General features: G+C 25.8%; 63 protein-coding genes and 3 tRNA genes (1 of these 66 running past the window's edge). 40 read left to right on the forward strand and 26 right to left on the reverse strand.

Going from position 1 to position 56,583, the window contains the following annotated elements; genetic code table 11:
- Positions 1-24: 24 nt before the first annotated feature.
- The 20 genes from AMYT_RS05580 to AMYT_RS05680 all read left to right on the forward strand — a co-directional run bounded on the left by AMYT_RS05580 (position 25) and on the right by AMYT_RS05680 (position 17,697).
- Positions 25-783 (forward strand): TorD/DmsD family molecular chaperone, encoded by a 759-nt coding sequence (locus tag AMYT_RS05580; protein WP_114841567.1) that lies wholly within the window; start codon positions 25-27, stop codon positions 781-783.
- 81 nt (positions 784-864) lie between these two features.
- Positions 865-1,071, forward strand: a complete 207-nt coding sequence (locus tag AMYT_RS05585; protein ID WP_114841568.1) for a Tat pathway signal protein — start codon at positions 865-867, stop codon at positions 1,069-1,071.
- A 15-nt stretch (positions 1,072-1,086) separates the two neighbouring features.
- Positions 1,087-3,915, forward strand: a complete 2,829-nt coding sequence (locus AMYT_RS05595) for a formate dehydrogenase subunit alpha (RefSeq protein WP_129085797.1) — start codon at positions 1,087-1,089, stop codon at positions 3,913-3,915.
- 9 nt (positions 3,916-3,924) lie between these two features.
- Positions 3,925-4,530, forward strand: a complete 606-nt coding sequence (fdh3B, locus tag AMYT_RS05600) for a formate dehydrogenase FDH3 subunit beta (protein ID WP_114841571.1) — start codon at positions 3,925-3,927, stop codon at positions 4,528-4,530.
- 9 nt (positions 4,531-4,539) lie between these two features.
- Complete coding sequence (locus AMYT_RS05605; RefSeq protein WP_114841572.1) at positions 4,540-5,433, forward strand: formate dehydrogenase subunit gamma; 894 nt, start codon at positions 4,540-4,542, stop codon at positions 5,431-5,433.
- Between the two features lie 75 nt (positions 5,434-5,508).
- The gene (gene fdhD, locus AMYT_RS05610; protein ID WP_114841573.1) at positions 5,509-6,297 is read left to right on the forward strand and encodes a formate dehydrogenase accessory sulfurtransferase FdhD; all 789 of its coding nucleotides are present in this window, start codon (positions 5,509-5,511) and stop codon (positions 6,295-6,297) included.
- Positions 6,290-6,718, forward strand: coding sequence for a ModE family transcriptional regulator (locus AMYT_RS05615; RefSeq protein WP_114841574.1), 429 nt, complete (start codon positions 6,290-6,292; stop codon positions 6,716-6,718). The genes fdhD and AMYT_RS05615 overlap by 8 nt, the downstream gene beginning before the upstream one ends.
- Entirely contained in the window at positions 6,702-7,073 is a 372-nt protein-coding gene (locus AMYT_RS05620) for a winged helix-turn-helix domain-containing protein (RefSeq protein ID WP_114841575.1), read from the forward strand. The genes AMYT_RS05615 and AMYT_RS05620 overlap by 17 nt, the downstream gene beginning before the upstream one ends.
- On the forward strand, positions 7,073-8,053 hold the full coding sequence (locus AMYT_RS05625) for a cysteine desulfurase (RefSeq protein ID WP_114841576.1): 981 nt from the start codon (positions 7,073-7,075) through the stop codon (positions 8,051-8,053). The genes AMYT_RS05620 and AMYT_RS05625 overlap by 1 nt, the downstream gene beginning before the upstream one ends.
- Positions 8,043-9,290, forward strand: coding sequence for a molybdopterin molybdotransferase MoeA (locus AMYT_RS05630; RefSeq protein ID WP_114841577.1), 1,248 nt, complete (start codon positions 8,043-8,045; stop codon positions 9,288-9,290). Before AMYT_RS05625 ends, AMYT_RS05630 begins: the two co-directional genes overlap by 11 nt.
- A gap of 20 nt (positions 9,291-9,310) precedes the next feature.
- Positions 9,311-10,132 (forward strand): substrate-binding domain-containing protein, encoded by an 822-nt coding sequence (locus AMYT_RS05635; RefSeq protein WP_114841578.1) that lies wholly within the window; start codon positions 9,311-9,313, stop codon positions 10,130-10,132.
- Positions 10,133-10,156: 24 nt separating this feature from the next.
- On the forward strand, positions 10,157-10,852 hold the full coding sequence (locus AMYT_RS05640) for an ABC transporter permease (RefSeq protein WP_114841579.1): 696 nt from the start codon (positions 10,157-10,159) through the stop codon (positions 10,850-10,852).
- Positions 10,849-11,853, forward strand: coding sequence for an energy-coupling factor ABC transporter ATP-binding protein (locus AMYT_RS05645; protein ID WP_196782914.1), 1,005 nt, complete (start codon positions 10,849-10,851; stop codon positions 11,851-11,853). Before AMYT_RS05640 ends, AMYT_RS05645 begins: the two co-directional genes overlap by 4 nt.
- A gap of 15 nt (positions 11,854-11,868) precedes the next feature.
- A complete protein-coding gene (gene wtpA / locus AMYT_RS05650; protein WP_114841581.1) occupies positions 11,869-12,828 on the forward strand; it encodes a tungstate ABC transporter substrate-binding protein WtpA in 960 nt (319 codons plus the stop codon).
- Positions 12,828-13,814 carry an ABC transporter ATP-binding protein gene (locus AMYT_RS05655; RefSeq protein ID WP_114841582.1) on the forward strand — a complete coding sequence of 329 codons (987 nt, stop codon included), beginning with the start codon at positions 12,828-12,830 and terminating at the stop codon, positions 13,812-13,814. The genes wtpA and AMYT_RS05655 overlap by 1 nt, the downstream gene beginning before the upstream one ends.
- Before the next feature lies 1 nt (position 13,815).
- The gene (locus tag AMYT_RS05660) at positions 13,816-14,586 is read left to right on the forward strand and encodes an ABC transporter permease (protein ID WP_114841583.1); all 771 of its coding nucleotides are present in this window, start codon (positions 13,816-13,818) and stop codon (positions 14,584-14,586) included.
- A 41-nt stretch (positions 14,587-14,627) separates the two neighbouring features.
- On the forward strand, positions 14,628-14,816 hold the full coding sequence (locus tag AMYT_RS05665) for a sodium-dependent tyrosine transporter (RefSeq protein WP_114841584.1): 189 nt from the start codon (positions 14,628-14,630) through the stop codon (positions 14,814-14,816).
- Positions 14,817-14,822: 6 nt separating this feature from the next.
- Positions 14,823-15,500: an alpha/beta hydrolase gene (locus AMYT_RS05670; RefSeq protein WP_129085752.1), complete on the forward strand. Its 678-nt coding sequence runs from the start codon at positions 14,823-14,825 to the stop codon at positions 15,498-15,500.
- Positions 15,501-15,602: 102 nt separating this feature from the next.
- Entirely contained in the window at positions 15,603-15,947 is a 345-nt protein-coding gene (gene yedF / locus AMYT_RS05675) for a sulfurtransferase-like selenium metabolism protein YedF (RefSeq protein ID WP_114841586.1), read from the forward strand.
- A 46-nt stretch (positions 15,948-15,993) separates the two neighbouring features.
- Positions 15,994-17,697, forward strand: coding sequence for a DUF4153 domain-containing protein (locus tag AMYT_RS05680; protein WP_114841587.1), 1,704 nt, complete (start codon positions 15,994-15,996; stop codon positions 17,695-17,697).
- 31 nt (positions 17,698-17,728) lie between these two features.
- Here AMYT_RS05680 and AMYT_RS05685 read toward each other — a convergent pair whose 3' ends face one another.
- From AMYT_RS05685 to AMYT_RS05705, 5 genes are all read right to left on the reverse strand, one after another.
- Entirely contained in the window at positions 17,729-18,115 is a 387-nt protein-coding gene (locus AMYT_RS05685) for an EF-hand domain-containing protein (protein WP_114841588.1), read from the reverse strand.
- 65 nt (positions 18,116-18,180) lie between these two features.
- Entirely contained in the window at positions 18,181-18,699 is a 519-nt protein-coding gene (locus tag AMYT_RS05690; RefSeq protein WP_114841589.1) for a methyltransferase, read from the reverse strand.
- Between the two features lie 42 nt (positions 18,700-18,741).
- Positions 18,742-19,503, reverse strand: coding sequence for an acyl-CoA dehydratase activase (locus tag AMYT_RS05695; RefSeq protein WP_114841590.1), 762 nt, complete (start codon positions 19,501-19,503; stop codon positions 18,742-18,744).
- A complete protein-coding gene (locus AMYT_RS05700) occupies positions 19,504-20,829 on the reverse strand; it encodes a double-cubane-cluster-containing anaerobic reductase (protein ID WP_114841591.1) in 1,326 nt (441 codons plus the stop codon).
- Positions 20,830-21,041: 212 nt separating this feature from the next.
- Positions 21,042-21,434 (reverse strand): hypothetical protein, encoded by a 393-nt coding sequence (locus tag AMYT_RS05705; RefSeq protein WP_114841592.1) that lies wholly within the window; start codon positions 21,432-21,434, stop codon positions 21,042-21,044.
- A gap of 119 nt (positions 21,435-21,553) precedes the next feature.
- Here AMYT_RS05705 and AMYT_RS05710 point away from each other — a divergent pair, with 119 nt between their 5' ends.
- Complete coding sequence (locus AMYT_RS05710) at positions 21,554-22,192, forward strand: DsbA family protein (RefSeq protein ID WP_114841593.1); 639 nt, start codon at positions 21,554-21,556, stop codon at positions 22,190-22,192.
- On the opposite strand, the gene AMYT_RS05715 is transcribed toward AMYT_RS05710, so the two are convergent.
- A complete protein-coding gene (locus AMYT_RS05715; RefSeq protein ID WP_162919473.1) occupies positions 22,187-22,846 on the reverse strand; it encodes a small multi-drug export protein in 660 nt (219 codons plus the stop codon). The two genes, AMYT_RS05710 and AMYT_RS05715, sit on opposite strands and share 6 nt — an antisense overlap.
- A 117-nt stretch (positions 22,847-22,963) precedes the next feature.
- Here AMYT_RS05715 and AMYT_RS05720 point away from each other — a divergent pair, with 117 nt between their 5' ends.
- The gene (locus AMYT_RS05720) at positions 22,964-23,362 is read left to right on the forward strand and encodes a DUF3010 family protein (protein ID WP_114841595.1); all 399 of its coding nucleotides are present in this window, start codon (positions 22,964-22,966) and stop codon (positions 23,360-23,362) included.
- Here AMYT_RS05720 and AMYT_RS05725 read toward each other — a convergent pair.
- Together AMYT_RS05725 and AMYT_RS15130 are read right to left on the reverse strand one after the other, a co-directional pair.
- The gene (locus tag AMYT_RS05725) at positions 23,332-24,297 is read right to left on the reverse strand and encodes an NAD(P)-binding domain-containing protein (RefSeq protein ID WP_114841596.1); all 966 of its coding nucleotides are present in this window, start codon (positions 24,295-24,297) and stop codon (positions 23,332-23,334) included. The genes AMYT_RS05720 and AMYT_RS05725 overlap by 31 nt on opposite strands.
- A gap of 62 nt (positions 24,298-24,359) precedes the next feature.
- Positions 24,360-24,482, reverse strand: coding sequence for a hypothetical protein (locus tag AMYT_RS15130; protein WP_265936031.1), 123 nt, complete (start codon positions 24,480-24,482; stop codon positions 24,360-24,362).
- Positions 24,483-24,651: 169 nt separating this feature from the next.
- On the opposite strand from AMYT_RS15130, the gene AMYT_RS05730 reads away from it, so the two are divergent.
- Together AMYT_RS05730 and AMYT_RS05735 are read left to right on the forward strand one after the other, a co-directional pair.
- A complete protein-coding gene (locus AMYT_RS05730; RefSeq protein WP_114841597.1) occupies positions 24,652-26,244 on the forward strand; it encodes a cation:proton antiporter domain-containing protein in 1,593 nt (530 codons plus the stop codon).
- A 71-nt stretch (positions 26,245-26,315) separates the two neighbouring features.
- Entirely contained in the window at positions 26,316-28,160 is a 1,845-nt protein-coding gene (locus AMYT_RS05735; RefSeq protein ID WP_162919474.1) for a GGDEF domain-containing protein, read from the forward strand.
- Here AMYT_RS05735 and AMYT_RS05740 read toward each other — a convergent pair.
- The 3 genes from AMYT_RS05740 to AMYT_RS05750 all read right to left on the reverse strand — a co-directional run bounded on the left by AMYT_RS05740 (position 28,157) and on the right by AMYT_RS05750 (position 29,780).
- Positions 28,157-28,891: an IclR family transcriptional regulator gene (locus AMYT_RS05740; RefSeq protein WP_114841599.1), complete on the reverse strand. Its 735-nt coding sequence runs from the start codon at positions 28,889-28,891 to the stop codon at positions 28,157-28,159. The two genes, AMYT_RS05735 and AMYT_RS05740, sit on opposite strands and share 4 nt — an antisense overlap.
- A complete protein-coding gene (locus tag AMYT_RS05745) occupies positions 28,892-29,455 on the reverse strand; it encodes a DJ-1/PfpI family protein (RefSeq protein ID WP_114841600.1) in 564 nt (187 codons plus the stop codon).
- A gap of 103 nt (positions 29,456-29,558) precedes the next feature.
- On the reverse strand, positions 29,559-29,780 hold the full coding sequence (locus tag AMYT_RS05750; RefSeq protein WP_114841601.1) for a hypothetical protein: 222 nt from the start codon (positions 29,778-29,780) through the stop codon (positions 29,559-29,561).
- Positions 29,781-29,871: 91 nt separating this feature from the next.
- Here AMYT_RS05750 and AMYT_RS05755 point away from each other — a divergent pair, with 91 nt between their 5' ends.
- Both AMYT_RS05755 and AMYT_RS05760 read left to right on the forward strand, forming a co-directional pair.
- Positions 29,872-30,717, forward strand: coding sequence for a YitT family protein (locus AMYT_RS05755; RefSeq protein ID WP_114841602.1), 846 nt, complete (start codon positions 29,872-29,874; stop codon positions 30,715-30,717).
- Positions 30,718-31,860: a DUF3095 domain-containing protein gene (locus tag AMYT_RS05760; protein ID WP_114841603.1), complete on the forward strand. Its 1,143-nt coding sequence runs from the start codon at positions 30,718-30,720 to the stop codon at positions 31,858-31,860. It abuts the gene before it with no gap.
- Here the strand turns inward: AMYT_RS05760 and AMYT_RS05765 are convergent.
- Positions 31,838-32,803, reverse strand: a complete 966-nt coding sequence (locus AMYT_RS05765) for an endonuclease/exonuclease/phosphatase family protein (protein WP_114841604.1) — start codon at positions 32,801-32,803, stop codon at positions 31,838-31,840. The two genes, AMYT_RS05760 and AMYT_RS05765, sit on opposite strands and share 23 nt — an antisense overlap.
- Before the next feature lie 61 nt (positions 32,804-32,864).
- On the opposite strand from AMYT_RS05765, the gene AMYT_RS05770 reads away from it, so the two are divergent.
- Positions 32,865-33,236 (forward strand): S24 family peptidase, encoded by a 372-nt coding sequence (locus AMYT_RS05770; RefSeq protein WP_114841605.1) that lies wholly within the window; start codon positions 32,865-32,867, stop codon positions 33,234-33,236.
- Here the strand turns inward: AMYT_RS05770 and AMYT_RS14935 are convergent.
- Together AMYT_RS14935 and AMYT_RS05775 are read right to left on the reverse strand one after the other, a co-directional pair.
- The gene (locus tag AMYT_RS14935) at positions 33,233-33,403 is read right to left on the reverse strand and encodes a hypothetical protein (RefSeq protein ID WP_162919475.1); all 171 of its coding nucleotides are present in this window, start codon (positions 33,401-33,403) and stop codon (positions 33,233-33,235) included. The genes AMYT_RS05770 and AMYT_RS14935 overlap by 4 nt on opposite strands.
- A 52-nt stretch (positions 33,404-33,455) precedes the next feature.
- Complete coding sequence (locus AMYT_RS05775) at positions 33,456-34,637, reverse strand: EAL domain-containing protein (RefSeq protein ID WP_114841606.1); 1,182 nt, start codon at positions 34,635-34,637, stop codon at positions 33,456-33,458.
- Positions 34,638-34,801: 164 nt separating this feature from the next.
- On the opposite strand from AMYT_RS05775, the gene AMYT_RS05780 reads away from it, so the two are divergent.
- Genes AMYT_RS05780 through AMYT_RS05790 form a run of 3 tightly spaced genes read left to right on the forward strand, consistent with a single transcriptional unit; the run spans position 34,802 to position 36,440 of the window.
- Positions 34,802-35,230, forward strand: coding sequence for a disulfide oxidoreductase (locus AMYT_RS05780; RefSeq protein WP_228197901.1), 429 nt, complete (start codon positions 34,802-34,804; stop codon positions 35,228-35,230).
- Positions 35,220-35,873: a DsbA family protein gene (locus AMYT_RS05785; protein WP_114841607.1), complete on the forward strand. Its 654-nt coding sequence runs from the start codon at positions 35,220-35,222 to the stop codon at positions 35,871-35,873. Before AMYT_RS05780 ends, AMYT_RS05785 begins: the two co-directional genes overlap by 11 nt.
- Complete coding sequence (locus AMYT_RS05790; RefSeq protein WP_114841608.1) at positions 35,874-36,440, forward strand: TlpA family protein disulfide reductase; 567 nt, start codon at positions 35,874-35,876, stop codon at positions 36,438-36,440.
- Positions 36,441-36,452: 12 nt separating this feature from the next.
- On the opposite strand, the gene AMYT_RS05795 is transcribed toward AMYT_RS05790, so the two are convergent.
- The 3 genes from AMYT_RS05795 to AMYT_RS05805 are packed head-to-tail and all read right to left on the reverse strand — an operon-like array spanning position 36,453 to position 39,621.
- Positions 36,453-37,193, reverse strand: a complete 741-nt coding sequence (locus AMYT_RS05795) for a glycerophosphodiester phosphodiesterase (protein ID WP_114841609.1) — start codon at positions 37,191-37,193, stop codon at positions 36,453-36,455.
- Positions 37,180-38,700 (reverse strand): glycerol-3-phosphate dehydrogenase/oxidase, encoded by a 1,521-nt coding sequence (locus AMYT_RS05800; RefSeq protein ID WP_114841610.1) that lies wholly within the window; start codon positions 38,698-38,700, stop codon positions 37,180-37,182. The genes AMYT_RS05795 and AMYT_RS05800 overlap by 14 nt, the downstream gene beginning before the upstream one ends.
- 45 nt (positions 38,701-38,745) lie before the next feature.
- Positions 38,746-39,621 (reverse strand): AraC family transcriptional regulator, encoded by an 876-nt coding sequence (locus AMYT_RS05805; RefSeq protein ID WP_114841611.1) that lies wholly within the window; start codon positions 39,619-39,621, stop codon positions 38,746-38,748.
- A gap of 149 nt (positions 39,622-39,770) precedes the next feature.
- Between AMYT_RS05805 and AMYT_RS05810 the strand changes: the two genes are divergently transcribed.
- Both AMYT_RS05810 and AMYT_RS05815 read left to right on the forward strand, forming a co-directional pair.
- Complete coding sequence (locus tag AMYT_RS05810) at positions 39,771-41,222, forward strand: acetyl-CoA carboxylase biotin carboxylase subunit (RefSeq protein WP_114841612.1); 1,452 nt, start codon at positions 39,771-39,773, stop codon at positions 41,220-41,222.
- 10 nt (positions 41,223-41,232) lie between these two features.
- Positions 41,233-41,886: a carbonic anhydrase gene (locus AMYT_RS05815; protein WP_114841613.1), complete on the forward strand. Its 654-nt coding sequence runs from the start codon at positions 41,233-41,235 to the stop codon at positions 41,884-41,886.
- A gap of 6 nt (positions 41,887-41,892) precedes the next feature.
- Here AMYT_RS05815 and rraA read toward each other — a convergent pair whose 3' ends face one another.
- Together rraA and AMYT_RS05825 are read right to left on the reverse strand one after the other, a co-directional pair.
- Complete coding sequence (gene rraA / locus AMYT_RS05820; protein WP_114841614.1) at positions 41,893-42,381, reverse strand: ribonuclease E activity regulator RraA; 489 nt, start codon at positions 42,379-42,381, stop codon at positions 41,893-41,895.
- Between the two features lie 123 nt (positions 42,382-42,504).
- Positions 42,505-43,239: an endonuclease gene (locus AMYT_RS05825; protein ID WP_114841615.1), complete on the reverse strand. Its 735-nt coding sequence runs from the start codon at positions 43,237-43,239 to the stop codon at positions 42,505-42,507.
- Positions 43,240-43,382: 143 nt separating this feature from the next.
- Here AMYT_RS05825 and AMYT_RS05830 point away from each other — a divergent pair, with 143 nt between their 5' ends.
- From AMYT_RS05830 to AMYT_RS05840, 3 genes are all read left to right on the forward strand, one after another.
- Positions 43,383-43,685: a hypothetical protein gene (locus tag AMYT_RS05830; protein ID WP_129085751.1), complete on the forward strand. Its 303-nt coding sequence runs from the start codon at positions 43,383-43,385 to the stop codon at positions 43,683-43,685.
- A gap of 87 nt (positions 43,686-43,772) precedes the next feature.
- Positions 43,773-44,123: a hypothetical protein gene (locus tag AMYT_RS05835; protein WP_114841617.1), complete on the forward strand. Its 351-nt coding sequence runs from the start codon at positions 43,773-43,775 to the stop codon at positions 44,121-44,123.
- Positions 44,124-44,285: 162 nt separating this feature from the next.
- Entirely contained in the window at positions 44,286-45,035 is a 750-nt protein-coding gene (locus tag AMYT_RS05840; protein WP_114841618.1) for a carbonic anhydrase, read from the forward strand.
- Positions 45,036-45,046: 11 nt separating this feature from the next.
- Here AMYT_RS05840 and AMYT_RS05845 read toward each other — a convergent pair whose 3' ends face one another.
- From AMYT_RS05845 to AMYT_RS05855, 3 genes are all read right to left on the reverse strand, one after another.
- Positions 45,047-45,829, reverse strand: coding sequence for a coiled-coil domain-containing protein (locus AMYT_RS05845; protein WP_114841619.1), 783 nt, complete (start codon positions 45,827-45,829; stop codon positions 45,047-45,049).
- 108 nt (positions 45,830-45,937) lie between these two features.
- A complete protein-coding gene (locus AMYT_RS05850; RefSeq protein ID WP_114841620.1) occupies positions 45,938-46,447 on the reverse strand; it encodes a GNAT family N-acetyltransferase in 510 nt (169 codons plus the stop codon).
- Between the two features lie 38 nt (positions 46,448-46,485).
- Positions 46,486-46,989 (reverse strand): NADPH-dependent FMN reductase, encoded by a 504-nt coding sequence (locus AMYT_RS05855; RefSeq protein ID WP_114841621.1) that lies wholly within the window; start codon positions 46,987-46,989, stop codon positions 46,486-46,488.
- A 169-nt stretch (positions 46,990-47,158) separates the two neighbouring features.
- Here AMYT_RS05855 and AMYT_RS05860 point away from each other — a divergent pair, with 169 nt between their 5' ends.
- The 5 genes from AMYT_RS05860 (at position 47,159) to AMYT_RS05880 (ending at position 54,617) form a co-directional block, all read left to right on the forward strand.
- Positions 47,159-47,701, forward strand: coding sequence for a MotA/TolQ/ExbB proton channel family protein (locus AMYT_RS05860; RefSeq protein WP_114841622.1), 543 nt, complete (start codon positions 47,159-47,161; stop codon positions 47,699-47,701).
- Positions 47,685-47,990, forward strand: a complete 306-nt coding sequence (locus tag AMYT_RS05865) for a DUF2149 domain-containing protein (protein ID WP_114841623.1) — start codon at positions 47,685-47,687, stop codon at positions 47,988-47,990. The genes AMYT_RS05860 and AMYT_RS05865 overlap by 17 nt, the downstream gene beginning before the upstream one ends.
- A gap of 9 nt (positions 47,991-47,999) precedes the next feature.
- Positions 48,000-52,121 carry a cobaltochelatase subunit CobN gene (locus tag AMYT_RS05870; protein WP_114841624.1) on the forward strand — a complete coding sequence of 1,374 codons (4,122 nt, stop codon included), beginning with the start codon at positions 48,000-48,002 and terminating at the stop codon, positions 52,119-52,121.
- A gap of 101 nt (positions 52,122-52,222) precedes the next feature.
- Positions 52,223-54,145 (forward strand): TonB-dependent receptor plug domain-containing protein, encoded by a 1,923-nt coding sequence (locus AMYT_RS05875; RefSeq protein ID WP_114841625.1) that lies wholly within the window; start codon positions 52,223-52,225, stop codon positions 54,143-54,145.
- 133 nt (positions 54,146-54,278) lie between these two features.
- Complete coding sequence (locus tag AMYT_RS05880; protein WP_114841626.1) at positions 54,279-54,617, forward strand: cupin domain-containing protein; 339 nt, start codon at positions 54,279-54,281, stop codon at positions 54,615-54,617.
- A gap of 11 nt (positions 54,618-54,628) precedes the next feature.
- On the opposite strand, the gene AMYT_RS05885 is transcribed toward AMYT_RS05880, so the two are convergent.
- From AMYT_RS05885 to AMYT_RS05900, 4 genes are all read right to left on the reverse strand, one after another.
- Positions 54,629-54,715: transfer RNA gene (locus AMYT_RS05885), tRNA-Leu, on the reverse strand.
- A 23-nt stretch (positions 54,716-54,738) separates the two neighbouring features.
- Positions 54,739-54,814 (reverse strand) — tRNA-Phe (locus AMYT_RS05890).
- Positions 54,815-54,827: 13 nt separating this feature from the next.
- Positions 54,828-54,912, reverse strand: a tRNA-Tyr gene (locus tag AMYT_RS05895).
- 99 nt (positions 54,913-55,011) lie between these two features.
- On the reverse strand, positions 55,012-56,583 hold the 3' portion of the coding sequence (locus AMYT_RS05900; RefSeq protein ID WP_114841627.1) for a UvrD-helicase domain-containing protein. 45 nt of this gene lie beyond the right edge of the window; the window shows 1,572 of its 1,617 coding nt (coding positions 46-1,617); its start codon lies off the right edge, out of view — the gene reads right to left on this strand; its stop codon occupies positions 55,012-55,014.

The raw sequence follows: 56,583 nt of genomic DNA on the forward strand, positions 1-56,583 counted from the left end.
TTTTATTTTTGTTAAGGATAAAAAATGAAAGAGCAAGAAGTTAATAAAGCAAGAGCTGTTTATTATAAAATTTTTAGTAACTTTTTTGTTTATACACCAGATATAAATAAATATTTTCAACTTTTAAATTTAATTGAGTTAGTAAAAAACAACTCTTTAGATGAATATTCTGCACAAGCTTTTGAAAATATCTTAAAAAAACTTCAAAAAGATTCTAATATTGTATTATTAAAAGAGTATGATGATATTTTCCATAATCCACAAACAACTCAAATAAGAACAACTGCTTCATATTATGATGAAAAAGTTGAAAGTGGTAAAAAAAGAGTTCAAATGTTGGATTTTCTAGCAAAAACTAAAATAAGAAGAGATGAAAAGAGATTTTCTGAATATGAAGATTCTATTGGATTTATCTTAACTGTTCTATCTGAACTAGCTTTTTTAGTAAGTGAAGGTGAAGAACAATATAAAACTTTACAACACTGTATGTTTAGTGATATTTTAAATGAATTTGTAGATGAATTATCAAAAGCAATTTATGAGCATGAAAAAGCAGATATTTACAAAGATGTAATAGTTGCTTTATTATCTTTTATGGAATTTGAAAGATTATATTTTGGTATTTCAAGAGCAAAACCAAAAGAAGTAATAAAAGAAGAAGTATGCGAAGAAGTTATTTCAAAAGAAGAACTTGAAAGAAGAGCTAGAAATAAAGCAGCAAAAGCTGCTGGTGCAAAAGTACAAGAAGATGTTTTTATAGCTTCTTCAAACGAAGAAATATAGGCCTTTTAAAGAGGCCAAAAAAGAGTAAGTTGTTACTTTTTTTTGGTCTCTTTGAGACTGAAAAAACAATAAGGATCAACTATGCAAAGTGATAGAAGACAGTTTGTCAAAAAAAGTGCAATGGTTGTTGGTGCAAGTGTAGCTGTTGGTGCTACTACACTGGCTGCAAGTGGAAAAAGCTATAAAACAGCTGATTCTAATGGTGTTGTTGTAGGTAACTCTCCTAAAAAAGAGATTACTTATAAAAAAACTCAAGCTTGGGAAGATTATTACAATCAAGCAAAATAGATAAAAGGTGTTAGTATGTCAAGTAGTACATATGAAGCACTAAAAGCTAAAGTAGGTAGAAGATCATTTATTAAAATGGCTGCACTTGCGACTGCTTCTAGTGCTGTAAGCGCTTTTGCAAACAATGATGGAGTTACTAGAGAAGCTACTAGTGAAGAGGTTAAAAATCCTTTTCCAGGTTCTAAAAAAGTAAAAACTATCTGTACTGCATGTTCTGTTGGATGTGGTATTATTGCAGAAGTTCACAATGGTGTGTGGGTAAGACAAGAGGTTGCACAAGACCATCCTGTATCTTTAGGAGGTCATTGTTGTAAAGGTGCTGATATGATTGATATGGTTAGGTCTGAAGTTAGACTTAAACATCCAATGGTAAAAGAAAAAGGGCAATGGAAAAGAATTTCTTGGGATGAAGCTTATGATAGAATCTCAACAAAAATGAAAGCTTTAAGAGAAAAAGAAAGCCCTGATTCAACAATGTTCTTAGGATCAGCAAAAATGAGTACAGAGCAAGCTTACTATTTTAGAAAGTTTGCAGCAATGTATGGAACAAATAATATAGATCATCAAGCAAGAATCTGACATAGTGCAACAGTTGCCGGTGTGGCAAATACATGGGGTTATGGCGCTATGACGAACTCTTTAGGTGATATACAAAATGCTAAGTCAATTATTATTTTTGGTGCAAATCCAGCAGTAAACCACCCAGTTGGTTTTGGACATTTCTTAAAAGCAAAAGAGAGAAATAATGCACAAATTATAGTAGTAGATCCAGTATTCACTAAAACAGCTGCAAAAGCTGATTATTTCTGTCAAATTAGACCAGGTACGGATATTCCATTTATGTATGGTATGTTACATATTATATTTAAAAATGGTTGGCAAAACGATAGCTTTATCAATGATAGAGTTTATGGAATGGATTTAATTAAAGAAGAAGCAAAAAAATGGACTCCTGAAAAAGTTGCTGATGTAACAGGTGTTTCAGCTGAAAAATTAATTCAAATTACAACTGTTTATGCTAAAAATACTCCAGGTACATTAATTTGGGCTATGGGATTAACACAACATACTATTGGTTCATCAAATACTAGAATTGCTCCAATTGTTCAATTAGCATTAGGAAATATGGGTACTGCTGGTGGTGGAACAAATATTCTAAGAGGGCACGATAATGTTCAAGGTGCTACTGATATGGGATGTTTATCTGATACATTACCAGGTTATTATGGATTAGCAGATGGTTCTTGGAAATATTTTGCTAGTCAATGGAATATAGATTATGATTGGTTAAAAAATCAGTTCCAATCTCCTGAATGGATGAATAAAAAAGGATTTACTCTTGCTAGATGGTGGGCAGGTGTATTAGATGGTAAAGATGGAAATGATAAAATTCATAATGGTAAAACAAAGTTAAAAGCTCTGTTTGTAATGGGTAATGGTATTACTTCTGTTGCACAACAAGCAAAAATAAAAGAAGGTTTAGATAATTTAGAACTTTTAGTTTTAGCTGACCCTTTTGTAAATGAAGCTGGAGTTTTAACAGATAAACAAGATGATGTATTCCTTTTACCTGCTGCAACACAATTTGAAACAAGTGGTTCTGTTACAGCAACAAATAGATCTGTTCAATGGAGAACTCAAGTAGTTGAGCCATTATATGAATCAAAACCAGATCAAGATATTTTATTTGAATTATCAAAAAGATTAGGTTTTTATGATCAATATACAGCAGCATTAAGAAATGGAAAAGATAGTTTTACTTGGCCAGAAGATGCTACAAGAGAAATTGCAAAAATTATTAAAACTATTGGTCTTACAGGATGGACTCCTGAAAGAATTAAAAAACATACTGATAACTGGCATATGTTCGACCAAGTATCTTTAAGAGGATATGGTGCTATGAAAGGTGAATATTATGGTTTACCTTGGCCTTGTTGGACAGAATCTCATAGTGGAAGCCCAGTTTTATATAACACTAATTTAAGTGTTAAAGATGGAGGTATGGGATTTAGAAATAGATTTGGATTAGAGCATGAAGGTGTATCTCAATTAGCTGCAAAAGGAAGTGCACCAAAAGATTCAAAAGTTAATGGTGGGTATCCTGAAATTACAAAAGATAATATTGAAGAAGTTTTAGGAATCAAATTAACTGATGAAGAAAAAGCTAAAATTGGTAAAAACTGGAAAGTGGATACTTCTAATATAATTGCTCAAAAATGTATGGAAGCAGGAATTGCACCATATGGAAATGCAAGAGCAAGAGCAAGAGTATGGACATTCCCTGATCAAATACCAATGCATAGAGAACCTTTACATTCTCCAAGACAAGATTTAGTTAAAAAATATCCTGCTTATGAAAATAAAGCAAACCATTTTAGAGTTGATACTCAATATATTACAAAACAATCTGAGCAAGATTGGTCAAAAGATTTCCCTATTAACTTAGTTACGGGAAGACTTGTAAATATGAATGGTGCAGGTATGGAAAATAGAGCATCTAAATATTTAGCTGCCTTAACTCCTGAAATGTTCTGTAGTATTAATCCAGACTTAGCAGGTCAATTAGGTGTTAGAAATGGTGATATGATTTGGATTCATTCTCCTGAAGGAACAAAAATTAAAGTAAAAGCAAAATATTCATATTCTGTTACACCAGATAGAGTATTTTTACCTTTCCACTTTGCAGGACATTTCCAAGGAGAAGATATTAGTCATAAGTATCCTAAAGGAACGAAACCTTATGCTGTTGGTGAAAGTGCAAATACTGTTACTAACTATGGTTATGACATTATTACACAAATCCCAGAAACAAAAGGCGGATTATGCCGAATAGAAAGAGCATAGGAGTAAGTTATGAATGAAATGTCAAGATTAAAATTCTATTGTGATGAAGGTAGATGTATCGAATGTGACGGATGTTCTGTTGCTTGTGCTGAAGCTCATGAATTACCTTCTGGAATTAATAGAAGAAAAGTAATTACAATAAATGAAGGTAAAGAGGGATTAGAATACTCTTTATCAATAGCTTGTATGCATTGTACAGATGCACCTTGTGAGCAAGTATGTCCAGTTGATTGTTTCTATATAAGAGAAGATGGAATTGTTCTTCATGATAAAGAGAAATGTATAGGTTGTGCTTATTGTTTATATGCTTGTCCATTTGGTGCACCTCAATTTCCAAGAGATGGAGCTTTTGGAACAAAAGGGGCGATGGATAAATGTACAATGTGTGCTGGAGGTCCTTTAGAAACTAATTCAAGTGAAGAAAGACACCTTTATGGACAAAATAGAATTGCTGAGGGGAAAGTTCCTGTATGTGCAGCAATGTGTTCAACTAAAGCATTATTAGTAGGTGATGCTCAAGAAGTAAGTAAAATATATAGAGAAAGAGTTCTATCAAGAGGTCACGGTGTTCAAACTTCACCAATGACTTGGAGTAGAGCATACGGAGCAAAATAAGGTTAAATTATGAAAAAAAGTATATTAATTATCTTTTTAGCTCTAGCTTCAGTAGCATTTGCTGCTACTGATAGTGCTATATATGGTAAAGATTTAATACCTAATATTTTAGGTTATGATAAAGAAGGTTCTTTACATTTAGGTCAATGGTTTACTATTTTACAAGGTAAATATTTTTCAATTGGATTCCTAGCAGTTGCATTTGGAGTTCCAGCAGTTTTTTTAATACACTATTTAATAATTGGACCTATGATTTTTTCTCATGACAGAAAAAAAATACATGTTTTTACATTATTTCATAGAGTAATTCATTGGCTAGCAGCAATTTCATTTTTAGTGTTAGTTCCAACTGGATTTGTAATGGTATTTGGTACAACATTTGGTGGTGGTGAATTTGTTAGAGTTTGTAAAGAGTTACATGCAATTTCAACAGTAATATTTGCTATTTCAGTTATACCAATGTTATTAATGTGGATAAAAGATATGTTCCCAACATTAGACGATATTAAATGGATGATGATTGTTGGTGGATATTTAAATAAAAGAAAAGATCCAGTACCAGCAGGTAAATTTAATGCAGGTCAAAAAATGTGGTTTTGGTTATGTACAATAGGTGGGATTGTTATGATATTAACAGGTGCTGCTATGTATTTTCAAGATTTTAAACTTGATGTTATTGTACAAATGGGATTATCACAAATTGACTTTTTAAGAGCAAGTGCAATAGTACATAATATATTAGGAATGGCAGTTGCTGCTTTATTCTTTGTTCATGTATATATGTCTGTATTTGCTATTAAAGGTGCAATTCATAGTATGATTACTGGATATAAAGAAGAAGAAGAAGTAGAAATTCTTCATAGTTCTTATTATAAAAAATTAAAAGAAAATAAAGAAATATAAAAACTAGTAAGTTTTTACTTACTAGTTTTTGTTATAATAGAAATATGCATTAATAACATATTAAAGAGTGATACAATGAGTAATGAAAAATATTTAAAAAAAGTTATAATTGATAAAATTTCAGGAAATGAAGCTATTGAATTTGATGATGTTACTATTGATGAGTCAAGGTTAAATCTATATTTAAATGGACAAAAAGCTATTTCAATGATGTGTATTCCAAAAGATCAAGATGCACATGCAATTGGTTTTTTAATGAGCGAAAATGTAATCTCAAATATTGATGATATAGAAACACTTACTGTTAGTGAAGAGGGTTTAAGAGTTGATATAAAAGCAAAAATAAATGAAGCTTCTTTAGAAAACTTATATAAAGAAAAAACACTTGTAAGTGGTTGTGGTGGTGGAGTTACTGGAAATGTAGAAGGTAGTGTAGAAATACCTTTTAATCAAACTTCATTTCAAGTAAAACCTGAAACAATTTCAACAGAAGTAAAAAAGTTTTATGAAGAGAGTGAATTATATAAATTAACAGGCTGTGTTCATAAAGCAATGATATATTTACTTGATGGAACAACAGTTACAGCAGAAGATATAGGTAGACACAATGCTATTGATAAAGTTGTTGGTAAATGTAAGCTTAATAGGCTTGATACAACAAAATCAGTTTTATTTGTTAGTGGTAGATTATCTTCAGAAATGGTTACAAAAGCAGTTATGCATAAAATCCCTATTGTAGTTTCAAGAACAGCACCAACTTATCTTGGCGTACAAACCGCACAAAAACATGGGGTAACTTTAATTGGATTTGCCCGAGGTAAAAAAATGAATTTATATACTCATCAAGGAAGAATAGATGTCTAGTATTGATGATAATTTAAATATTAAACTAGATAATATTCAAAAAGAATTAATTTTAACAAATTTGGATGAAGATGGAAAACTATCTTGTTTAAAGGCCTTTAAAGTTGCAAGACTTATAGGTAAAAAACCAAATGAAATGTCAGCTATTACAAAAAGTTTAGGTATTAAAATTACAAATTGTGAACTAGGTGTATTTGGAAAAATTAAATTTCAAGACCCTAATATAGAAGTGTACAATAGACTAAAACAAAATTATATGGGACATAAACAGCTTGAGTGTAAAGTTTTATGGGATGAAGCTCAAAATTCAACTTTAAGAACCGTTGGTTCTACTGTAAAAAATTCTGATATTGAAGTAACTCATTGTCAATTAGGATGTTTTAGAGAAAGAAAAGGACATAAAGATGCAAGTAAAAGTTAAAATTTGGATAGAAGATGACGAACAAAATTTAATCTTTGGTAGTGGTAAAACTGAAGTTTTAGAATATATTGATAGAACAGGTTCTATTGCTGATGCTGCAAAAGAAGTTGGTATGAATTATAAAAAAGCTTGGAATCATATAAAAATTTTAGAAAAATTTGTTGAAGATGATTTAGTAATAACTTTTAAAGGTAGAGGGGAAAATAGTGGAACATCATTAACTCCTAAAGCTAGAGAAGTAATTCAAACATATAAAATTTTACAGCACGATATTAAAAAATATTCAGAAGATAGATTTAAAGAATTATTTCAAAAAAATGGACAAGAAATTTTAAGTCCAAAGGAGAATAAATAGTGTACAAATTAAATTTTTTACTATATCCTAATGTGCAAAATTATCATATTACTAAAGAAAGTTCTCTTAATATTTTAGATGATAATGACACTTTCAATAGACTAAAAAAAGAGTTTTTATTTAAATACAAATTTGAAAATTTAAAAACTATTGATTTTTCAAAATGGGGAATTTTAGGCCTTTTTTTAGAACTAAAAGGAGAAATTGCAGTAAGTTTAGGTGAGAGTCAAGCAATTATTGATGCAGCACTTGAGTATGAAAAGCTGGGATTTAATATTACTTGGCTTACTTTAAATAAACAAGGAACTGTAAATTTAGATAATTTAAAGTTAAAAAAATTTGACTATATTTTTATCTCTTCATATGTAATGGATACTTTTGTAAAGATAAATTTAGAAGAAATAAAAAGTATAAGTAATGCAAAAATAGTTTCTAATGCAAGTGCTCATTTTGATAAAACAAGTGATATTGTTATTTTTGATTGCTATAAAATTTGTGGATATACAAGTTGTGCAATTATTTTATATAACAATGAATTTCAAGAGCAAAATTTAGCAAATATCGATGCTCTTGCTATTTATTTATGCTTTGAAAACTTAAAAACTCAAAACTTTAATACTTCAAATAAAAAACTATTTATTGAACAATTAAAGAAAAATTTTAAAGAGGATTTATATTTCTTTGTGGATACGCAAGAAACATTACCTTATACACTTCATTTTGGTTTAAAGAATATAAAAGCAAGAGAGATGATAAGAACTTTAGCTTTATCAAATATTTTTATTACAAATGGTGAGGGATGCTCTTTAGGTTTATCAAGACCTTCAAGAGTTATTCAAGCTATGGGGTATGATGAGCTAACAAGTAGAAATGCAATTTCTTTATCTTTTTGTGAAGAGTATTCTTTAGAAGAAATTGAAAAAATTGCTAAATTTTTCTATAAAAAGTATAAACAAATAAGGCTACTAAATGAACAATAAATTAACATATTTAGATTTTAATGAAGCAGTAAAAAAGAGTTTAGAACTAATTGTCCCAACTACATTAACACAAAAAATACCTCTTTTAGAGGCTTTAAATAAAGTTATTGCACAAGATATAATTTGTATTAAGAATTTACCTTCTTTTAATAATTCTGCAATGGATGGTTTTGCAGTTAAATTTGAAGATGCTGGAAAAAAACTAAATATAAAAAGAGTTATATACGCAGGAGATAAAGATGAGAAAATTCTTGCAAATTTACAAGATAATGAATGTTATAAAATAATGACAGGAGCTCAAGTTCCAAATGATGCGGATACTATTATTCCAATTGAAAATTGTTTGGAAGTTACAGATAAAACTGTATTAATTCCAAAGGATTTAAAAAAAGGAAGCAACTTAAGAATAAAAGGAGAAGAACAAAAAAAAGGTAATATTTTATTAAAAAAAGGTGAAGTAATAAGATCTTCACATATTACACTTCTTGCTTCACAAGGAATTGTAATGGTAGAAGTTTTTAAAGATATTTCAATTGCTGTTTTATCAACAGGAGATGAATTAAAAGAGCCTTGGGAAATTTCAAGTGAAGATGAAATTTATAATTGTAATTCATATGCCTTAATTTCTTTACTAAAAGAAAAAGGCTTTAATGCAACATATAGTGGAGTAATCCCTGATGATTTAAATAAATCTAAAGAGTTTATTTCTACTTTAAAAAATTATGATGTGGTAATTACAACAGGAGGTATTTCTATGGGAGATGCTGACTTTGTAGCACAAGCTTTTTTAGATAATGGTTTAGAACCAATTTTCCATGGAGTAAATTTAAAACCTGGTAGACCAATAATGATGGGAAAAATGAATAAAACTATAGTTTTTTCTCTACCTGGAAATCCTCTTACTGCAATGGTTAATATGCATTTATTTGCAATTCCTGCACTTAAAAAACTACAAGGAAGCTCTTGTTTTTATCATGATGTAATAAAAGCAAAAAATAAAAAAGAGTTTAAAACAAAGCAAGGAAGAGTAAATATTGTACTTGGAACTTGTGAAAATGGAATTTTTACAGTTACACGAGATAATAAATATGGTTCAGGAATGATTACTGTTTTGTATGAAAGTAATGCTTTATTGGTTACAAGTAAAGATACAAGTAGTATAAGTGAAGAACAAGAAGTAGGTGTTATTTCTTTTAATAACAAATTAATAAATAAACAAATAGATATTTTCAATTAAATTTACAAAAAAGGAAAAAAATGAAATTAAATAGATTTTCAATGCTTTTAGCATCACTTTCAATGGTAGTTTCTGCAAATTTATTTGCAGATGATTTAATGATGGCAACAACAACAAGTACGGATAATACAGGGTTATTAGACTATTTAGCTCCAAAATATAAACAAGATACTGGTAATACTTTAAAATGGGTTGCAACAGGTACTGGAAAAGCGCTTAAAATGGGACAAAATTGTGATGTTGATATTTTATTTGTACATGCACCAGCTTCTGAGAAAAAATTTGTTGAAGCAGGGTATGGAGAAAATAGAAAACAAGTAATGTACAATGATTTTATTATTGTTGGACCAAAATCAGATCCAGCAAAAGTTACTGGTATGACACCAGCACAAGCTTTAACTAAAATTAAAAATGATAAAGCAAACTTTTTTAGTAGAGGGGATAACTCTGGAACTAATAAAAAAGAGATTAGTTTATGGAAAACTGCACTTTCTGCAACACCTGATAAAGAGTCTTGGTATGTACAAACAGGGCAAGGTATGTTAAGAACAATTAATATGTCAGCAGAAAAAAATGGATATACAATGACTGATAGAGGAACTTGGATTAAGTATGTTTCTCAAAAAGGTGAAGACAATAGTATGAAAATCGTAGTAGAAGGTGATAAATCTTTATTTAACCAATATAGTGTAATTACTATTAATAAAGATAAATGTTCAAATGTAAATACAACAGCTGCAACTTCATTTACAAATTGGATAGTAAAAGAGGAAAATCAAAAATTTATTGCTGATTTTAAATTATTAGGTAAAGCATTATTTGTTCCTAACGCAGATAAATAAAAAGGTTTAAGGTAAAAAAATAGGATGAATCTATTTACAGATGGTTTTAATGAAGCATTACAACTACTTATTTCAGGGAATGATAGTGTTTATTCGGCAATTATAGTTACTGTTACAGTTTCTTCATGGTCATTATTTATAAGTTTACTAATAGGTCTTCCTTTAGGATTTTTGCTAGGATATTATAATTTTCCTGGCAAATCCGTAGTAAGAATAGTAGTTGATACGCTGTTAGCTTTGCCAACAGTAGTAATAGGCTTAATAGCATATACAATGTTATCAAAAAGTGGATTTTTTGGTGAATTTAATCTTTTATTTAGTCAAAAAGCTATTATTATTGGTCAAATTGTTTTAGGTCTTCCTATTATTATTGCCTTAACTGCAACTCAAGTAGAAGCTATTGATAAAAGATTATATCTTTCTTTAAAAGGTCTTGGTGCAAACTCTAGGCAAATATTAGTTGCAACTTTAATTGAAGCTAGATTTGGTCTTATGACTGCTGCTATGACTGCTTATGGCAGAATTATTACAGAAATTGGTATTTCTATGATGGTTGGTGGAAATATAAAATATCATACAAGAACTATTACTACGGCAATTGCTTTAGAAACAGGAAAAGGTGAGTTTGTTACAGGTATTGCCTTAGGATTGGTTCTTTTTTGTGTTGCACTAATGGTTAATATTGCTTTATCTATGTTAAAAAGGAAATGGGTACAGTGAAAATACTTTATGAATTGAAAAATCTTCAATACTTTCACGAAGAAAAAAGAGTTTTAAATATAGATAAATTGATATTGGAAGAAAATCAAATTATAGGTGTTTTTGGTCCAAATGGAAGTGGTAAATCAACTTTATTTTCTCTTTTATCTTTTATTACAAAGCCAAATTATGGTCAGTTATATTTTAATGAAATAGATTCAAGGAAATTAGATTTTTCTTTAAAACAAAATGTTGTAATTTTGCCACAAAATCCATATCTTTTAAAAAGAACAGTTTTTGATAATATTGCTTATGGTTTACAATTAAGAAAAGATACAAAAGATTTAAAGCAAAGAGTTTTTGAAGCTTTAAAACAAGTAGGATTAGATAAATCTTTTATAAATAGAAAATGGAATCAACTCTCAGGAGGGGAAGCTCAAAGAGTTGCTTTAGCTGCAAGGCTAATTTTAAAACCAAAAGTTTTAATTTTAGATGAGCCAACTTCAGGAGTTGATACAAACTCTGCACAACTTATAAAAGAAGCTATTTTTTTAGCAAAACAAAAATGGGATACTTCTTTAATTATTTCAAGTCATGACCATAATTGGCTTAATCATACTTGTGATAAAAAAATTGCACTTTTTCAAGGTGAGTTAATTGAAAGTGGAAGTATAAATTTACTTTTTGCTCCTTGGCAAAAAGACTTAGATGGAAATTTAGTAAAAGAGTTTTTTTGTGGTCAAAAATTAATTTTTGAAAATAGTTATTCAAAGAAAAGAGATTCAATTGCAATGATTAATTCAGAGGATATTTATCTAAATAAAAAAGATAAAAATGCAATAAAAGGTTTAATTACTTCAATTCATAAAGAACCACATAAAAATGAGATGTTAGTAGAGTTTGTAATTGGTGGTATTTGTTTAAATAGCAAAGTATCAAATGATGAAGTAAAAGAAAAAAAATTACTTCCCGGAAATGAAGTGGAAGTAACAATAGATACAAGTAAAGCTTGTTGGATTTAATTAAAAAGGAAAAATATGAAAAAATTTTTATTATCAACTGTAGTATCTTCAGTTATATTATCAACTACATTAGTAGCAAAGGAAAAAATAGTTGTATTTCACGCAGGAAGTTTAGCAGTTCCTTTTTCTCAAATTGAAAAAGAGTTTGAAAAACTATATCCTCAATATGATGTGCAAAGAGAAGCTAGTGGAAGCAGGGCAGCAGCAAGAAAAATTTCTGAAATAGGAAGAGCAGCAGATGTAATGGCAAGTGCAGATTATAAAGTAATTGATAATTTATTAATTCCAAATCATGCAAAATTTAATGCACTTTTTGCAACAAATGAAATGGCAATAGCTTATACACCAAATTCAAAATATGCAAATGAAATAAATTCAAAAAATTGGCCAGAGATTTTTTTAAAAGAGGGGGTAAAAGTAGGTCACTCTAATCCAAACTTAGACCCTTGTGGATATAGAAGTGTTATTGTTACAAAATTAGCTGAAGAGTTTTATAAAATACCTGATTTTTATAATAAATTATTAGGTTATGGTACTTCATATAAAGTTGGTGAAGAAAATAAAGATAAAGTTATTGTAAGGCCAAAAGAGACTGATCTTTTAGGTTTAATTGAAGCAAATGCTTATGATTATTTATTTATATATAAATCAGTTGCACAACAACATGGATTAAAATATATCTCTTTACCTAAAGAAGTTTCATTAGTTGATAATGAAAATATTGATTTTTATAAAAAAGCCTCTTTTGATATAGATGGTAAAGAACCAGGTACTTTTATTACTAAAAAAGGTGCACCAATGGTTTATGGTCTTACAATTGCTCAAAATAGTAAATCTCCTGCAAATAAACAAGGTGCTATAAAATTTGTAAATTTTATTTTATCTAGTAAGGGACAAGAAATTATGAAACAAAATGGGCAAGGGGTTATAAATCCTGCTATTTTTACAGGTGATTCATCAATTTTAGGTAAATAATGAGTTATTTAAAAATAGAAAATTTATCAAGTACAATAGATAATTTTGTACTTGATAATATAAATATTGAGATTGAAAAAAATGAATATTTTGTACTTTTAGGACAAAGTGGAAGTGGTAAAACAAGGCTTTTAGAAACCCTTGCAGGGTTAAATAATAGTAGTGGTAAAATCTATTATAATAATAAAGAAATCTCTTTATTATCTCCTGAAAATAGAGATATAGGTTTTGTATATCAGGATTTTGCACTATTTCCTAATTTAAATGTTGAACAAAATATAAAATTTTCTTCAAAGTATAAAAAAATAGAAAACTCTAAAGAACTTTTTAATGATTTAGTTGATTTTTTAAAATTAGAAAAATTGCTTAAAAGAGATATTGGAAATTTAAGTGGTGGAGAAAAACAAAGAGTTGCCATTGCAAGAGCACTTTTTTCAAAACCTAAAATTTTACTTTTAGATGAACCTTTAAGTGCAATTGATCCAACTTTTAGAAACTCTATAATGAAAAGTTTAAAAGATATACATAAACGATATAATTTAACAACTATTCATGTAACTCATAATTTTAGAGAAGCTTCATATTTAGCAGATAAAATAGCAATAATTATGAATGGTAAAATTCAACAAGTGGGTAAAAGTGAAGATGTTTTAAATCATCCTGCAAATATTGAAGTGGCAAAATTTTTAGGATTTAAAAATATTTTTCCTTCTTCTTTATTGGGTTTTTCTTCTTCTGGAAAATTCTTCTCCGTAAATCCAAATGTAATATATGTTTCAAATAAACAAATTTTAAATAAAGATTATACTTTTGAAGCAATACTTGATGATTGTATGGGTGTTGTAGATCATTATAAACTATTTGTAAGTGTTGAAACTCATCAATTTTTTATAAAAATATTAAAAAGAGAATATGAAGGGTGTTATTCAAATGGTGGAAATAAAGTCTTTATTGGTTTTGATAAAAAAGATATAGGATTTATATAAGATGCAAAAAAAGTCATTTATTACTTTATTAATAGTATTAGCCTTTATTATTGTCTTTTTTTTAAGTATCCCAATTTTAAAAATGTTTATAGGAGTTGGAAGCGATAAACTTCTTGAAACAATAAAAGATGCAGAAGTAATAACTTCAATTTTACTTACAATGAAAGTTTCATTATGGGCTATGTTATTTGTTTTAATCACAGGATTACCTTTAGCTTATATTATTGCAAGATATGAATTTTATGGAAGAAGTTTTCTTGAATCAATTATTGATATTCCTGTTATGATACCTCATACAGCAGCTGGAATTGCACTTCTTACTACTTTTGGAGATACTTTATTAGGTGATTTTTTTAAATTTTTTGGTATTGAATTTGTAGGAACTGAATATGGAATTATGATTGCAATGATGTTTTTATCAGCTCCTTTTTTAATCAATAGTGCAAAAGATGGTTTTAGAAAAGTTGATGTAAAGCTTGAAAAAGTAGCTAGAACTTTAGGGGCTAGTCCTATTTCTGTCTTTTTTAGAATAACTATTCCAAATGCTAAAAAAGATATTATCAATGGTGCTTTAATGATGTGGAGTAGGGGTCTTGGTGAATTTGGAGCGGTTGTTATACTTGTATATCATCCTATGACAACACCAGTTCTAATATTTGATAGATTTAATAGTTATGGATTAAGTTTTTCTGCTCCTGTTGCCGCAGTAATTATTGCTTTTTCTGTAATTGTGTTTTTAGTTGTTAGATTTACTACTTCTAAATTGAAATAATATTAGTAAATTTTGATATAATAATAAAAAAAGGAGAATTTATGTTTGTAAAATTAAATGATAGAGTTTATTTGAATATGGCGAAAATTACTAGAATGAAAATTGATCATGTTGAAGATGGAATTAGAGTTAGATTTTATGAAGGTCAAGAGCAAGTTGCAAAATCAAAAAGATTTGATGATGTACAAGCAGCAGAGGCTTGGCTTCAAGAGTTATTATCAAAAATTTAAATAGTATTGAAAAAAATCTATTTAATATCTGGATTTATGTGTGATAAAAGGCTTTGGGATAAAGCCCTTAGCTTTTTTGATTCTTCATATAAATTTATATATCTGCCTATTCCTTTAGAAGAAAATTTTGAAAAATTACTTGAAAAAATAGTAATTAATGAAGAAAAAATAAATCTTATAGGGTTTTCTTTAGGTGGATATATAGCTTCTGCTTATGCTTTAAAATATAAAGATAAAATAAATAAGGTTTTAGTTATATCCTCATCTTTATGTTCTTTAGAAAAAAAAGAATTATTACAAAGACAAAAAGCAATAGAACTTACAAAAAAATTTGCTTTTAAATCATTAAGTGAAAAAAAGATTAAAACTCTACTTGAAGATAAAAATAATCAAGAAATAATTACATTAATAAAAAAAATGTATGAAGAACTTGGAAAAGAATATTTTCTTACTCAATTAAATGCTACTTTACATAGAAAAGATTTAAAAGAAGAGTTATTAAAAAGTAAAATAGATTTTAGTTTTTATTTTTCAAAAGATGATATTTTATTAAATCATTTATGGTTAGAAGAACTTGAATTAAATAGTTCTTTTAATTTTACAAAACTAAAAAGATCTTCACATATGCTTCCTTTAGAAGAACCATTAAAAATAGCCTTGTATATAAAATCTTGGTTAGCTTGAATTTAGCAAATAAAGCATATAATATTAACTTTGCAAAGCTTCTAGTTTAGAAGGGAAAGCTTTAATAGCTTTTTTTAGTGAATTTTATAAAAAAGGCAAAATATGCAAAATACTTTAAATAAAACAGTTTTTTTAAAAGCAGATAAAATAGGTGAAGGAGATTTAGGCTCTATTTTAATCAAAGGTTTTTTAAATGCTATGAGTGAGCAAGAAAATTTACCTGAATCTATTCTTTGTGTAAATAGTGCAGTTTTATTAACAACTGCAAATGAAGAAGATGAGGTTTTACAAATTCTTAAAAAACTTGAAAATAAAGGTGTAAAAATTTACTCTTGTGGAACTTGTTTAAATTATTATAATAAAACAGATGAGTTAAAAGTTGGAGTTGCAGGAAATGCTATGGATACAATAGCAACACTTCTAAATACAAATACTGTAACTTTATAATCTTCAAAAAGCCTAAAATTTTTAGGCTTTTTTCTAAAGGTATTTAATGTTTAATCTTCAAACTTTTTTAAACACTATTTCAAACACTTTTTCAAAAGAGTTATTTTATAGGTTTCCCCTTGTTTTTATTTTTATAATTATTACTTTTATTTTTACAATTTTTGAAAATCATAAAATATTTATATTTGAACAAGAGTTGCAAAATAAACTTTTATTAAGTTCTTTTATTCTTACTATTTTTACTACTTCTTTTTATCTTTTTTTTGAAAGAATAAAAAGAAATAGTTTATATAAAACAGGGCTATTTTTAGGGCTATTATTACTAACATATTGTAGTGTTTTTATCTACTTTGATTCTATACTTTTTTATTTTAATGCAGTTTTACTCTCTTTAATATTTTCAAATTTTCTTTTTATAAAATCAACTAATCAATCAATTTTATATTTTTATTTACTAGGAAAACACTCTATTCTAATTGCTTTTTTTAGCTGCTTTATTTTAGGATTTGGAATATATGCAATACTTCTTAGTTTGGAGTTTTTATTTAATATAACTTTTTTAAATGATTATATAGAAGATATATTTATTTTTATTGCAACTATTATTTTTCCTATTTTAATTCTTTCAAATATTCCTAAAAATATAGATACTTTAAAAGAAGAAATACAAACAACTTGGCTTATTCTTATAAAAAACATATTAATTCCCTTACTTTTTATATATATAGTTGTTTTATATGCATATTTTATAAAAATAACTATTTTACAAGAGCTTCCAAAGGGAGATTTATCTTGGATAATTTGTACTTTTTTAACTTTATGTATATTTGTAAAGATGTTTTTAACTTCAATAAAACAGCAAAACTTTATAGTGAAGTTTTTTGATAAATATTTTATTTATTCAATGATTATTCCTTTGATTTTTTTAAATATTGCTATATATACAAGAGTTAATGAGTATGGTATTACTCAAGCTAGATATGCTTTAATTTTATTATCAATTTGGTTTTCATTTATTGTAATTTATTATTTTATTAAAAAAGAGTTTTGTATAAAAAGAAGTTTTATTTTTCTATTTTTACTTTTACTTATCTCTTCTGTTACTACTTTTAGTGCTTCAAATCTTAGTATAAATTCTCAACTTAATAGATTAGAAACAATGTTAAAAGAAAATAATATTTTAGTTAAAAATAAAGTTACTCCTCTAACAAAGCAGTTAGATTTAAAACAAGAAGCTCAAATCTCTTCAATTATTAAATATTTAAATAGAAGTAAAGAAGGGAAAAAAAGATTAAATCTTTTGCTTAATACAGATTTTAAAAATAGTTTAGAGTTTTTAAAATATTTAAATATTAAATACTCTAATTTAAATACCACATATATAAAAAAGTTTAATTTAAATGATATAGTTTATAGTTTAAATGGTTATAACTATTTGATACCTTTATCTATAGAACAAACTAAGCAAAAATATTTTTATAAAAATAAAGTAATCCTTGCAAGTTTAAAAAACTCTATTTTAAAACTAGAAATAAAAAATCAAAATATACAGTTTGATTTAAAGCAAATAGTTAAAGAGTGGAAAAAACAAAAAATAGAAGTTTTAGATAAGAATAATTATAAAAATACGATTTTTTATAAGAAAATGGACAATTTAGAGTTAAAACTTTGTATTAAGTACTTAAGAATAAATGAGAATTTTGAAGACTTTGAAGTAAAATATATAGAAGGTTATTTAATGATAAGATAAAAAGAGTTTAAAACTCTCTTTATCTATTCATCTATTTATTCATACCTTGTCCTTGACCCATTCCCATACCTTGTCCTTGACCCATTCCTTTACCTTGACCCATTCCTTTATTGTTCATTCTTTCAGAAACTCTATTTAACTGATGCTCTTGTAACTCTTCTTTACTTAAAACACCATCTTTATTTTTATCTATACTTTCAAAAGTTGGTGCATTTTGTGCATTTCTTAAAGGATAACCTTGCTCATATTTTTGAGACATTCTTTTAGCTCTTGTATCTTCAAATTCACTTTGAGTAATTTTCCCATCATTATTTGCATCATAAGCCCCAAAAGGAATTGGCCCTTTATTTGGTAAATCTTGGGCAAACAGTACAGCACTTACCACTGCAGTTAAAGCAGCAATTTTTAAAGTTTTCATTTTTTTTCCTTTAGTTAAACTTTAATATAATTATAACATTAATAATTTAATAGATATTTAATAGTTTATGTTAGATAAATGTATATTGGACTTTTAAAAAAATCTTGTGCATATTGAATTTCTCGGGGTTTTATATTATGTAGTGAAAAAGTATTACTTATAATTGTAGTATTTATATTTTCATCAAATAATTTTTTTTCAAGTTTTTTCATACCTTCAAAATATAAGTAACAAACTAAAGTTGCATTTTTTAAATCTTCTTTAAAAAAATCCTTTTTATATATTTGTAAATTTTTTATTTTTAAAAGTGATTTTAAAAGTTTTGAGATTAAATAAGGAACTAAAGATAATTCATAAGCTATGATTTTTTTATTTGGAAGATTTACTGCTAAAAAAATAGCTAAACTTCCAAATCCTGAGCCTAAATCAATAATAGTTTCATCTTTTGAATTTTTTGCATATTCTAGTATTTTTTTTTGTGCAGCTTTTGAACTTGGCATTGGTGAAATACCAATTTTTAAAGAAGATATTACAATTATTAAAACAATTAAAAGTAAAAAAATTAAAAGATAAAATTCAAACATAAAGTTATTTTACATTGAGCAAACTTAAAAGTTTGCCCAAATTTATATCTCATTAGAAACTTCGTATCCAGCAAGTGCTGAACCAATAGCTCCCATTAGTTGTGGATATTTTGCTGCAACTACATTTTTTTCTAATTTTTTAGATAGTAGTTGTAATAAAAAAGGGTTTAATGCTCCTCCTCCACTAAAAATTATATTATCACTTTTTATGGCAAATTTTTTAGCCATAGAAGCTAGTCTTGAGGCAATTGATTCATGTACAGCATAACAAATATTAGCTGCACTCTCTTTTTTTGCAATTAATGAGATTACTTCTGATTCGGCAAATACTGCACACATACTAGAAATACTTAACTCTTTTGTTGCTTCAAAGCCTATTTTTGAAAACTTTTCTAGTTCAAGGCCCATTCTACTTGCAGCTATTTCTAAAAATTTTCCAGTTCCTGCTGCACATTTATCATTCATTTTAAAATCTATAAATCCACCATTTAAATCAAGCTTTATTACTTTACTATCTTGACCACCCAAGTCAATAACCATATCAGCACTATTGTCAAAATGAAAGGCTGCTTTTGCATGGGCTTTTATTTCACTAATTATAGGACAAGAAAAACACTCTTCTATCATATGTCTTCCATATCCTGTTGAAACTAGCATTTCTATTTGTTTATCTTTTAAATATTCTTTTACTATTTCATCTTGATTTACAATAGTTGGGATAATTTTTGTATCAATAATTTCTTTATTTTTATTTATAGCACATATTTTTGTGTAAGTAGAACCTACATCAACACCCCAATACATTTAATTTTGCTTCTTTTTAAAAGAAGTTGCTTTTTTCTTAAAGTTAATACTTTCTAAAAAGGCTTCAACTCTTGTTTTAATTTGTCCTGCATCTTCTGGAGAATAGTCTGATTCAATAACTAAACAAGCAATTCCTTCTTTTTCTAAAGCTTGTGTTACTAGATGTGCTTCCACATTATAAGTATGACAAAAAGATAAAGTATAATAAATTACTCCATCAGCTTGTCTATCTTTATACATTTTAAGAATTTTATCTATTCTTGGAGCATTAGGAGTAAAACAAGCACAATCAACAGCACTATACTTATCAAGTAATTTTTGCATTAATTCATCTTCTGTTGTTACTTCATCTAAATTTACATTATCTTTATAATATCTATGCCCAATACATGACTCTTCATTAATAATAGCACCCCCACTTGTTTCAACTGCTGTATGAAGTTTCCAGTTTGGTGGAGCAAAAGGAGTACCTAAAACTATAAGTCTTGGAGTATCTTCTTCAAATACACTAATTTTATTTTCAACTCTTTTTTCAAGTTCATCGCAAAGTTCATTTACTTTTTGAGTATATCTTACTGGGTCATCTAAAAATCCCATTTGAGTAACAAATAAGCCATCTTTTCCACTAATTGGAATTATGTCTTTATTCATACTTCTTAATCTATCTAATCTTTGTAAAGCTTCTCTTTTTTCATTTACTATCTTTGTTCCTTTTTTCATCTCTTCTAAAGATAGTTTTTCCCCTGTAATACTCTCTATATGCTCTTTAAACTCTACTAATTCCTCTTTCCAAAGTTTTAAATCTTTTTCTCTTTTCATATGGGGAATATTCATAACTTTTACTGGATGATGTTTATTTAAAATTTCCCAAGTTTTTTTCTTTGCTTCACAAGTTGTTTCTCCATAAATAAAATCTGATGATTGTGTATAAGCACATGTTTTTTGTAGCTTAAAACCATGAGCAGATTTTATTAAAGGACAGATATTTCTAGGAAGTTCTGTTTCTGCATCTGCAATTGTAGCAGGGCTTCCTCCACATAACCCAAAACAAGCGCCACCTGCACCAACTATAATCTCTTCAGGAACAAAAATACAAAAAGCACCAATTGAAGGTCTTTTTTTCTTTCTTAATTCATTTATTTCAGCTATTCTTTGACCTTGAATTTCACTCATAAACCAATCAAAATATTTCATAGCTTCAGGTCTGTTTTTTTGAGTCATAAATTGATTTTTATAAGATTCTAATCCCATTTCCATCATTTTTGCATGTCTTTCAACATCCACTCCAATATCTTTTAATAAACTTCTATGTTCATGTACACCCATAATATTTGCCTTTAATTAAATGCTGTTAAAAAAGTAGTTACATGTAAAAAAGCTAAAAGAATGGAAGCTTAGTCATGTATGTCTAATCCTTAGACCTAATATACAGCTTTACTTAAAATTATAATATAGTTTTATTAATAAAGTATTAAAAAAGGTAAAAATATTTTTACTTTTATATGTAAGTTAAAGTTATAAATTAAGAGAAGATTCTCTTAATTTTCATAAAGGAAGAATTTATGTTCTTTATTTTTTTGACATTGAATATATTCACTATTTGCAATTTTTAGTTCTCCCTTACATATAGGGCAATTTCCTTTTAATTTTGTAAGATAAACATCTCCTGCATTTGAACATTCAAAACTATATTCTCCAAAATATAAAATCTTTTTTTGAAGTAAAATAATACTTAGAATTAATGCAGCAAAAGGAATAATTCCTAAAAAAATAAGTGTAGTATTTTTAGTTTCATAATATAAGGCTATAAAATATAAAAGTAGGGCACTAAAGATTAAGATTACTCTTGTTATTTTTAATTGTTTACCAAAGATTTTTATAGCTTTCTCATAAACTCTTTCTAGTTTAACTTTTTCATTTTTTTTCTTCATTTGCTCTCTTTTGTTTTTATAATAATACAAAATTAGTTTTTAACTATCTATTATCTACACATAATCTACACGTAAATTTGTTAAAATATAATAGTTTTTTTTATTTGGAGTAATAAGTTATGCAAAACAAAAAAGTTGTTTTACTTTCAATAATAGCAATTTTAGCTTTATTTATTGGCGGTACATATTTTTATAAAAGTAGTAAAGCTAAAGAGTATCAAGCTTTAGTACAAAAGAAAAAAGATAGTCTTCAAAGACCTTATTCTTTAGTAGTTGGTAATAGTGATGCAAAGGTTCAATTAGTTGAGTTTTTTGATCCTGCTTGTGGAACTTGTGCTCAATTTCATCCTTATGTAAAAAATATTATGAAAGAAAACGAAGGAAAGATAAAACTTGTTTTAAGATATGCTCCTTTTCATAAAAATTCTGATTTTGCTGTAAGGGTTTTAGAAGCTTCAAGAAAGCAAGATAAATTTATGCAAACTTTAGAAATTTTATTTGCTACACAAGGATATTGGACAGAAAATCATATTGTAATACCAGAAAAAATATGGAGAGTTTTACCTAAAGCTGGCCTTGATATGCAAATGTTAGCAAATGATATGAAAAATGATGAAATTACAAAAATAATCAAACAAGATTTATTTGATGCCCAAGAGTTAGGTGCAAATAAAACACCTTCTTATTTTGTAAATGGTAAACCTTTAGAAGTATTTGGTTTACAAGAATTAATAGATTTAATTAATTCTCAATTATGATTTTTTAAATCTCTTTTTTATTTTAAAATATAGGGTACTTCCTACTATTATTAGTAGAAGTATCCAAATATAAAGTGAATCTAACTGTAAAATATTATCAACTATTGTATTTAAAAAAAATCCCCAAAGAGTAATTGCAATGGCAGTTGCAATAAATACTATAAACATAATTGTAAAGTGTTTTAAACCTATTAAATACCCTATAATTGCTCCCACAATTGGTCCTGTCATCCAAAAAGGTATAAAAACAAAAATAAAAAGCCCAATTTTTCCATATTTTTCAAATTTGTCTTGATGTTGTAATTTTTTTTGTTTTACTTCTTCAAAAAAACTTTCTAAAAGCTTGATTTTTAGTATACCTTTAAAACTATAAATAAATAAGGGATATAAAATAGTAACTAAAATAAGTTCAGTTAAAATATTTATAGAAATTACAAAAAAGTGAGAGAGTCCAGAAGCATACCCTAAAGATAAGGCAGGTACTCTTCCTACAAATAAATTTGATGCTATAATTGCTGTAAGTTTGTTTGCTAAAGAAGTATCAACAATATATGTAAAGATTATAAATAAAGTAAGGCAAATAATTAATACTAATCCAAATAATAATATATTTCCTTCTTTTTGTTTAAATAGTTTTTGTAAAATTAGATACATCTTCCCTCTTTTTATAAACTTATAATATTCTAACATACACTTTTATAAAATCTTACAAAATGAAATAAAATCAGTTAAATTTTATTTTTTTATATATACTTTTAAAAAGGAGATAAAATGAGAGTATGTGCAGTTGAATTAAAATCAAATAATGCAATTTTATCTGTTTTAGATAATCAAAATTATATAGATACAAAAATAAAAAAAATTAGTTTAATTGATGATGAAAAAAAAGATTCAATTTTAGCTTTTAAACAAGAGTTTGAAGATTTTATTCAAAAAAATAATATAACACAAATTGTAATTAAAAAAAGAGCAAAAAAGGGTACTTTTGCAGGTGGAGCAATAACTTTTAAAATGGAAGCTATAATTCAATCAATTTTATTTTGTGAAGTTGAATTAATCTCTTCACAAACTATAAGTTCTTATGAGAAAAAAAATAGTATTATTTTCCCAAAAGAGCTAAAAAAGTATCAAGAACAAAGTTATTTGGCTGGTTTGTGTTTTTGGATGTGAGAACTTATAATATATCCATGATTTAAAGCCAAAGCAATAGAGCCACCAACATTTCCTGCAATATCTCCTGCTAGATATACACCTTCTTGGTGGTTTCTAAGGTTTTTATCAATAAGTGGTTTATTTTCACTATCTAATAAAATACCACAGCGTTGTAGTAAGTCAGTTGGATTTGAGCCTCCCAGAGCATAAATTATTCTATCAAACTGTTTTATTTGGTTATTTGAAAAATAAACTTCTAATTTATTGTTTTTTTCTTCAACTTTTTGTATATCTAAATTAAGTTGTAAATTAATTAAATCTTTTTCTACAAAATCAAATAATTGATGTAGATTTATTGGATTTACCCTTGAAAAACTCTCTTTTCTATATGCTAAAGTTACTCTATTTTGTTTTGCAATATAATATGCAAATTCAACTGCACTATCTCCTCCTCCCACAACAAGTATCTCTTCATTATTTTTACATTCAGAAATATTAAAATTTATTTTATCTTTTAAATTTACGGGGAGTTTATATGAGGGTTTATTTGGTTTACCCATAGTTCCTATACTAATAACTATATTTTTTGCATAATATTCATTTTCTTTAATTGTTTTAATTTCAAAAAGATTATTTTGTTTTGTTATACCATAAACTTCTTCATTAAAACAGGCTTCTATATCTTTATTAGCAACTAAAGTATCAAAGAGATCTAAAGTACTTTCTTTAGTCCCATCTGTAAAATGAATATTTCCTTTAAGTTCTACTTTTATACCCTTCCAATCTTTATCTACTCTTTTATTATCTTTAAAATATTTTCGTATAGTGTCTGAATGATTATTACTTTTTTCAAAAACTATTACTTCTTTTAAACCAAGTAAAATAGCCTCTACACTTGTTGCAATTCCACCAGGTCCTGCACCAATAATTGCTAAGTCATAGATTTTTTTCATTTTAATCCTTTAGACAATTTTTACAAATTTGGGTATCAAAAGCGTAACATTTATAAAATCAGTTAAAAGTATCCTAATATATAGTGATATTTATAAGTAAATTTTTTAGCTTGTTCAAACATTAATTTAAGTGTTTGTAGCAACTCTTCTTGTAAAGTTTGTTGATTATATCCTATTGCTTGCATAATCTATCCTTTTTTAAGCTAATTGATAATTATAACATTTATTTATAAAAATTTAAACTATATTTTTTTATAGTCTATTTTTTATATAAACTGAATAATAAATATACAGAAGTAGAAAAAAAACTATCTATTTTTTGTTAAAATATTTAAAATATACTAAAGAGGTTTAATGCAAAGTATTTTAATAACAATTTTTTTAGCTATTTCAATATCAACTATTATAAATATTGTACTTAAAAAATTGGGGATTTCACATATAATAGGTTATATTTTAACTGGAACTATAATTAGTTATATTTTTAATTTTAGTAGTTTTGATATACATTCACTTGATTTAATTGCAGAATTTGGAATAGTATTTTTAATGTTTACTATTGGTTTAGAAATGAGTTTTGAACGAATTAGAAAGATGAAAGAAATACTTCTTTTAAATGGATTTTTACAAGTATTTTTAAGCGCACTAATTATCTTTTTAGTTTCTTATTATCTTATAAAACTTCCTTTAGTTGCATCACTTATAGTTTCTCTTGCCTTATCTTTATCTTCAACGGCAATAGTTTTAAGTTATTTAAAACATTCAAAAGATATATATACTCCTTATGGAGAAAAAGCAACAGCTATTTTAATTTTTCAAGATTTAGCTGTTATTCCTATTTTATTATTAATAACTTTTTTAACAAATGATACTCTTTCAATTTCAGAAATCTTATTAAATACTTTTATTTCAGCAATTATTGTAATTTTATTTTTATTTACAATTGGAAAAAAAGTAATGAATTGGCTTTTAAAATTTTCTTCAAATACTCAATTAGAAGAGTTATTTTTAGGTTCAGTTTTTTCAATAGTAATTGGAGCTTCTTTATTAGCTCATGAAATGGGTTTTACTTATTCATTAGGTGCTTTTATTGCAGGTATGATTATCTCTGAAACTAGATATAGAATAAAAGTAGAATCAGATATTGCTACTTATAAAGATCTTTTACTTGGTACTTTTTTCTTTAGTGTAGGAACAAAAATTGATTTATTTTTCTTTTTTAAAAATTTACACTATATCTTTGCTGTTTTTGTATTGGTTATGTTTATAAAAGCTTTTGTTGTTTATTGGATAATAAGAAGAAAAGCAAATAGAAGTATCTCTATAAAAACAGCTATTTCTTTATGTCAAATTGGAGAGTTTTCTTTTGCTATTTTTGCTTTAGCTGCAAATGATAATTTATTATCTCAAGAATTAACAAATTTTTTAATTTTAGTAACTGTTTTATCTATGATTATTACACCATTTATTATAAATAATATTTATAAACTAGCTTCATATTTTGAAGTAGAGTTTTATGAATCTGATAAAATTACACCTATTAAAGCAACAAATCACGTAGTAATTTGTGGTTTTTCAACTTTAGGAAGAATTGTAGCAAGAACTCTACAATTAAATAAAAAACCTTTTGTAATAATTTCAGATGACTTAAGACACGTATTACTTGCTAGAAAACTTGGTTATATGGCATATTTTGGACACTTAGATAAAACACCTGTTTTAGAATCTTTAAAAGTTGATGAAGCTTCAAGTATTATAATAACTTTATCAAATACAAAAAGAAAAAGACTTATTTGTGAAGCTATACTTGCTTTTGATAAAGGAGCAAATATTGTCTTAAAAATTGACTCAACTGAAGAGAAAAGAGACTTAAAAGATTTAAATATTAAAAACTTTGTTCATGCCCATAAACAAGTGGCTAGGCTATTAGTTTCAAAAGCAATATAACTTAAAAAAATGAAATATAAATCTTTTTTTTGTATAATCAACACTTACTATTTTTCAAGGATATGATTTTAATGAGAAAAAAATTTACTTGGCAACTTTTATTTATTGGGATTATTTTAACAGTTTTAGTTACAACTTTAAGTCTTTATAACCTAAGAAATACAAATCTTAAATCTTCAATTCAAAATGCACAGGTTATTGCAAACGTAGTAAAAAGTGGTTTAACTTCGCATATGATTAATGGAAATATGGACCAAGTAGATACTTTTATTAATTCTGTTGCTAGTATGAAAAATATTGAAGAGTTATGGCTAATAAGAAGTGATTTAGTTAAAGCTCAATTTGGAAAAGAAAATCTTAGAAATCCTAAAGATGAAATAGATTTAGAAGTTTTAAAAACAGGACAAATAAAATATCAACTAAATGAGAGCTTTACTAAAACAACTATGAGAGTTACAGTTCCTTATAACTCTATTTTAGAAAATGGAATTGACTGTAATAAATGTCATAAGGTAAATTATGGGGATACTTTAGGAGCTGTTTCTTTAAAGTTAGATATTAGTGATATAAAACAAGTTGGATTGGAAATTACTTATTTAATTCCTCTAATGATTCTTTTATCAATATTATTAATTTTATTTTTAGCAAGAAGAGTAAATGAACATTATGTTGCTGTATTGGAAAAATTAGCAAGAAGTATAAAACTAGCTATTTCTGGAAGATTTAAAGAAATAGTATATGAAGCAAATAAATCAAATGAAATTGTAACTTTAATTGATGATTATAATCTATTAATGTCTACTTTTAGAGATACTTCTGTGGACATTGAAAGAAGACTTCAAGGTTTTATTGGACAAGAGGCAAATAGTTCACAAATCAATCCTTTAGAAAAATCAAAAGATATTATAAAAAATCTTTCAAATCTTTATCAATTTAAAAAAGAAATAGAATTAGATAATACAAAAATAGAGATTTATAATAGATTATCTGAAGTATTTCAAAATCAATTTAAAATTAAACATTTTACTTTAATAGAAATAGATAATATAAAAAGCAAGCTTACAGTTGTAAAAAGTGTAGGTAATAGTTTTTATTGTAAAGATAATATATCTGATGAACCAGAATTTTGTAGATGTGCAAGGACAAAAAATGATGTAATCTCTGTTGATTTTCATCATAGCTGTCCATATTTTGAAAAAGAGAATAAATTTCACTATTGTTTAAATGTAGAAATAAGCAAAAATATCTATTTAATAATAAACTTTGTATGTGAAACTAAAAATGAATTGGAAGAATTAAAAGATAAAATCTCTTTTGTAAAAAGTTATATAAATGAAGCAGCACCTTCAATTGAAGTTAAAATTCTTATGAATGCCCTTCAAGAATCAGCTTTCCAAGATGGCTTAACTGGTTTATATAATAGAAAATTCTTAGAAGAACATAGTAAAAAACTTGTACCACAAATTAAAAGAGAGAATTTAAATATTGGTGTACTTCTTTTAGATATGGATCATTTTAAAGCTGTAAATGATGAATATGGACATGATATTGGAGATAAAGTTTTAAAAGAGTTAGCAAGAATTTTAAATGAAACTGTAAGAGAATCGGATTTAATTATTAGATATGGTGGCGAAGAGTTTATGGTTCTTTTAGTTGGTGTAAATAGTGATAGTGATGCTTTAAATGTTGCAAATAAAATAAGAGAAAATGTAAGAGAAAATGAGATAGATGTATATGCTGGAAATAAATTGAAAAAAACAGTAAGTATTGGTTTATCTATGTTTCCACAAGATTCAAAAACTTTAGATGGAGTTATTAAAAATGCTGATATTGCCTTATATGAAGCAAAAAACTCTGGAAGAGATAAAGTTGTAAGATTTCATGAAAGTCAAGTATCAAGTATAGATCTGTTTTAACAGATCACTTGATATTTTGTAGTTATATCTTGTAGAAGTATTCCTAATTTATTTAATTTTTCTTTAGTTAATCTATCTTTTGTTCCTGAAATTCCCACTGCACCTATTAAAATATTTTCATTATTAAATAAAGGCACTGCAACACATCTCATATTATCTTGGTATTCACTTATATCTAAAGAATAGCCTTTTTGTTTAACTTCTTCAAGGGTTTTTTCAAGTTTTTGTAACTGAGTAATTGTTTGATGGGTATATTGATTTAATCTTAATTTTTCTAAATCATAATTTCCAAAAGCAAGTATAGACTTACCTAATGCACTATTATAAATAGGTAGTTCTAATCCTATATTATTTCTTGTTTTTACTTTTCTTAAAGAGTAATCTATTTGATTTAAATATAAGACCTTATAGTTTGAAAAAATACCAAGATATACACACTCTTTTGTTTTTTTATGTATCTCTTCTAAAAGGGGTTTCGTAGCTTTTATAATTAGTTCAATTTTTGTTTTTTTATTTGTAGAATCATCAAGATTATTTGCAATAATTTCATTTGTTTTTTCAATATATGTAATAAAACCTTCTTTATTTAAAGTTTGTAAGATTCTTGACATAGTACTTTTATTAAGTTCTAGTCTTTTACATAAAGTTGAAGCAAGTATGGGCTTACCATAGTTTACAATTTCTTTGTAAACTTGTAAGCCTTTTGAAAGTGATTTTAGTTGTTCTTTCACTTATTTTAGTAACTCATTAAATTTAGCTAACCATTGTGGATGAGCTGGCCAAGCAGCAGCAGTTACTAAGTTTCCATCAACGTAAGCTGCTTCAAAACCAATATCAGTCCATGTTCCACCATTTTTATTCACATCAGGTGCACAAGCTGGATAGCAAGAGCAAGTTTTCCCTTCTACCACATCAGCAGCAACTAAAAGTTGAATACCATGACAAATAGAAGCAATAGGTTTATTTTTAGAATTAAAATCTTTTACAATCTCAATTACTCTTGGGTATAGTCTTATATATTCAGGAGCTCTTCCTCCTGGAACTACCAATGCATCATATGTTGTTTCATCAATTTCATCAAAAGTAGCATTTAATGTAAAATTATGACCTGGTTTTTCTGTATATGTTTGATCACCTTCAAAATCATGAATGGCAGTTTTTATTTGTTCTCCAGCTTTTTTATCTGGACATACAACATCAACTTTGTAACCTAACATAAGTAGGCATTGAAATGGTACCATTAACTCATAATCTTCAACAAAATCACCTGCTAAAATTAGTATCTTTTTTGACATATTTTCTCCTTTTTTATTCTTTGAAAATATTATAAGAAAGAATATTAATAAAAAACATATATAAAATATTAATATTATATTGTTTCATATTATGAAACACCAACTATTTTATAACCCTTGCTTCTTTTATAAATTTATCCATTCCATAGCTATCTGTTACTACAAAAACTATTTCATTTTCTCCTATAATAGCTTTAGCTTTTCCTAGTTCTATTCTATTTTCTCCATTAAAATAGTCTCTTTCTAAGTATTGTATTGTATAAATTTTCTCTTCATTTATATCCATACTTTTTAACTCTTCTTGAGTATGTGGTATAAATTGCATAATTCTCCTTTTTTTGCCTAATACTAAATTATGGTAAAATAATGTTTATAACTCTCTTAATATAAGAAGTAATTAATTTTTTGGAAAAGGTATGATTGAAAAGTATTTAGAAGGTGAGATAAAAGAGTATTTTTTTATTGTTTTTGGGTGTTTATTTTTAGCTTTGGGTGTAGTTTGGTTTTTTATTCCAAATGCTTTACTAACGGGAGGAACAGCAGGTTTAGCACTATTATTGCATTATATTAGTTCTTTTAGTGTTGGTTTTTGGATGGTTGCTATAAATCTTCCTTTATTAGTAATTGGTATTAAATATTTAGGAAAAAAGTTTGCAATTAAAACAGTTATAACTATTATTTTTATTTCTTTAACAATTGATTTTTTTGCAGAAGTTTTAAAACTTCAACCTTTTGTTGAAGATAGGGTTTTAGCTGCTATTTTTGGTGGAATTTTTATAGGTATAGGTTTAGCTTTTGTTATAAAAGGAAATTCTTCAGCTGGTGGTTCAACTATCGTAGCAAGGGTTGTTGCTTCTAAAACTGAAATTAAACCAGCTCAAGTTATTTTAATTATTGATTCAATAATTATCTTCTCTTCTCTTCTTATTTTTAAAGATACTCAACAAGTTTTATATAGTATTGTAAGTATTTATATTACTGTTATTGCAATAGATAAAATTTTAACAGGTAACTTAAATAAAAAAGTTGTTCATTTAGTAACAAATGAAGTTGAAACAATGAGTAAACTAATAAAAGAAAAAATAGGACCCTATGGAACTATTATTAGTGGAGTTGGTTTATATAATGAAGATAAAAAGATGATTTTAATTGTAATTGAAGTTACAAAGCTTCAACTTTTAAGGCAATTGGTAAAAGAAGTGGATAAAGATGCTTTTTTAATTATAAGTGAAGCAAATGAAATGTTAGGAAGAGGTAACTAATTGCAAGATTTTTATAAAAACTTAAAAACTATAAAATCTTTAGAAGAGATAACAAATGAAGCTTTATATGAAAAACTACCTTTATCTTGGTATGTTTTTTTATGTGATATAAAAGAGTCTACTTTTTTAATAAAGCAAGGTAAATATAAAGAGATAAATATGATAGCTGCTTTAAGTATTATTGGTGTATTAAATATTAATAAGCAGCTTGATTTACCCTTTGTTTTTGGTGGTGATGGCTCATATGTTTTTGTACCTTCTTTAATATTTGAGCAAACAAAAGAGGTTTTTTTACAAACAAAAATAAAAGCAAAAGAGGCTTATGATATTGAGTTACGAATAGGGTATATTAGTATAGAAGAACTTTATAAACAAAATCAAAAATTACTTATTACAAAAATGCAAATTTCACAAGAGTATTTTCAAGCAATAATTAATGGTGGAGCTTTAGAGTATTTAGATAGATTATTAAAAGAAGATAAGTTATCAATTCCTTTTAAAAATAGTTTTAAGTATATAGCTGATTTTTCAGGTTTAGAGTGTAGATGGGAAAATATTCCTTCTCCTAAACATAGAGTTTTAACTTTACTTATTAAAAGTTTTAAAGATGATCAAAATACTTATAAAAGAGTTTTAAAAAGTATTGATTATTTAGTAGGCTCAAAAGAACAAAGAGCACCTATTATAAAAGAGAATATTGTTCTTTCTTTTAATCCAAAAGTATTAAAAAAAGAGGCATTGCTTTTTTCAAAAAATTATATACAGCAACTTTTACAAATTTTTAAATATATATTTTTTAACTTTTTAGGAAAATATCTTATGCAAAATGGTAATAAACAGTGGAAGGAGTATAAAACAAGAGTTGTAAACTCTGTTGATACAGAAAAATTTGATGATATTTTAAGAATGGTTATTTCTTTAAATAATAAAGAGTATAAGGCTTTACTAGATTATTTAGAACAAGAATATCAAAATAAAAAAATAGTTTATGGAACATTTAGTTCTGATTCATCTTTAATGACTTGCTTAATTTTTGAAAGACATGGTAAACATATACATTTTGTTGATGGAGATATGGGTGGATATGCAATGGCATCAAAAGAGTTTAAACAACGACAAGCTAAAAGCTTATCGTGGAAGTAACTTGTGCATGATCTGATTGTAAAAGTGAGCCATCTTTATTATCTTTTAAATGTAAATCAAATAGTTTATATTCCAAAACTTCTAAATTATTAGAAACTAAAATATAATCAAGTACATTCCCAAGATTTTTATAATATGAAGTTGCTTCTCTTTTATCTTTAGTTTTTGCTAGAAAATAGCTATCATTCATATAGTTTTCTAAACCTAAATCCATATGTTTGTACTCTTTAAAATCATTAACTTCTAAAAGTGAACTATTTGTTAAAATATCTAAACTTAAAGAGTTTTCTTTATCATTTAAATCACCCATTGCAATAATATAAGGATTTTTTTCTTCTTGTATATCTTTTGCTAGGTGTAAAGCCTCCATAAGCCTTTGTTTTAAAGCAAAACTAAAATTTTCATTTATTGCATAAATAGATTTTTCAAGTTTTAAAGTTATATTGTCTTTTTTTGAAAATTTATATTCATATTCATTTAATCTATTTGATTTTAAATGAAAAATATAAGCTATTAGCTCTTTAGAGTCTATTTGTATAGTTGCTTTTATTGGTTTTCTAGAAAATATAAACTCTTCATTTGTATTAAATTTTAAGCTTATATTTTTATCTTCATTAAGTGTACAAAGCTTTTTTATAGGATATTTTGAAGCAATAGCAACAACTGTTGAAATATAAATATTTGCATTTTTTTCATCTGTTTTTGGTTTATCTATTACTTCAAAATATTTATATCCTAAATTATTAACTAAAAGCTTTAATTCTTCTATGGAAAAAACTTCTTGAAAGCCTACAATATCACAATCCATTTGAAGTAACTGCTCTTTTATCCAAGCTGTTTTTTTCTTCCATTCTTCTTTTGTAAATTTATCTTTTTTAACATACCAAGAAAAAGGAGGTGCTAAAAATTGAAAGAGATTAAATGTTCCTACTTTTATATTCATAAATATATTCTACTATATTAAGTTTAAAAAAGATTAGTTATACTTTGTTCAAAGGAAATTTATGGAAAATATTGTTTTAACATATTTAGATGTATTTGATGAAAATAAACAAAAGAGTTTAGAATTTTCAAAGTATTTACTAGAAGATGAGGTAAATAAAGATTCATTATTTGTTTTAAGAGTTGATGGAGAGTCTATGCAACCTGTGATAAATCATAAGGCTTTAGTAGTTGCTGATTTATCTAAAAAACAATTAGAAAATGAAAGTATATATATAGCTTATTATGAAAATAGACTTTGGATAAAAAAAGCAGTTTTAAAAAATAAAGAGTTTTATTTAGTTTCAATTAATAAAAATTACTCTCATTTGGTATATAAAGCAAGTGAAGTTCATATTGTAGCAAAGGCATTATTGACCTTTACTAAACTTTAATTATCTTCTGTTTCTTTTAAAAGGGAAATAGCATCAATAAATTTTTGTTTTTCTTCTTCCTTCATATTATCAATACTATTTATTTGACCTTCAATCTCTTCTTTGCTTAACTCTTTTAGCATAGGAATTACCATTTTCATAAATTCATTAATATCATTTTCATTCATAATTTAGCCTTTTTTGTTTTATTATATAAAAAATTATTGATAATTACTATGCTTAATTTGTTAATATATCAAAGCATAAGATAAATTTATCTTCATTTAAATTTATAACTCTTGCATAGGTTCTACACATATTGCCTGTTGCTTTTGAAATATACTTTTGACTTAAAAACTCTTTTGTTTTTGCTTCTTTTGTAATATAATAATACTCTTTTAAACTATGGTCTTCATTATGCTTAGAAGCTTGATAAAACCCCTTTGAAATTGAGTCAATTAAAGTATCATTAATTTGATTTCCTGATAAAAAATCAATTAAATAAATAGCTTCAATATTGGTATTTACTTTCATTACTTCTTTTACTTTTTCAAAATGAAAAGTTTGTTCTTGTGAAATAGTATGAACAATATCTTTTGTTAAATGTTTCATTTTTTTTAAAATAGAGTTCTTTTTATCTATATGATTTTTAACTTCTTGTTTATATTCACTTCCAATAGTATTTATTTTCTCTAAAATATTTACTTTTATTTCATCAGTTATAGTCTCAACTGCTTTTTCAAAAAAGAAACCTTGATATACTTCTATATGATTCTTCATACAAATTAAAATTTCGTCATTTGTTTCAACACCCTCAGCTAGAGTTAAAGCTCCAATTTTATGTGAAATATCTACTATGGATTTTAATATTGACGCATTTATATAGTTTTTATTTATATTTTCAATTAAAGTTCTATCAATTTTTACAATATCTGGCTTTACAATTGCCAATCTGTCAAAGCTTGAATACCCCGTTCCAAAATCATCTATTGCTATAATATATCCCAAATTTTTATAATATTCACAAAACTCTTGCAAAGTGCTATTGCTATTAATTGTATCTTCTTTTATCTCTAAAACTATATTGCTTTCTTTTATATTTAACTGTTTTACTAAATTTGTAAAATCAAAGTTGTTTTTAATATTTTTATCTATAACTGATGATTCAAAGTTTAAAAATAGAAGTAGATTTTTATCTTTTTCATAATATGTAGCAAACTTTTTTATTGCCATTTCTCTTATATAATTATCAAACTCTTCTAAACATCTTTTTTTTCTAGCTTCACTTAATAGTTCTAAGGGTGAGATAAAATTATTTTCTTTATCGAAACCTCTTGTTAAAGCTTCAAAAGCAAAAATTTTTTTTTCTTTTATAGATATTATGGGTTGAAAATATACTTCAATCTTTTTATCTAAAAACATCTATTCCCTTTTTTTAAATTGTATATTTATTATATCAAGAAGAATAAACTATATAATTTTTATACTGTTTATTTTTTATATAGTTCTTTAAAATAATTTTAATTACTATACACAGAAACTACACGAAAGTTTAGATAAAATAATAATAAAAATTAGGAATTAGTGTGAATACTATTGGCTCAAAAGTTATTTTTTTATGTTTTGTTATAGCTTCAATAGCAACATTGGGAAGTCTTTTTTTTAGTGAAGTTATGCAATTTATACCTTGTTCAATGTGTTGGTATCAAAGAATTTTTATGTATCCTTTAGTGATTATTTTTCTTATAGCTTTATTATATCCTGATGATAAAGTGTTTAAATACTCTATTGGATTAGTTGTCGTTGGTCTATTTTTTGCTATTTATCATAATTTATTAATGTTTGGAATTATCCCTGAAAGTGTTGTTCCTTGTGTTCAAGGAGTTCCTTGTAGTACAAAATATATTAATTGGTTTGGATTTATTAATATTCCTTTTTTATCTTTAATATCATATAGTTTGATTCTTATTTTATTACTTGCGGGAAAAAAAGGATTTTTAAAAGATGAAAAATAAAAAATTAGTATTTAGTTTTATTGTTATACTTTTAGCACTTTTTATTGGTGCAACATATTTATTTAATCAAAATCAAAAAAGTAAGCTTGAAGGTTTTAGTAAAAAAGATGAAGCTCCTTTTGTAAGAGAAAATGCAATTAGTTTTGGAGAAAATAAAGCAAATGTAGTTGTTGTTGAGTTTTTTGATCCTGAGTGTGAATCTTGCCAAGCATTTTATCCTGCTGTAAAAGAGGTATATAAACAATATTATAAAGATATTAAATTAGTTATTAGATATTTAGCAAATCATAAAAATTCAGCTTATATAATAAAAGTTTTAGAAGCTACAAGACTTCAAAATAAATATTTAGAGAGTTTAGAAGTGATTTTTAAATATCAACCTTTATGGGCAAATCACAATGACCCTCAACCAGAACTTGTATGGCAATATCTTCCAGAAGCTGGTCTTGATATGAAAAAGTTAAAAGAGGATTTTTTAAAACTTGATGTAAGTTTATTAATTAAAGAAGGTTTTAAAGATGCAAAAGCTTTAGGAGTTAGAGGTACTCCTACTTTTTTTGTAAATGGAAAAGAACTTAAAGAGTTAAGCTATCAAGCTTTACTTAATCTAGTAGAAAAAGAAATTTTTGAGAAGGAAAAATAGATGAAAAAACTATACTTACCATTTTTAATTGCATTTGCAATATTTTTTACAGGATGTGGAAATGAAGAAGAGGCTGCTACTGTAATTAAAAGTAGTTCAGATTTTAAAGAGCTAAAAAAGCAAACAAATAAAACATATACATTAATGACTACAAAAAATGAAAAAATTGTTTTAACAGTAGAAAATGATATTTTAACTTCACAAGATTTAAAAAATAAAGTTGTGCTTATTAATTTTTGGGCTACTTGGTGTCCTCCTTGTATAAAAGAGATGCCAACTTTAACGAAACTTCAAGATAAATATAAAGATGATTTTGTAATTGTTGGTGTTTTATATGAAAAAAATAAAGACTTAAAAGAGTTAGAAGCTTTTATGAATAAATATAAGATGAATTTTCCTGTAACTATAAGTGAAGAGGAAAACTTTAGAATGGCTAAAAACTTTGATGATGTTAAAAAAATCCCTGAATCATTTTTATATGGTAAAGATGGTAAATTCTTAGAAAAATATGTTGGTTTAATAAATGAAGAAAGTTTAGAAACTCATATTAAAAATAGTTTAAAATAAATACCAAAGAGTTTAACTCTTTGGTATATAATCTGTAAATACTGCTTTAATACCTTGTTTAAATAGTCTTTTTATCTCTTCTTGGTCATTTACTGTATAAACTAAGACTTCTATATTATTTTGTTTTAAAGCATTAATATCTAACTGATTAACTGCTTTTTTACTTATATTATATGAAACAGCTTTTAAATCTTTTAAGTAGTTTATTAAATCTTTTCTTTTTACCTCTTCATCTAATACTGCAATAGAAAAATCACTATTTTGTGAAATATATTTTAAATAGTTATGATTAAATGAAGAGATTAAAATTTCACAACTAATATTATATTTTTTTAGCAATAAAAGTAAAACTTCTAAAGCTTTTATCTCATTAATTTCTTTTTGCATCTGTTTTATTTCTAAATTAAAAACTATTTTTTTATCTTTTGCAAGAATTAAAAACTCTTCAAGTGAGGCTATTTTTGTTTTTTTATAGTTTAATTTTTTTATTTGATTAAATTCTAAATCTTTTATATACCAAGGTTTATACTTTTTAAATTCTTCTAGTTTTGAGATATTTGAACATCTTTTTAAAGTTTCATCATGGGTAATTATAGGAATATAATCTTTTGTAAATTGTATGTCAAACTCTATAAAATCACAAAATTCTAAAGAGCTTATAAAAGCTTCCAAAGAGTTTTCTACAAACACTTTTCTAAAGCCTCTATGGGCACAAATTAGATTTTCTTTATTAAAATTATTAAAAAAGCTCATTTATTTCCTTTTTTGCTAATGCAATATTTATTTTTAATTTTTCTTTATCCCACAAAAGTTCTTTTGCAAAAACTTTGCCCACATATTCAACCATTTGTATAGCTTTATTTTTATCTACAAAGGCTACTCTTACTCTTCTTGCTAAAAAATCCACTATTGTTTTTGCATACTCATTTTTAATTGCATATAAAATTTGTGCTTTTATAATTAAAAAATCTTTATGTACTTTTTCAAATGCTTGTTCTTCTTTTGCTAAGATTAAAACTTCAATAGCTTTTGAGGCATACTCTTGGATTAAATATTTTAAAAGTTCTTCATCTTTTGTAAGATTTTTTAAACTTCTTATATCTATTTTTTGTGTAATTTTTAATTCTTTTGAAATAGAAGAACTATTTTGTAAAAAAGAGTTTTTTATGGCAACTTGTATAGCTTCATAACCTATTTTTCTAAAAGTTGTCCATTTCCCTCCTGCAATGGAAATTAGATTTGTTTTTGAAACTTCTATTATCTGTTCTCTTATTATATTTTGTGATTGTTTTTCCTCTTTTATAAGGGTTCTATATCCACTAAATGAAGAGAGAATATCTTTTTGTGTTAGTTTTGTATTAAAATAGCTATTAAAGTAGTTTAATAAATATTCTTTCTCCTCTTTTGACGCCATAGGATTTTGTTGTTTGTCTTCTTGTATTTCTGTTGTTCCAACAAGTGTATAATTTTGCCAAGGAATAATAAAAATTACTCTATTATCAGAGGTTTTAGGTATAAGAATAGCTTCATTTTTTAAATAGTCATCTTTTAAAACTATATGGCTTCCTTTACTAAAAGTTGCAATATTTAATGAATTTTTATTATCACATTTTCTAATTTCATCAATTTCTTGTCCTGTTGCGTTAAATATAGCATTTGCTTTTACATTTATATATCTATTTTCTTCTTTTAAAAATATTTTTGCACCAATAAGTTTTTCTTCTTTATAAATAAAAGCAAAAAGTTTTGAATAGTTATATACTTGGCAGTTAAATTCTTCAGCCTTTTTTAAAATATTTATAACCATCTTACTATCATTGAAAATCCCATCACAATAACTAACTTGCATTTTATTTAAAGAAAAAGTTGTTTTGCATAAAGAGTTTTTATAGGCTATAAACTCATAAGTTTTCAATCCCAAATAGTAGTAAATTAATTCAAAATAGTTTTTGCAAGAGATTGTAAATTTTACTTTTTTACTAAGATGCATAGAATTATTTAAAAAAAGACTTCTCTCTTTTAGTGCTTCTTTTACTAAATTATATTGAGCTTTATCTAGATTTAAAATAGCTTTTTCAAGGTATCTAACTCCTCCGTGAATTAGTTTACTACTTTTGCTACTTGCACCACTTGCAAAATCATTTTGCTCAAATAAAATAGTTTTATAACCTCTTGAAGAGGCTTCTAAAGCAATGGCACTTCCAATAGCACCTCCACCTATTATAAGAACTTCACACTCTTTATCAAAAGTAACTTTCATTTTTAAACCTATGTTAATATTTATATACTATTTAAATAATGGTTATTAAAACTTTATTGAAACATAAAAGCTAATATCAAATTCATTATCTTCACTTAAAAAATTGTTTTTATTATAAACTACAAAAGAAGGTTTTGTTGTAGTTTCATACTCACTTTTTACTAACCATTCATGATAAACCCAGTGAATAAACTTTAGCATATCTCCGTGTTTTCCTTTTAAATCAAATTTTGCATAAACTCCTTCTTCAATTTTAAAGCTAGGTAATCTATCACTTTTTACATCATTTTTATTTTTTGGAACAATACAAGCTATATATTGACACTCATTTAAAGGGGTAATTGTTGGATTATCATGTAATAGTGCAATTTGTTTGTACTCTTTTAAATTATTATTTAAAATAAGAGTTTGTAGTTTTTGCCAAGTCTCTTTTACATTTACATTATAACCTTTGTTTCTAATATAAAAACTATCTTGTGTAGGCATTTTTACTATATTTGGAGTTAATTTTGAAAAATCTGCAGTTGATTGTAAAGCTCTTTGTGATTGTTGTAAAATTTTATTTGAATACTCTTTATATCCGTAATTTTTCCACTGTTTAGGAGACATTTCAAATCTTTGTTTAAATGCTTTTATAAAAGAAGATTGGGAACTATATCCACAAGAGTTTGCAATATTTGAAATAGTAGAGTATCTATTTGTTAAAAGTAAATTTGCTGCTTTTTGAAGTCTAATTGATTTTATGCTTTCATAAATATTTTTTCCAAAAGCTTCTTTAAATATTCTATGCATATGAAATTTACTTATTTGTAAATCAAAACTTAACTCTTCAATATCAATATGTGTATCAATATGGGTGTAAATATAGTACATTATATCATTTGCAATTTTTGTTCTTTTTTGTAAAGTATCTTTTTTCATACTTATATAATAGCACTATTTATATATAAAATAAGCATAAATAGATATATAAATTAGCACAAATAAACAATAAAATTAACAAAAAAGAAGAAGAAATATTTTTTATATAAGCCTAAAATTAGAGCGTAATTTTTTTTAAGGTAATAAAAATGAATAAAATATCAAAAGTTTTAATAGCAAATAGAGGTGAGATTGCATTAAGAATTATAAGAGCTTGTAAAGAGCTAGAAATTACAAGTGTAGCAATTTTTTCAGAAGTAGATGTGGAAGGAGTTTGGGTAAGAAAAGCCGATGAATGTTATCCAATTATGGGAGATGTAATAAAAGCATATTTAGATTATGAAGTAATTATTTCAATTGCAAAAAAAGCAAATTGTGATGCTATTCATCCAGGATATGGATTTTTAAGTGAAAATGCTGATTTTGCAAAAGCCTGTGAAGAAAATGGGATAATTTTTATTGGTCCAAAACCTGAACATATTGCTCTTTTTGGAGATAAAATGGCTTCAAAAGTTGCTATGAAAAAAGTAGGAGTTCCAGTACTTGAAGGAACAGATGAACCTATTATTAATGTAAAAGAAGGTGAAAAAATTGCTTCACAAATTGGTTTTCCAGTAATTATTAAAGCTGCATTTGGCGGTGGTGGACGAGGTATGAGAATAGTTAAGAACAAAAAAGATTTTGTTGAGATGTTTGAAAGTGCCACAAATGAGGCAAAAAAATATTTTGGTAGAGGTGAAGTTTTTATTGAAAAATATGTTGAAAATCCAAGGCATATAGAAATACAAATTATTGCTGATAAATATGGGAATGTATTACATTTAGGCGAAAGGGATTGTTCTATTCAAAGAAGGCATCAAAAAGTAATTGAAATTGCTCCTTCACCAAGACTTAATAATACTGCAAGAAAAGAGCTTTATAGAATTGCAACAAAAGCAATGTTTAAATTGGGTTATGAAAGTGTGGGAACAATTGAATTCTTATTGGATGAAGATGATAATATTTATTTTATTGAGATGAATACAAGAGTTCAAGTAGAGCATCCAGTTACAGAAATAATTTCAGGTATAGATATTATACAAAGAATGATACAAATAGCAGAAGGAGATAAGTTACAATTATTGCAAGAGGAGATTCAATTTAGAGGTTATGCAATTGAGTTTAGAATAAATGCAGAAAATCCTCAAAAAAATTTTATGCCTTCAACTGGAACAATTAAAAAATATTTAACACCAGGAGGACCTGGAGTAAGACTTGATACAAGTGCTTATACAGGATATAAAGTTCCTGCAAATTATGATTCAATGATTGGAAAATTAATTGTTTGGTCTTTGGATTGGCAAGGGGCAGTAAAAAAAGCAAAAAGAGCTTTAGATGAGTATTATATAGAAGGTTTCCCTACTAATATCTCTTTACATAGAGAAATAGTAAGAGATGAAGATTTTATTGCTGGAAATTTTAATACAAACTATTTAGATAAAAAAATGCAAATATTTAAACTAAGTGGAGAGATACATATTAAGCAAGAAGAGGAAAAAATCTCAAAAATAATCTCATTTATTGAAAAAATTAAATCTAAAAATATAAAAGTTAAACACTAATGGAGATAGCATGGGATTTAGTCAATTAATAGAAGGAAATATTACTTTTCAAAACTCTACATTTAAAGATTATAAAGATGATTTTAAAACTTTGGTTGAAAAGGGACAAAATCCTGAGGTTTTATTTATTGGTTGCAGTGATAGTAGAGTAGTTCCAGAATTGATTATGGATTCAAAACCAGGGGATATGTTTATATTAAGAAATGTTGGAAATTTTATTCCTGCTTTTAAAGCAGATAACGATTTTCATGGAAGTGCAGCTGCTATTGAATTTGCAGTTAGTGTACTAAATGTTAAGCATATTATAGTTTGTGGTCATTCTCATTGTGGAGCTTGCAAAGCTTTATATAAGCAAATTGATGATGAAATAGGGATGATACATGTTAAAAAATGGTTAGAATTAGGTAAAACAGCAAAAGAGTATGTTTTACAAAATTATTCTACTTTAACACAAGAAGAAAAATATAGACAAACAGAAAAATACTCAATTTTATGTCAATTAAAAAATCTTATAACATATCCAGAAGTTAAAAAAAGAATAGAAAATAAAAGTTTAAAAATTCATGGTTGGTATTATAAAATAGAAGATGGTTCAATTGAATATTATAATGATAAAGAAGATAAATTTTTTAATTTAAAAGATAAAGACTCTTTAGGTATCTAAAGAGTCTTAAACAAGCTTTTTATTAGTAATAATTACCCCATCACTATCTGCATAGATATAATCACCACTTTTTACTTTAATTCCTTCAAAATTTAGTTCAATATCTCTAAAAGCTTCTGTTTTATCAAAATTTCTTTGTGGACAAGTTCCAATTGCAAAAAGCCCAACTTCAATATTTTTTGTAATATCTGTATCTCTTACATATCCATTAATAATAATTGCTTTATAGTTATTGTTTTTAGCAAAAGCCATAAGTTTATCACCCACAATTCCATAAAATGCTTGATCAACATCTACAACAACTATTTTACCGTCACTTTTTTCATTTTTTAGCATAGAAAGCAGTAGCCAATTGCTTTTATCTAATTTTACAGTTATAACTTCACCTTGAAATTTTTTAAGTCCGCCATATGATTTAAATTTTGGTGATAAAACTTGAATACTTTCACCACTATCTTTAAAATCGTCGCATATGTCTGCTGTACTAAAATTCATAACAATCCTTTAATCTTTGTCTAGCAAGGTATTATAATAAAATGCTATGTATATAAAGTGTTGAAATTGGTAAAATATACTATAATTTTTAAGCTTAGTTTTATTTATTAAATAACTTTAAAGCTATTTAATAAAAATATTACTATCTCCTTGTATTTTTTCCACTCTTTTATTTTTTTCCCTTTCCCATTCATCAACAGGGTCTTGTTTATTCCAAACTTCAAATAGCTTTTTTTGTTGTTTTGAAATTGGCATTTTATATTTATGTTCAAAATAGAAATATATTCTTGCAATATCTCCTCTTATACTCTCTTTGGGTTCTACTATTTTAGCCTTTGAATCAACTTCAAAATCTATATTTTCTCCATAAAATCTTTTTTCATCAGGTATTATTCCAAATTTGTAGTTTGAACGATTTGCATTTAACTCTCCAATTGCTGGAACTAAGTTGTGTAAATCTGCTTCCATAAATTTAAATTTTGATTCAACTTTACTACAGCATTTTCTTCCTTTATATTTTTTACCATTTTCTTTTACACATTGTTCATCACCTTCATTCCAACATTTAAAAGCTCTACCAAAGTTTTCAGCAGGAATTACATGCTCCCATTCTATTCTTCTTGCTCTTTCATTTAATTTTCCACTTTTTGTATATTCATCTTTTGGTTTATACCCACAAGAGTTTCTATCTATCATATTTTTTTTATCTTTATAGTTATATTTACATCCAGCATAAAAAGTAACTTGATGATCACTATAGATTTTTCTAAGTATTTTTTTTGCTTCAGTAAAAGAACTGATTTTTTCATTTGCATTTAAAGAATAAAGTAAAATTATACTTAAGAATAAAGCTTTCATTTTCTTCCTTGAGTTGATTATTTTTTAGAAGTATATCTAAGATTATATAATAATAATTTTTTCAATCAATAGTTCAAAACCTCTTTTATATAAAAAAGATATAAAACTTGTTAAGATATATAAATTTAAAAAAAAGAGAGAAAATGGATATTTTAAATTTATTAATAATTTCACTTATTTTATTACTTTTATATATATCAATTAGAAAAACTATTTTAAATAAATCTTACAAACCAGAGGGAGTAAAAAAGCAAGAGATAATTGATTCTTATGAAAAAGAAATGTTAGAACTTTTAGAGAAATATAATTTAAATAATGATGAATTGTTAAAAAAGAAAAAAGAGTTTTTAATAAGAGTAAATCATGAATTATCTATGAATATCTTTTTTGAAAAGCAAGAAGCTCAAGAGATATTACAAAAACTTGTAAATTTGAAACTTAAATAAATAATTTACTTTATTAAATTATTAATTGACTTTTATATTGTGCTATAATTTAACTAGATAAAGTTAATTTCCTATAAGGAGTACCCTATGATACTACATGGAATAACAATAGACTTTGATGATAGACGAACATGTGGATTACTTCCAGATTTATGTCTTGAGTGGGATGAAAAGTATGATGAGTTAGAAGATAATCAAAACTTAATTGATTATTGGGATAACAATCTAAAAAAGGTTCTTGAAAAAACTAATAAAATAGTAAGTGGTAATCTTGGTTCTAAAGCAATAGTTTATTCTGCACAAGAAGAAGCAATAGATGCTATAAAAGAAGCTTTTAAAGAATTAGAGCTTTCAACTTTAGATTATACTTCAATTATTAAGTGTGATAGGTGCCTTTTTTATGATTATTTAGATGAAAACTTTATTCCACCAAAATAGATAAAAACTCACTATTTAGTGAGTTTTTTATAAATAAAGCAACTATGTAAGATAGTTACATCTTCTTATAAAATAGACTCTCTTATTTTTTCTGCAAGGCTAGTATTATCTAATTATTATATAATATTTTACAAATACAATAAAAAAGAGAGGATTTTTTATATGCTTAAAACAATGGTTTATATAATAATTGTTGCAATAATTGCTATATTATTAGGTGAGGGCGATAAAACAAAAACTTTCGCACAATGGGGATATAAAGATAACCTTGCTCCATCAAATTGGTCTTCTTTAGATGAAGAGTATAGGATTTGTAAAGATGGGAAAACTCAATCTCCTATAAATATAGAAGATAGTGTTGATACAACTTTAGAAGAATTAACTTTTTATGATGATTCAAGAGCGACTACTTTTGAGTATGATTCAAAAGTTTTAAAAGTTAGTTTTGCAAGGGGTAATGCAGTTGAGTTTATGAATAATGAGTATGCTTTACAACAAATGGTTTTTCATACTCCTGCTGAAAATAAAATAGAAGGTGAAGCTTTTCCTATGGAAGTACAATTAGTTCATGCTAGTAAAAAAGGCTCTATTTTAATCTTATCAGTGTTAGTTGAAGAAGATGAAGAAACAAATATAGTTTTAAATAAACTTTTAAGAAATATTCCTTTAAAAGCTGGGGATAAAAATGAGTTAAAATCTGATATTTATGGATATGATATTTTACCTGAAGAAAAAACATATTTTACTTTTGATGGTTCTTTAACTACTCCTCCTTGTACAGAAGGTGTAAAATGGGTAGTTTTAAAAAATACAATTAAAGCTTCAAAAGATCAAATTAAAGATTTTCAGGAGCTTATGGGAAATAATGCAAGACCTATTCAAAATAAAAATGCAAGATTTATTTTAGAGTAAAAGCAAGTATTTTACTTGCTTTTATCTTCTTGTTCTTTTTTTATCTCTTCATCTAAAATTTCTAAATCAACTACTTCATCAAATTTTTTATTTTCAAGTTGAGGTTTTATCTCTTCATTTTTAGGAGTTGAGCCATTTAAAGAAGCAATTAGTTTTGCTTCTGTTTGGGCATTTAAATTACCTTGTGCAATAGTATCAAGTATTTTATTTGCTATTTGAAGTTTTGCTTCATTTTCTTTTGCTCTAAAATATTTTTCCATATTATCTTGATATGCTTTTAATTTATCTTTTCTTCTATTATTAAAATAAATAAAAATCGCAATACTAATAAGTAAAATAATAACACCAGTTAATAGCATGGCATAAAATTGTAATTGTTTATCTTTTTCTTTTTGTAAAGCTTCTAGTTCAAATTGAAGCCTTTTTTCTCTATTTTGTGCTTTTATTTTCTCTTTTTCAATTCTAATTTTTTCTTTTTCTATATCTGATTTTATTTTTTCTATCTCAATATCTTTTTTATTATCAAGCTCGGCTTGTTTTTGAGCAAGAACCAATTGAGCTTCTTGTTGTTTTAGTTCTTTATTTTGAAGAATCTCTTTTTCTTTTATATTTAACTCTTTTTCTTTTATTGCAAAAGTTGCATTAAGTTCTTTTTGTTTTAGCTCTTTTGCTTGATCTAATTCCTTTTGTTTTAAAGCTATTTCTTCATCACTTGGACCAAATATAGAACCACTATCACAGCCAGTAAAAGTTAATAAAAATATAAACAGTGGTAAAAATATAAATTGTTTCAAAACTATTCCTTTTTTACAAAAAATATAACATATTTGCAGTAATTATTGATTAAAATAACAGATTTTACCATCTATTATTTAAGCAATTATTAAAATTGTAACAAGAGTTTAAAAGTTTAATATATAAACTTCCCTATCACCTCTTGAATCTTCTGTTTTAACTTTTGTAAAATATGAGAGATTTAATTTTTTTATTGCATTAATTGAGCTTGTATTTGAACTATCAACTAAAGCAATAACCCTTGAAGCTTTTATCTTATTTTTTACATAATCAATTTGTGCTTGACCTATTTCTGTGGCATAACCTTTGCCCCAAAACTCTTTTGCTAAAATAAACCCAATTTCATAATCTTTTTGATTTAAGTATTCACATTGTAAAACACCACCTAAACCTATAAGGGTATTTGTCTGTTTTTCTATAATTGCACTTAAGCCTATCTCTTTATCAAAATTACAATTTTCTTTTATAAATTTTGTACACTCTTCAAGGTTAAAAAGTTCATTTCCAAAAGTTAGTTTTATTACTTCAATATCTGAAAAAATTTTTTTATAAAGTTGTGGAATATCTTCATGGTTTACAGTTCTTAATATTAGTCTAGTAGTTTCTAAAATTTTCATAATTTATCCTAAATAAAAGGGAATTTAACCCTTTTATTTTAAGATAATTTTGCTAATTGAAAGATTATATTTTTTGCAGTATCTTCATTTAGTGGTTTTTCGTAAGTAGTTAAAATTTCTCTTGCTAGGATATTTGCTCCTAAATGTTGAAACATTATTCTCATAGCTTGAAGCCCTTTTGCTCCACCTCCACCGCTATGTGTTGCTAAAGCTACAACTTTTTCATTAAAAGCATCTCTCCAATCTTTTGTACTTCTTGAAGTCCACGCCATAGCATTGTTTAAAACAGGAGGCATTACTCCATTGTATTCAGGAGCTACTACTATAAAAGCATTTAAATTTAAAATTTTATTTGCTAATTCTAAAGCTTGTGTTGGTAAGCCATTTCTTTCTTCTTCAACAGTTGAATACAAAGGTAAATCTAAATCTACTAAATTTATAAGTTCAGCTTCATATCCTGCTTCAATAGTAAGTTCTTCTAATCTTTTTGCTAATTTAACATTATTATTTGCACTTGCAACAATTATTCCAATTTTTGCCATAAATATCTCCTAAAATCTATTCAAAATTTGTAAGGATTATACTCTTTAAATATTAAAGATTAATTTTGAAGTTTAACTAATATTGAAAAATTATAAAATTTTACTTATGATTAAGATAACTATTATCATTATTAATATATAATTTGAAAAATTACTAATAAGGAAAAAAATGATTTTTTTAATTGAGAGTTTTATGTATAAAGTTTCAAATACTTTTTTATTTCCTGTTTTACTACTAATTGTAGGATTGTTTTTTTATTCTCTTTTTGAAATTGGGGTATTTTTTATGCAAGCCATAAAAAGAAAAATATCTTATAAAAACTATATTAAATATATTAAAAGTGAAATAAGAAGTAATCTTAGTGGTTATCCTATAATAAATTATGAAATAAGAAGAGGTTTTCATGGTATTGAAGATTTAGAAGTATTTGCTTTTAAAAAACTACAAGTCTCTTCTCTTGTAACTAAAATTTCACCTATGTTAGGACTTGTTGCTACTATGATACCAATGGGACCTGCTTTAAAAGCCTTATCAAATGGAAATGTTCAAGGAATAAGTGAAAATCTTATTATTGCTTTTGCAGCAGTGATTTTTGCCTTAATTACATCTTCTCTTACATATTGGGTTACTACAATTAGAAAAGGTTGGTATGCCCAAGAGATAAAAGACTTACTATTATTAAGAGGAGCAAAAGATGAAACTTCTAAATAATGATGAGTCTTTAAATCCTCTTTTATCTGCTGTAAACTTAGTAGATGTTTTTTTAGTAATTATTGCAACATTGATAATTTTTATTTCACAAAATCCTCTTAACCCTTTTAATAATAATGATGTAACTGTAGTTAAAAATGCAGGAAAACAGAATATGGAAATTATAGTAAAAAAAGGAAAAAAAATAAAAAAATATAAATCAAAAGGAGAAATAAGCCAAGGTAATGGAAAAGAAGCAGGAGTTGCTTATATGCTAAAAGATGGAAGTATTATATATGTTCCCAAATAAAGGATAAAAATGAAAATAATATCTTTTTTACTACTTTTTTTCATAAATATTTATGCAAATGATATACTAATTTTAAGTACAAATATAGGAAAAATTTCCCAAGAAGCTAAAATTAATGAGTTTATTAATATTTCAAAAAAATATAATTTGAAAGTTGATTTTAAATTTGAAAATGAACTAAATAAAGAAGAAATTTTAAATGATTTTTCAAAATATAAGATTATTATCCTTGATTCATTAGCTGGAGAAAGATCAGTTATTTCAATGTATGAAAAGTATAACAATATATTGAAAAAGCTTAATAATATTGTAATTCTTTCTTTTATAAAAGAAGAAAACTTATATATAAAAAATATTACTTTAGAAGATAGTATAACTTTTAATGAGTATTGGAATAATGGAGGAGAATATAACTTTATAAATCTAAGTATTTTTATAAAAAATAAATTATTAAAAATTTCAAATAAAACTTATAATAAAGCAATAGTAATTCCTAAAGATGGAATATATCATCCAAAAAAAGAAAACTTAATCTTTAATACTCTTGAAGAGTATGCTAAGTTTTTTAAACTAAATTTACAAGTTCTTTCAAAACCACTTATTGCAATAGGCTTACATAGAGGTTCAATAGTTTCAAATAATTTAGAACATATAAATGAAATAATTAAATATTTAGAAGAAAAAGGCTTTCAAACTCTTCCTTTTTTTACTGATGTTACAGGAGATGATTTTATAGGAAAAAAGTTTTTAACATATGAAAATAAAACAATAGTTGATGTAATAATAAATTTTCAACTAATGATTATAAACCATGAAAAGTTAAAAAATCAGTATAAAAAACTAAATATTCCAATTCTTCATGCATTATATTATAGTAAAGGAAATATTCAAAAATGGTATGAAGATAAACATGGCGTAGAGTTTTCAATGATTCCTATGACATATATTATTCCTGAAACCATAGGTTATTTTGATCCTTTAATTATTTCTGCACAAGATAAAATATCAAAAAAACTTAAACCAATACCTTCTCAACTTTATTCTTTAGCAAATAAAGCAATAAATATCTCTAATTTAAAAAGAAAAGAGAATAAAGATAAAAATATAGCAATTATGTATTATAACTATCCCTTTGGGGTAAAGAATATGGGTGCAAGTTTTTTAAATATTCCTCAAAGTTTAGAAGAGGTATTTAAAGCTTTAGTTAAAGATGGGTATAGCACTACAAGTTATAATGAAAAGTATTTAATAAAAGAGTCTTCAAAAGCTTTAAAATTGATATATAAAACAGATTTTAGCAATATTGAAGATGAAATAATAAAAAATGATAATGCAGTTTTATATCCTTTAAGTGAGTATTTAAAATTTTTTAATAAATTACCATTAAAGTTAAAAGAAGAGATAAAAAGAGTTTGGAAAGAACCTTTAGATTCACAAAATTTATTTTGCAAAGATAAGAAGTGTTATTTTGTAATACCTAGAAAAAAATTTGGAAATATACTTTTGCTTCCTCAACCAAGACGAGCTCAAGGAAATAGTAGTATAGAAAAACATAATTCAGATATAACAAAAGATGATACTAGACTTTGGCATAATCCTTTAATCCCTATTTCCCACTCATATTTAGCTACATATTTATATGTTACAAAGCAATTTAATGCAGATGCAATAGTACACTTTGGAACCCATGGAACTCAAGAGTGGACACCTGGCAAACAAAGAGGCTTAAGTATATATGATAGTGCTTTAGTTGTATTAAATGATACTCCTATTATATATCCATATATTACAAATAATTTAGCAGAAGCCATACAGGCAAAAAGAAGAGGAAGAGCAACTTTAATTTCCCATCAAACTCCACCTTTTTCTCTAACTGGAACATATAAAGAATTAAGTGAAATTATGGATTTAATAAACCAATACAATAATGTTGATAAGGGAGTATTAAAAGAACAGTTAAAAAAACAAATTATAGATTTAACTATAAAAGTAAATATAAATAAAGATATAAACTTTAAAAAAGATATGATTTTAAAAGATTTTAAGGAGTATTTATCAAAAGTTGAAGATTATATATTATCTGCTTCTAAGCAAGCAATGCCCCTTGGAATGCATACCTTTGGTACTTATCCTAAAAAAGAGCATCTTATCTCTACTCTTTTACAAATGTTAGGAAATGAGTTTATAGAAATTGTAGAAGGTAATAAAAATTTTTTTACTAAAAATTATCAAAAATTTAAAGAATCAAAATCCTTTAAACTTATTGATAATTTTGTAATTAATAATAAAGATTTTAAAGAGTTAGATAATCAAGCCTTAAGGCCATATTTGCAACTTGCAAGAAAATATAAAGAGGATTTTGAAAATACAAAAGAGATAAAAAACTTTTTAAGGGCATTAAACGGTGAGTATATTCAAACAGGTATAGGAGGCGACCCTATAAGAAATCCAAACTCACTTCCAACAGGAATAAATATGTATGGATTTGATCCAAGTAAGGTTCCTACAAAAGCTGCATATAAAACTGGTAGTAAATTAATGAAAGATTTTATTTCTAATTATTATAAAGAAAATAAAAAATATCCCAATAAATTAACTTTTAATCTTTGGTCTTTAGAGACAATGAGACATTATGGGGTTTTAGAATCACAAATTTTGTATGCAATGGGAGTAAAACCAATTTGGAATGAAACAGGTATATCAAATAAAGTTGTTCAAAATATGGCAAAAGCAGTATTACAAAGCTATTTAGGAGAAAGTTTTTCAACTTGGCTTTCTAGTTTTATAACTGTACCAATGGTTGATTTTGTATTAAGTTTAACTCCTAAGTCTTGGTTTTTAAAAGCTAAAAAAATATTAGAGCACTCAAAAGCAACAGTAAAAGGAGAAATAGTAGATGTAGAGATAATTCCTTATAAAAAATTAAAAAGACCTAGAATAGATGTGGTTATAAGTGTAACTGGGCTTTATAGGGATACTTTTCCTCAAACTATAAAGATATTAGCTAAAGCTGTTGAAAAAGTATCAAAACTTAATGAAAAAGATAACTATTTAAGACAAAATACTTTAGCTTTAGAACAAAAGTTAAACTCACTTAAAAATATAACAAAACATGAGGCTTTGTATCTTTCAACAATTAGAGTTTTTTCAAATAAAATAGGCGATTATGGTAGTGGAGTAGGGGATATTTCAAAGAGTGCTAGATGGAAAAATGATAAAAGAATTTCTCAAAACTATGTGCAAACTCTTGGATATTATTATGGAAGTGATGTTAATAGATGGGGAGAAAAAAATGTTGAACTTGATTTATATAGTAAAAACTTAAGTGGTACTGATGCTGTATTTTTTTCAAGAACTTCAAATTTATATGGATTATTAACTTCTGATGATCCTTTTGAGTATTTTGGTTCTATTTCAATGGCAATTAGAAATATAGATAAAAAAAGTGTAAAAACATATATCTCAAATTTAAGAGATACAAAAAATCCTAAAATAGAAGATACTTCTACTTTTATGGCTAAAGAGTTAAGAGGAAGATATTTTCATCCCAAATGGATAAAACAGATGAAAGAGGAGGGATATAGTGGTACTCTTGGAGTTTTAACTGTTATGGATAATTTTTGGGGTTGGCAAGTTGTTGATCCAAATATTGTAAGAAATGATCAATGGCAAGAGTTTGTTGAGGTTTATATAAATGATAAATATAATCTAAAACTTCCTAAATGGTTTGAAAACTTTAATCCAAATGCTTTTGCTTCCTTTGTAGAGAAGATTATAGAGGCTTCAAGAAAAGGTTATTTTAAAACTGATGAAAAAACTTTAAAAAAACTAATTGCACTATATAAAAACTTAGAAGATAAATATAAAATCAAAACTTATAATAATAAATTTAAAGAGTTTATAAATAAAAAAGTGACTGGTTATGGATTAATGTCTATTAAAAATGTGCCAACTTCTCAACAAGAAAAAAAAGTGCAAGAGCTAAAAAAAATAGAATCTCCTTTAATAAAAGGACATAAACTAGAAAAAGTAGAAGAAAAAATTGATAATAAAATAGAAAAGCTACTTTATATATTTTTATTTACTTTAATAATACTTGGAGCTTTAATTGAATATAGAAAAAAGGATTAGAATTTAAATCATTTAACTAAAGTATAGAGTTGAAAAAAGTTTCTCTTTTTTTTAATCAATTATATAATAATTATTATATTTAATATTATAAAGGATTTAAGATGTATAGGGTATTTTCTAAGGTTTTAATTTTAAATTTAATTATGATAACAATGCTTTTTTCAATGGAAAAATTAGATGATGTAGTTATCACTTCAAAATCAAATAAAGAGGTTATTGATGTATCTTCAAGTGTATCTATAATTACACAAGAAGATATAAAAAAGATAAAAGCAGACTCTCTTGCAGATATTTTAAGTGAAGTAGTTGGTTTAAATTTTAGTGTTAATAATAGTTCAATTTATGGACGAAAAAATATATCTATTCGTGGATTAGAAAGTAGAAACTCTCTTATTTTAATTGATGGGAAAAGAGTATCTTTAACAGATGCACAAATAGGACATTCTGATTTTCAATATAATTGGATTCCTTTAGAAGCAATTGAAAAAATAGAGATTATAAGAGGTCCAATGAGTTCACTATATGGTTCAAATGCTTTAGGTGGGGTAATTAATATAATTACAAAACAACCAAATGAAACTATTGTTTCTACTATTGATATTGAAGGAGGAACTTTAAATAAAAATAATCAGGGAAATGAAAAAAAATTCTCTTTTACTTCTGTGGGGAAAGTTAATGATAACTTCTCTTACTCTATTTTTGCTGAAGATAAAAATAAAAATATTACGGAATATGAAAATAGTGTGTTACATGAAGGAAAAGAAGTAAAAAATCTTATAGTTAATACTTGGTTTAATATTGATGATTCTCAAGAGATAAACTTATCAGCAATTCTTTCAAATGAACTAAGAGAAACTATTGATTATCCTACTTATTACAATATTAAAAAAAGAAACTATGCAATTTCTTATAATAAATATTTTGAAAAGTTTGCTATTAAATTAAAATATTATGAAACAAAATCAAATTCCCATACAAATCAATTTAAATATTCACATATATTAAAAGATAAAATAGCAAATGCAGAAATCTCTATTGATGCAATAAAAAATAATAGGATTATTTTTGGAGGAGAGTTTAGAAAGGAAAGTTATAATAAAAGTTATGATCAAAGCTATAAAAAAAGTGCAAATTTTAATGATAGTATAAATTATAACTCATTGTTTGTTCAAGATGAAATAGATATTACAAATAGTTTAATTTTAACTTTAGGTGCAAGATATGACAAGCATGAAAACTTTGGTTCACAAATTAGTCCTAAGGCTTATATGGTATATAAAATAGATGAATATAGCAGACTAAAAGGTGGATATGGACATGGTTTTAGTGCTCCTACTGTTACTCAAACTTCTTCTTCCTATATGTTTAGAAACTATTATGCAGGTCATGGCTTTAATGGAAATAAAGATTTAAAACCTGAGAGTTTAGATTCATATGAAATTAGTTATGAGTTTGAAAATAGAAGTGACTTTTTTAAAACAACACTTTTCTATAATAAAATAAAAAATTTAATTGATACAAAACTAATAGGAGCTGAAACAAATATTTTATGCAAAAATTTTCCTATATTTATACCTTGCCCTTTTAGTAAAATGAAAATACAAAAGTATGATAATATTTCAAATGCAACTACAAAAGGCTTAGAGTTAGAGTATAAAAAAACTAATTTACTAAAAGATTTAAATTTTAATTTAAATTATACTTATTTAAAAACAGAAGATAAACAGACAAATAAAGAGCTAAAATTAAAACCAGAGCATACAATAAATACAAGAATAGTTTACTTATTACCTTACGATTTGCAAACAACTTTTAGATATAAGTATATTGGAAATCAAAAAGACCATAATAATAAAAGTTTAAAAGCGTATTCTACTTTTGCTTTACAACTTTCAAAAAAATTTACTGATTCTTTAAGTGTTAAAACTGGAATAGAAAATCTAACTAATAAAAAGTTAAATGATTTATATGATTATCAATTAAGAGGTAGGTTTTATTATGTGGGATTAAACTATACTTTTTAATATACTCTCTTGGTCAAACAAAAGATTCGTTCTCCTAAAATAAAATAACCTGTTTGGCCAAGAACCTCTTAACTTGATTGTAATCAATAATTAATATCAAAAATAATGTTATAAATTTACTAAAGGATTTATAATGAATAGATATAACATATTAGAAGATTTAGAGTATAAAGATACAGTTGCAATTTCACTTATGTTTGAAAATGAACTTTCAAAAGAAATAAGAATTCTTATGAAAGAAAATCAAATAATGAAAGAACATAAAACAGCTTTTCCTATTACTGTTGAGATATTTGAAGGGGAAATAGAGTTTGGAGTTGAAAAACAAATCCATAAATTAGTAAAAGGTGATATAGTATCTTTAAGTGCAAATATACCACATGATTTAAAAGCAAATAAAAACTCAATTATTAGATTAACTTTAGCAAAAAAAGATAGTGTTGCTAGGGTAAGTGGTGTATTAAAACTTTGATTGTAAATAGGTGGTGCGAATGGTGAGAATCGAACTCACACTCCCAAACGGGAACGGGATTTTAAGTCCCGCGCGTCTACCAGTTCCGCCACACTCGCACAGTGTGTATAAAAATAAAAGGTGGTGGCGCGGGGCAGAATCGAACTGCCGACACAAGGATTTTCAGTCCTTTGCTCTACCGACTGAGCTACCGAGCCACCAAAACTTTAGTGGTGGTGAGAGAAGGATTTGAACCTTCGAAGCCATAGGCGGGAGATTTACAGTCTCCTGGATTTGACCACTCTCCAACCTCACCGTTGTTAAGTTTTTTGTGTCGCTTTCTTGTTAAGCGGGTGGAATTATAATAGTATGTTTATTAAACTAAGCTGAAATTTTGCCACTTTTTTTTAAAATATTAAAAATATTTTATTTTATTTGATTTTAGCCATTCATTTTGCAGTTGTTTTAGTTTTTTCATAGGAACTCTTTTATTATTTGTTCTTGAAATAAAACTACTACTTTTATCTTCCTCTTCTTCAAAACTATAAGTATAATCAAGTTTTAAATCCGCAAAATCAAGTGCATCTTTTGTTCTTGTTGCTGCAACATAATAGATATTTAGTTCTTCATTTATTTTTACATTACTTAGGTTATTTTTAGGATTTATAATATCTTTATTTGAAATAAAATCATTTTCACACATAATTACTTGTGAATATTCCATTCCTTTTGCTTTATGCGTAGTTGTAAAGATAATTTGAGCTTCTTGTTTATTTAAAGTAAGATTTTCTTTTATTTGTTTATTTATTTCAAAAATATTATCTTTATAGGTATTTACAAATTTAATAACATTTAAATAATCTTGATTTTTTGTATCTTTAGCATACTCCTCTAACTCTTCTATTGAAGAAAATTGTGCTATTTCTTCTAAAGAGATTTTATCAAATTTTTTTTCTTTTAAATAATAAATTGAATATACTGTTTGATTCATAAAAGAGTAAGTATTATATCCACCCTCAAAAAATATTTTTCTTTTTTTCTCATTTAGATATTTTATTACCTCTTTTGCTAATGCAAAACTTGTTCTACTTATTACACAAAAAGGTTTAGATTTATCCACAACACTACTTCCAAATTTTGAAGTTTTTTCTTCAATTCCAGTTATATATAGTTGTTTTAAATCTTTCTTTGCATATAGTTTATTTAATGTTTCTTGTATATTTTTTGCTAAATTATCACCAAATCTAAAGCTTTTACTTAGATTATAAGAAGGAAGATTAATCTTATCTAAGGCATTTAAAGCATATCTAAAAGAGTAAATTTGCTGAAAGCTATCTCCCACATATACTCTTTTGCAGTTTTGTGCTTCAACTATTGCTATCATAACATCTGAAATATCTTGAGCTTCATCTACAAGTATTAAATCATATTCTAAATTTGAAGAGATTTTTTTATTTAGAAAAAATAACTTTAGATAAAAATCATGTGTTGCTTCAATTTTATGAGTTTTCATACAAGTTAGTATATATTTTGTATGATTTAAAATATTTGCACTTTTTGTTTTTATGATTTTTAAAATTTTTGCATCTAAATCAGAATATTTTTTATAGTTTTGAAGTAACACTTCATCTAATTGAATATGGGAGCTATTACAATAAAAGTTTACAATATCCTTAATTAAGGCTAAGTAGTTTGCACTGGGTTCAAAAAAGCTATCCATTTCTTTTATACATTTATAAATAGTATCTATTTTTAAGTCATAGGAGATTTTATAGTTCCAAGCTTGCATTTTTGTAAAAGCTAAAGAGTGGATAGTTTTTATTTGCATATTTGAAATATTACTAGTTTTTAGTTTCTCTTCTAAAGAAGTTTGCAAAGATTTATTATATGCTAAATATAAGATTTTTAAAGTAGGGTGCTTTTTGGCATATTCTAAAAGAGTAGTGGTTTTCCCACTACCTGCAACTGCATTTATTTTAAATGAGTG

The sequence above is a fragment of the Malaciobacter mytili LMG 24559 genome (genome assembly GCF_003346775.1).
In the GTDB taxonomy this organism is placed as follows: domain Bacteria; phylum Campylobacterota; class Campylobacteria; order Campylobacterales; family Arcobacteraceae; genus Malaciobacter; species Malaciobacter mytili.

What these genes read in the sequence shown, in the direction of transcription:
- AMYT_RS05580 (WP_114841567.1), top strand. Translation starts at nt 25, where the DNA reads ATGAAAGAGCAAGAAGTTAATAAAGCAAGAGCTGTTTATTATAAAATT.
- AMYT_RS05585 (WP_114841568.1), top strand. Translation starts at nt 865, where the DNA reads ATGCAAAGTGATAGAAGACAGTTTGTCAAAAAAAGTGCAATGGTTGTT.
- fdh3B (WP_114841571.1), top strand. Translation starts at nt 3,925, where the DNA reads ATGAATGAAATGTCAAGATTAAAATTCTATTGTGATGAAGGTAGATGT.
- AMYT_RS05605 (WP_114841572.1), top strand. Translation starts at nt 4,540, where the DNA reads ATGAAAAAAAGTATATTAATTATCTTTTTAGCTCTAGCTTCAGTAGCA.
- fdhD (WP_114841573.1), top strand. Translation starts at nt 5,509, where the DNA reads ATGAGTAATGAAAAATATTTAAAAAAAGTTATAATTGATAAAATTTCA.
- AMYT_RS05615 (WP_114841574.1), top strand. Translation starts at nt 6,290, where the DNA reads ATGTCTAGTATTGATGATAATTTAAATATTAAACTAGATAATATTCAA.
- AMYT_RS05620 (WP_114841575.1), top strand. Translation starts at nt 6,702, where the DNA reads ATGCAAGTAAAAGTTAAAATTTGGATAGAAGATGACGAACAAAATTTA.
- AMYT_RS05630 (WP_114841577.1), top strand. Translation starts at nt 8,043, where the DNA reads ATGAACAATAAATTAACATATTTAGATTTTAATGAAGCAGTAAAAAAG.
- AMYT_RS05635 (WP_114841578.1), top strand. Translation starts at nt 9,311, where the DNA reads ATGAAATTAAATAGATTTTCAATGCTTTTAGCATCACTTTCAATGGTA.
- AMYT_RS05640 (WP_114841579.1), top strand. Translation starts at nt 10,157, where the DNA reads ATGAATCTATTTACAGATGGTTTTAATGAAGCATTACAACTACTTATT.
- wtpA (WP_114841581.1), top strand. Translation starts at nt 11,869, where the DNA reads ATGAAAAAATTTTTATTATCAACTGTAGTATCTTCAGTTATATTATCA.
- AMYT_RS05655 (WP_114841582.1), top strand. Translation starts at nt 12,828, where the DNA reads ATGAGTTATTTAAAAATAGAAAATTTATCAAGTACAATAGATAATTTT.
- AMYT_RS05660 (WP_114841583.1), top strand. Translation starts at nt 13,816, where the DNA reads ATGCAAAAAAAGTCATTTATTACTTTATTAATAGTATTAGCCTTTATT.
- AMYT_RS05665 (WP_114841584.1), top strand. Translation starts at nt 14,628, where the DNA reads ATGTTTGTAAAATTAAATGATAGAGTTTATTTGAATATGGCGAAAATT.
- yedF (WP_114841586.1), top strand. Translation starts at nt 15,603, where the DNA reads ATGCAAAATACTTTAAATAAAACAGTTTTTTTAAAAGCAGATAAAATA.
- AMYT_RS05680 (WP_114841587.1), top strand. Translation starts at nt 15,994, where the DNA reads ATGTTTAATCTTCAAACTTTTTTAAACACTATTTCAAACACTTTTTCA.
- AMYT_RS05685 (WP_114841588.1), bottom strand. Translation starts at nt 18,115, where the DNA reads ATGAAAACTTTAAAAATTGCTGCTTTAACTGCAGTGGTAAGTGCTGTA.
- AMYT_RS05690 (WP_114841589.1), bottom strand. Translation starts at nt 18,699, where the DNA reads ATGTTTGAATTTTATCTTTTAATTTTTTTACTTTTAATTGTTTTAATA.
- AMYT_RS05695 (WP_114841590.1), bottom strand. Translation starts at nt 19,503, where the DNA reads ATGTATTGGGGTGTTGATGTAGGTTCTACTTACACAAAAATATGTGCT.
- AMYT_RS05700 (WP_114841591.1), bottom strand. Translation starts at nt 20,829, where the DNA reads ATGGGTGTACATGAACATAGAAGTTTATTAAAAGATATTGGAGTGGAT.
- AMYT_RS05705 (WP_114841592.1), bottom strand. Translation starts at nt 21,434, where the DNA reads ATGAAGAAAAAAAATGAAAAAGTTAAACTAGAAAGAGTTTATGAGAAA.
- AMYT_RS05710 (WP_114841593.1), top strand. Translation starts at nt 21,554, where the DNA reads ATGCAAAACAAAAAAGTTGTTTTACTTTCAATAATAGCAATTTTAGCT.
- AMYT_RS05715 (WP_162919473.1), bottom strand. Translation starts at nt 22,846, where the DNA reads ATGTATCTAATTTTACAAAAACTATTTAAACAAAAAGAAGGAAATATA.
- AMYT_RS05720 (WP_114841595.1), top strand. Translation starts at nt 22,964, where the DNA reads ATGAGAGTATGTGCAGTTGAATTAAAATCAAATAATGCAATTTTATCT.
- AMYT_RS05725 (WP_114841596.1), bottom strand. Translation starts at nt 24,297, where the DNA reads ATGAAAAAAATCTATGACTTAGCAATTATTGGTGCAGGACCTGGTGGA.
- AMYT_RS15130 (WP_265936031.1), bottom strand. Translation starts at nt 24,482, where the DNA reads ATGCAAGCAATAGGATATAATCAACAAACTTTACAAGAAGAGTTGCTA.
- AMYT_RS05730 (WP_114841597.1), top strand. Translation starts at nt 24,652, where the DNA reads ATGCAAAGTATTTTAATAACAATTTTTTTAGCTATTTCAATATCAACT.
- AMYT_RS05735 (WP_162919474.1), top strand. Translation starts at nt 26,316, where the DNA reads ATGAGAAAAAAATTTACTTGGCAACTTTTATTTATTGGGATTATTTTA.
- AMYT_RS05745 (WP_114841600.1), bottom strand. Translation starts at nt 29,455, where the DNA reads ATGTCAAAAAAGATACTAATTTTAGCAGGTGATTTTGTTGAAGATTAT.
- AMYT_RS05750 (WP_114841601.1), bottom strand. Translation starts at nt 29,780, where the DNA reads ATGCAATTTATACCACATACTCAAGAAGAGTTAAAAAGTATGGATATA.
- AMYT_RS05755 (WP_114841602.1), top strand. Translation starts at nt 29,872, where the DNA reads ATGATTGAAAAGTATTTAGAAGGTGAGATAAAAGAGTATTTTTTTATT.
- AMYT_RS05765 (WP_114841604.1), bottom strand. Translation starts at nt 32,803, where the DNA reads ATGAATATAAAAGTAGGAACATTTAATCTCTTTCAATTTTTAGCACCT.
- AMYT_RS05770 (WP_114841605.1), top strand. Translation starts at nt 32,865, where the DNA reads ATGGAAAATATTGTTTTAACATATTTAGATGTATTTGATGAAAATAAA.
- AMYT_RS14935 (WP_162919475.1), bottom strand. Translation starts at nt 33,403, where the DNA reads ATGAATGAAAATGATATTAATGAATTTATGAAAATGGTAATTCCTATG.
- AMYT_RS05775 (WP_114841606.1), bottom strand. Translation starts at nt 34,637, where the DNA reads ATGTTTTTAGATAAAAAGATTGAAGTATATTTTCAACCCATAATATCT.
- AMYT_RS05785 (WP_114841607.1), top strand. Translation starts at nt 35,220, where the DNA reads ATGAAAAATAAAAAATTAGTATTTAGTTTTATTGTTATACTTTTAGCA.
- AMYT_RS05790 (WP_114841608.1), top strand. Translation starts at nt 35,874, where the DNA reads ATGAAAAAACTATACTTACCATTTTTAATTGCATTTGCAATATTTTTT.
- AMYT_RS05795 (WP_114841609.1), bottom strand. Translation starts at nt 37,193, where the DNA reads ATGAGCTTTTTTAATAATTTTAATAAAGAAAATCTAATTTGTGCCCAT.
- AMYT_RS05800 (WP_114841610.1), bottom strand. Translation starts at nt 38,700, where the DNA reads ATGAAAGTTACTTTTGATAAAGAGTGTGAAGTTCTTATAATAGGTGGA.
- AMYT_RS05805 (WP_114841611.1), bottom strand. Translation starts at nt 39,621, where the DNA reads ATGAAAAAAGATACTTTACAAAAAAGAACAAAAATTGCAAATGATATA.
- AMYT_RS05810 (WP_114841612.1), top strand. Translation starts at nt 39,771, where the DNA reads ATGAATAAAATATCAAAAGTTTTAATAGCAAATAGAGGTGAGATTGCA.
- AMYT_RS05815 (WP_114841613.1), top strand. Translation starts at nt 41,233, where the DNA reads ATGGGATTTAGTCAATTAATAGAAGGAAATATTACTTTTCAAAACTCT.
- rraA (WP_114841614.1), bottom strand. Translation starts at nt 42,381, where the DNA reads ATGAATTTTAGTACAGCAGACATATGCGACGATTTTAAAGATAGTGGT.
- AMYT_RS05825 (WP_114841615.1), bottom strand. Translation starts at nt 43,239, where the DNA reads ATGAAAGCTTTATTCTTAAGTATAATTTTACTTTATTCTTTAAATGCA.
- AMYT_RS05830 (WP_129085751.1), top strand. Translation starts at nt 43,383, where the DNA reads ATGGATATTTTAAATTTATTAATAATTTCACTTATTTTATTACTTTTA.
- AMYT_RS05835 (WP_114841617.1), top strand. Translation starts at nt 43,773, where the DNA reads ATGATACTACATGGAATAACAATAGACTTTGATGATAGACGAACATGT.
- AMYT_RS05840 (WP_114841618.1), top strand. Translation starts at nt 44,286, where the DNA reads ATGCTTAAAACAATGGTTTATATAATAATTGTTGCAATAATTGCTATA.
- AMYT_RS05850 (WP_114841620.1), bottom strand. Translation starts at nt 46,447, where the DNA reads ATGAAAATTTTAGAAACTACTAGACTAATATTAAGAACTGTAAACCAT.
- AMYT_RS05855 (WP_114841621.1), bottom strand. Translation starts at nt 46,989, where the DNA reads ATGGCAAAAATTGGAATAATTGTTGCAAGTGCAAATAATAATGTTAAA.
- AMYT_RS05860 (WP_114841622.1), top strand. Translation starts at nt 47,159, where the DNA reads ATGATTTTTTTAATTGAGAGTTTTATGTATAAAGTTTCAAATACTTTT.
- AMYT_RS05865 (WP_114841623.1), top strand. Translation starts at nt 47,685, where the DNA reads ATGAAACTTCTAAATAATGATGAGTCTTTAAATCCTCTTTTATCTGCT.
- AMYT_RS05870 (WP_114841624.1), top strand. Translation starts at nt 48,000, where the DNA reads ATGAAAATAATATCTTTTTTACTACTTTTTTTCATAAATATTTATGCA.
- AMYT_RS05875 (WP_114841625.1), top strand. Translation starts at nt 52,223, where the DNA reads ATGTATAGGGTATTTTCTAAGGTTTTAATTTTAAATTTAATTATGATA.
- AMYT_RS05880 (WP_114841626.1), top strand. Translation starts at nt 54,279, where the DNA reads ATGAATAGATATAACATATTAGAAGATTTAGAGTATAAAGATACAGTT.